The organism is Nocardia miyunensis NBRC 108239, assembly GCF_001613065.1.
Classification (GTDB): Bacteria; Actinomycetota; Actinomycetes; order Mycobacteriales; family Mycobacteriaceae; genus Nocardia; species Nocardia miyunensis.
Map to the genome: position 1 here is coordinate 1 of NZ_BDBQ01000096.1, position 56,283 is coordinate 56,283.

Annotated in this window: 55 protein-coding genes; 35 read left to right on the forward strand and 20 right to left on the reverse strand. The window is 67.5% G+C overall.

Annotation, left to right across the window (positions count from 1 at the left end):
* Window positions 1–172 precede the first annotated feature (172 nt).
* Together NM2_RS37210 and NM2_RS37215 are read right to left on the reverse strand one after the other, a co-directional pair.
* Window positions 173–1,090 (reverse strand): enoyl-CoA hydratase, encoded by a 918-nt coding sequence (locus tag NM2_RS37210; protein ID WP_067679387.1) that lies wholly within the window; start codon window positions 1,088–1,090, stop codon window positions 173–175.
* A gap of 33 nt (window positions 1,091–1,123) precedes the next feature.
* Window positions 1,124–2,155 (reverse strand): phosphotransferase family protein, encoded by a 1,032-nt coding sequence (locus NM2_RS37215; RefSeq protein ID WP_067679532.1) that lies wholly within the window; start codon window positions 2,153–2,155, stop codon window positions 1,124–1,126.
* A gap of 252 nt (window positions 2,156–2,407) precedes the next feature.
* Between NM2_RS37215 and NM2_RS37220 the strand changes: the two genes are divergently transcribed.
* Genes NM2_RS37220 through NM2_RS37240 form a run of 5 tightly spaced genes read left to right on the forward strand, consistent with a single transcriptional unit; the run spans window position 2,408 to window position 8,057 of the window.
* Entirely contained in the window at window positions 2,408–3,886 is a 1,479-nt protein-coding gene (locus NM2_RS37220; RefSeq protein ID WP_067679390.1) for a class I adenylate-forming enzyme family protein, read from the forward strand.
* A 46-nt stretch (window positions 3,887–3,932) separates the two neighbouring features.
* Complete coding sequence (locus NM2_RS37225; protein ID WP_067679393.1) at window positions 3,933–5,111, forward strand: thiolase family protein; 1,179 nt, start codon at window positions 3,933–3,935, stop codon at window positions 5,109–5,111.
* Window positions 5,112–5,155: 44 nt separating this feature from the next.
* On the forward strand, window positions 5,156–5,917 hold the full coding sequence (locus NM2_RS37230) for an SDR family NAD(P)-dependent oxidoreductase (RefSeq protein ID WP_067679396.1): 762 nt from the start codon (window positions 5,156–5,158) through the stop codon (window positions 5,915–5,917).
* Between the two features lie 36 nt (window positions 5,918–5,953).
* The gene (locus NM2_RS37235) at window positions 5,954–6,718 is read left to right on the forward strand and encodes an SDR family NAD(P)-dependent oxidoreductase (protein ID WP_067679400.1); all 765 of its coding nucleotides are present in this window, start codon (window positions 5,954–5,956) and stop codon (window positions 6,716–6,718) included.
* A gap of 46 nt (window positions 6,719–6,764) precedes the next feature.
* Window positions 6,765–8,057, forward strand: coding sequence for an acyl-CoA dehydrogenase family protein (locus NM2_RS37240; RefSeq protein ID WP_067679403.1), 1,293 nt, complete (start codon window positions 6,765–6,767; stop codon window positions 8,055–8,057).
* Window positions 8,058–8,244: 187 nt separating this feature from the next.
* On the opposite strand, the gene NM2_RS37245 is transcribed toward NM2_RS37240, so the two are convergent.
* On the reverse strand, window positions 8,245–9,468 hold the full coding sequence (locus NM2_RS37245) for a CoA transferase (RefSeq protein WP_067679406.1): 1,224 nt from the start codon (window positions 9,466–9,468) through the stop codon (window positions 8,245–8,247).
* Between the two features lie 108 nt (window positions 9,469–9,576).
* Between NM2_RS37245 and NM2_RS37250 the strand changes: the two genes are divergently transcribed.
* The 7 genes from NM2_RS37250 (at window position 9,577) to NM2_RS37270 (ending at window position 16,962) form a co-directional block, all read left to right on the forward strand.
* A complete protein-coding gene (locus NM2_RS37250) occupies window positions 9,577–10,764 on the forward strand; it encodes an acyl-CoA dehydrogenase family protein (protein ID WP_067679409.1) in 1,188 nt (395 codons plus the stop codon).
* 191 nt (window positions 10,765–10,955) lie between these two features.
* On the forward strand, window positions 10,956–11,696 hold the full coding sequence (fabG, locus tag NM2_RS37255) for a 3-oxoacyl-ACP reductase FabG (protein ID WP_067679412.1): 741 nt from the start codon (window positions 10,956–10,958) through the stop codon (window positions 11,694–11,696).
* Window positions 11,697–11,770: 74 nt separating this feature from the next.
* Entirely contained in the window at window positions 11,771–11,920 is a 150-nt protein-coding gene (locus NM2_RS48225; protein WP_084531965.1) for a hypothetical protein, read from the forward strand.
* 19 nt (window positions 11,921–11,939) lie between these two features.
* Window positions 11,940–12,080 (forward strand): hypothetical protein, encoded by a 141-nt coding sequence (locus NM2_RS49710; protein ID WP_157121601.1) that lies wholly within the window; start codon window positions 11,940–11,942, stop codon window positions 12,078–12,080.
* A gap of 102 nt (window positions 12,081–12,182) precedes the next feature.
* On the forward strand, window positions 12,183–14,543 hold the full coding sequence (locus tag NM2_RS37260; protein WP_067679414.1) for a CaiB/BaiF CoA transferase family protein: 2,361 nt from the start codon (window positions 12,183–12,185) through the stop codon (window positions 14,541–14,543).
* Window positions 14,544–14,546: 3 nt separating this feature from the next.
* Window positions 14,547–15,806 carry an acyl-CoA dehydrogenase family protein gene (locus NM2_RS37265; protein ID WP_067679417.1) on the forward strand — a complete coding sequence of 420 codons (1,260 nt, stop codon included), beginning with the start codon at window positions 14,547–14,549 and terminating at the stop codon, window positions 15,804–15,806.
* 52 nt (window positions 15,807–15,858) lie between these two features.
* Window positions 15,859–16,962, forward strand: a complete 1,104-nt coding sequence (locus tag NM2_RS37270) for an acyl-CoA dehydrogenase family protein (protein WP_067679420.1) — start codon at window positions 15,859–15,861, stop codon at window positions 16,960–16,962.
* A gap of 29 nt (window positions 16,963–16,991) precedes the next feature.
* Here the strand turns inward: NM2_RS37270 and NM2_RS37275 are convergent, their stop codons facing one another.
* Genes NM2_RS37275 through NM2_RS37285 form a run of 3 tightly spaced genes read right to left on the reverse strand, consistent with a single transcriptional unit; the run spans window position 16,992 to window position 20,419 of the window.
* Window positions 16,992–18,380, reverse strand: a complete 1,389-nt coding sequence (locus tag NM2_RS37275) for an amidohydrolase family protein (protein WP_067679423.1) — start codon at window positions 18,378–18,380, stop codon at window positions 16,992–16,994.
* A complete protein-coding gene (locus NM2_RS37280; protein ID WP_067679426.1) occupies window positions 18,377–19,570 on the reverse strand; it encodes a CoA transferase in 1,194 nt (397 codons plus the stop codon). Before NM2_RS37280 ends, NM2_RS37275 begins: the two co-directional genes overlap by 4 nt.
* Before the next feature lie 57 nt (window positions 19,571–19,627).
* Window positions 19,628–20,419 carry an SDR family NAD(P)-dependent oxidoreductase gene (locus tag NM2_RS37285; protein WP_067679429.1) on the reverse strand — a complete coding sequence of 264 codons (792 nt, stop codon included), beginning with the start codon at window positions 20,417–20,419 and terminating at the stop codon, window positions 19,628–19,630.
* A 340-nt stretch (window positions 20,420–20,759) separates the two neighbouring features.
* On the opposite strand from NM2_RS37285, the gene NM2_RS37295 reads away from it, so the two are divergent.
* Window positions 20,760–21,971: an acetyl-CoA C-acetyltransferase gene (locus NM2_RS37295; protein ID WP_067679535.1), complete on the forward strand. Its 1,212-nt coding sequence runs from the start codon at window positions 20,760–20,762 to the stop codon at window positions 21,969–21,971.
* Complete coding sequence (locus NM2_RS37300; RefSeq protein WP_067679435.1) at window positions 21,964–22,740, forward strand: SDR family NAD(P)-dependent oxidoreductase; 777 nt, start codon at window positions 21,964–21,966, stop codon at window positions 22,738–22,740. The genes NM2_RS37295 and NM2_RS37300 overlap by 8 nt, the downstream gene beginning before the upstream one ends.
* Window positions 22,741–22,751: 11 nt before the next feature.
* Here the strand turns inward: NM2_RS37300 and NM2_RS37305 are convergent, their stop codons facing one another.
* From NM2_RS37305 to NM2_RS37315, 3 genes are read right to left on the reverse strand one after another with little or no spacing between them, the layout of a single operon-like run.
* Entirely contained in the window at window positions 22,752–23,939 is a 1,188-nt protein-coding gene (locus NM2_RS37305; protein ID WP_067679538.1) for a thiolase C-terminal domain-containing protein, read from the reverse strand.
* A 5-nt stretch (window positions 23,940–23,944) separates the two neighbouring features.
* Window positions 23,945–24,364, reverse strand: a complete 420-nt coding sequence (locus NM2_RS37310; protein WP_067679438.1) for a Zn-ribbon domain-containing OB-fold protein — start codon at window positions 24,362–24,364, stop codon at window positions 23,945–23,947.
* Between the two features lies 1 nt (window position 24,365).
* Window positions 24,366–25,097 carry a FadR/GntR family transcriptional regulator gene (locus tag NM2_RS37315; RefSeq protein WP_067679441.1) on the reverse strand — a complete coding sequence of 244 codons (732 nt, stop codon included), beginning with the start codon at window positions 25,095–25,097 and terminating at the stop codon, window positions 24,366–24,368.
* A gap of 128 nt (window positions 25,098–25,225) precedes the next feature.
* Here NM2_RS37315 and NM2_RS37320 point away from each other — a divergent pair, with 128 nt between their 5' ends.
* Both NM2_RS37320 and NM2_RS37325 read left to right on the forward strand, forming a co-directional pair.
* Window positions 25,226–26,050, forward strand: coding sequence for an SDR family NAD(P)-dependent oxidoreductase (locus NM2_RS37320; RefSeq protein WP_174575731.1), 825 nt, complete (start codon window positions 25,226–25,228; stop codon window positions 26,048–26,050).
* Between the two features lie 15 nt (window positions 26,051–26,065).
* Complete coding sequence (locus NM2_RS37325; protein ID WP_067679444.1) at window positions 26,066–26,524, forward strand: nuclear transport factor 2 family protein; 459 nt, start codon at window positions 26,066–26,068, stop codon at window positions 26,522–26,524.
* A 170-nt stretch (window positions 26,525–26,694) separates the two neighbouring features.
* On the opposite strand, the gene NM2_RS37330 is transcribed toward NM2_RS37325, so the two are convergent.
* Window positions 26,695–27,822, reverse strand: a complete 1,128-nt coding sequence (locus NM2_RS37330) for a CaiB/BaiF CoA transferase family protein (RefSeq protein WP_067679544.1) — start codon at window positions 27,820–27,822, stop codon at window positions 26,695–26,697.
* A 334-nt stretch (window positions 27,823–28,156) separates the two neighbouring features.
* Here NM2_RS37330 and NM2_RS52700 point away from each other — a divergent pair, with 334 nt between their 5' ends.
* From NM2_RS52700 to NM2_RS37345, 4 genes are all read left to right on the forward strand, one after another.
* Complete coding sequence (locus tag NM2_RS52700) at window positions 28,157–28,282, forward strand: hypothetical protein (RefSeq protein ID WP_281182694.1); 126 nt, start codon at window positions 28,157–28,159, stop codon at window positions 28,280–28,282.
* 17 nt (window positions 28,283–28,299) lie between these two features.
* Window positions 28,300–29,322 (forward strand): LLM class flavin-dependent oxidoreductase, encoded by a 1,023-nt coding sequence (locus NM2_RS37335; RefSeq protein WP_067679447.1) that lies wholly within the window; start codon window positions 28,300–28,302, stop codon window positions 29,320–29,322.
* Between the two features lie 75 nt (window positions 29,323–29,397).
* A complete protein-coding gene (locus NM2_RS37340; protein WP_084531966.1) occupies window positions 29,398–30,837 on the forward strand; it encodes an MFS transporter in 1,440 nt (479 codons plus the stop codon).
* Window positions 30,838–30,936: 99 nt separating this feature from the next.
* Window positions 30,937–31,140 (forward strand): ferredoxin, encoded by a 204-nt coding sequence (locus NM2_RS37345; protein ID WP_218026064.1) that lies wholly within the window; start codon window positions 30,937–30,939, stop codon window positions 31,138–31,140.
* Window positions 31,141–31,312: 172 nt separating this feature from the next.
* Here the strand turns inward: NM2_RS37345 and NM2_RS37350 are convergent, their stop codons facing one another.
* The gene (locus NM2_RS37350) at window positions 31,313–32,545 is read right to left on the reverse strand and encodes a cytochrome P450 (protein ID WP_067679551.1); all 1,233 of its coding nucleotides are present in this window, start codon (window positions 32,543–32,545) and stop codon (window positions 31,313–31,315) included.
* A 130-nt stretch (window positions 32,546–32,675) separates the two neighbouring features.
* On the opposite strand from NM2_RS37350, the gene NM2_RS37355 reads away from it, so the two are divergent.
* From NM2_RS37355 to NM2_RS37370, 3 genes are all read left to right on the forward strand, one after another.
* On the forward strand, window positions 32,676–33,470 hold the full coding sequence (locus tag NM2_RS37355) for an SDR family NAD(P)-dependent oxidoreductase (RefSeq protein ID WP_067679453.1): 795 nt from the start codon (window positions 32,676–32,678) through the stop codon (window positions 33,468–33,470).
* Window positions 33,471–33,481: 11 nt separating this feature from the next.
* A complete protein-coding gene (locus NM2_RS37360; protein ID WP_067679456.1) occupies window positions 33,482–34,234 on the forward strand; it encodes an SDR family NAD(P)-dependent oxidoreductase in 753 nt (250 codons plus the stop codon).
* Between the two features lie 285 nt (window positions 34,235–34,519).
* Complete coding sequence (locus NM2_RS37370) at window positions 34,520–35,284, forward strand: crotonase/enoyl-CoA hydratase family protein (RefSeq protein ID WP_067679462.1); 765 nt, start codon at window positions 34,520–34,522, stop codon at window positions 35,282–35,284.
* 169 nt (window positions 35,285–35,453) lie between these two features.
* On the opposite strand, the gene NM2_RS49715 is transcribed toward NM2_RS37370, so the two are convergent.
* Complete coding sequence (locus NM2_RS49715) at window positions 35,454–35,654, reverse strand: hypothetical protein (protein WP_157121603.1); 201 nt, start codon at window positions 35,652–35,654, stop codon at window positions 35,454–35,456.
* A 436-nt stretch (window positions 35,655–36,090) separates the two neighbouring features.
* On the opposite strand from NM2_RS49715, the gene NM2_RS37375 reads away from it, so the two are divergent.
* Window positions 36,091–36,825, forward strand: coding sequence for an SDR family oxidoreductase (locus NM2_RS37375; RefSeq protein ID WP_067679465.1), 735 nt, complete (start codon window positions 36,091–36,093; stop codon window positions 36,823–36,825).
* Here NM2_RS37375 and NM2_RS37380 read toward each other — a convergent pair.
* Window positions 36,822–37,499 carry a class I SAM-dependent methyltransferase gene (locus tag NM2_RS37380; protein WP_067679468.1) on the reverse strand — a complete coding sequence of 226 codons (678 nt, stop codon included), beginning with the start codon at window positions 37,497–37,499 and terminating at the stop codon, window positions 36,822–36,824. The two genes, NM2_RS37375 and NM2_RS37380, sit on opposite strands and share 4 nt — an antisense overlap.
* Window positions 37,500–37,612: 113 nt before the next feature.
* Between NM2_RS37380 and NM2_RS37385 the strand changes: the two genes are divergently transcribed.
* The gene (locus tag NM2_RS37385) at window positions 37,613–39,559 is read left to right on the forward strand and encodes a glycoside hydrolase family 15 protein (RefSeq protein WP_067679471.1); all 1,947 of its coding nucleotides are present in this window, start codon (window positions 37,613–37,615) and stop codon (window positions 39,557–39,559) included.
* A 103-nt stretch (window positions 39,560–39,662) separates the two neighbouring features.
* Here the strand turns inward: NM2_RS37385 and NM2_RS37390 are convergent, their stop codons facing one another.
* Window positions 39,663–42,959, reverse strand: coding sequence for a protein kinase domain-containing protein (locus NM2_RS37390; protein WP_067679474.1), 3,297 nt, complete (start codon window positions 42,957–42,959; stop codon window positions 39,663–39,665).
* A gap of 538 nt (window positions 42,960–43,497) precedes the next feature.
* On the opposite strand from NM2_RS37390, the gene NM2_RS37395 reads away from it, so the two are divergent.
* Window positions 43,498–44,064, forward strand: a complete 567-nt coding sequence (locus tag NM2_RS37395) for a hypothetical protein (protein ID WP_157121605.1) — start codon at window positions 43,498–43,500, stop codon at window positions 44,062–44,064.
* 39 nt (window positions 44,065–44,103) lie between these two features.
* Here the strand turns inward: NM2_RS37395 and NM2_RS37400 are convergent, their stop codons facing one another.
* The 4 genes from NM2_RS37400 to NM2_RS37415 all read right to left on the reverse strand — a co-directional run bounded on the left by NM2_RS37400 (window position 44,104) and on the right by NM2_RS37415 (window position 47,330).
* Window positions 44,104–44,334 carry a DUF6400 family protein gene (locus NM2_RS37400; RefSeq protein ID WP_067679479.1) on the reverse strand — a complete coding sequence of 77 codons (231 nt, stop codon included), beginning with the start codon at window positions 44,332–44,334 and terminating at the stop codon, window positions 44,104–44,106.
* 346 nt (window positions 44,335–44,680) lie between these two features.
* A complete protein-coding gene (locus NM2_RS37405; protein WP_067679482.1) occupies window positions 44,681–44,977 on the reverse strand; it encodes a hypothetical protein in 297 nt (98 codons plus the stop codon).
* Between the two features lie 567 nt (window positions 44,978–45,544).
* The gene (mug, locus tag NM2_RS37410; protein WP_067679485.1) at window positions 45,545–46,108 is read right to left on the reverse strand and encodes a G/U mismatch-specific DNA glycosylase; all 564 of its coding nucleotides are present in this window, start codon (window positions 46,106–46,108) and stop codon (window positions 45,545–45,547) included.
* A 376-nt stretch (window positions 46,109–46,484) separates the two neighbouring features.
* Complete coding sequence (locus tag NM2_RS37415; protein WP_067679488.1) at window positions 46,485–47,330, reverse strand: helix-turn-helix domain-containing protein; 846 nt, start codon at window positions 47,328–47,330, stop codon at window positions 46,485–46,487.
* Between the two features lie 303 nt (window positions 47,331–47,633).
* Here NM2_RS37415 and NM2_RS37420 point away from each other — a divergent pair, with 303 nt between their 5' ends.
* From NM2_RS37420 to NM2_RS37450, 7 genes are read left to right on the forward strand one after another with little or no spacing between them, the layout of a single operon-like run.
* Entirely contained in the window at window positions 47,634–48,149 is a 516-nt protein-coding gene (locus NM2_RS37420) for a methylated-DNA--[protein]-cysteine S-methyltransferase (protein WP_067679490.1), read from the forward strand.
* A gap of 34 nt (window positions 48,150–48,183) precedes the next feature.
* A complete protein-coding gene (locus NM2_RS37425; protein WP_218026066.1) occupies window positions 48,184–48,675 on the forward strand; it encodes an RNA polymerase sigma factor in 492 nt (163 codons plus the stop codon).
* Window positions 48,676–48,680: 5 nt separating this feature from the next.
* Entirely contained in the window at window positions 48,681–49,289 is a 609-nt protein-coding gene (locus NM2_RS37430) for a methylated-DNA--[protein]-cysteine S-methyltransferase (protein ID WP_439956964.1), read from the forward strand.
* Window positions 49,286–50,017, forward strand: a complete 732-nt coding sequence (locus NM2_RS37435) for a 2OG-Fe(II) oxygenase (RefSeq protein ID WP_067679499.1) — start codon at window positions 49,286–49,288, stop codon at window positions 50,015–50,017. Before NM2_RS37430 ends, NM2_RS37435 begins: the two co-directional genes overlap by 4 nt.
* Window positions 50,014–50,268 (forward strand): Ada metal-binding domain-containing protein, encoded by a 255-nt coding sequence (locus NM2_RS37440; RefSeq protein WP_067679502.1) that lies wholly within the window; start codon window positions 50,014–50,016, stop codon window positions 50,266–50,268. The genes NM2_RS37435 and NM2_RS37440 overlap by 4 nt, the downstream gene beginning before the upstream one ends.
* A complete protein-coding gene (locus tag NM2_RS37445) occupies window positions 50,265–50,510 on the forward strand; it encodes a hypothetical protein (protein ID WP_067679506.1) in 246 nt (81 codons plus the stop codon). The genes NM2_RS37440 and NM2_RS37445 overlap by 4 nt, the downstream gene beginning before the upstream one ends.
* On the forward strand, window positions 50,507–51,190 hold the full coding sequence (locus NM2_RS37450) for an alpha-ketoglutarate-dependent dioxygenase AlkB family protein (protein WP_067679509.1): 684 nt from the start codon (window positions 50,507–50,509) through the stop codon (window positions 51,188–51,190). Before NM2_RS37445 ends, NM2_RS37450 begins: the two co-directional genes overlap by 4 nt.
* 469 nt (window positions 51,191–51,659) lie before the next feature.
* Here NM2_RS37450 and NM2_RS37455 read toward each other — a convergent pair whose 3' ends face one another.
* Window positions 51,660–52,622, reverse strand: a complete 963-nt coding sequence (locus NM2_RS37455) for a glycoside hydrolase family 43 protein (RefSeq protein ID WP_067679512.1) — start codon at window positions 52,620–52,622, stop codon at window positions 51,660–51,662.
* Window positions 52,623–52,845: 223 nt separating this feature from the next.
* Window positions 52,846–53,400: a TetR/AcrR family transcriptional regulator gene (locus NM2_RS37460; RefSeq protein WP_439956965.1), complete on the reverse strand. Its 555-nt coding sequence runs from the start codon at window positions 53,398–53,400 to the stop codon at window positions 52,846–52,848.
* A 237-nt stretch (window positions 53,401–53,637) separates the two neighbouring features.
* Between NM2_RS37460 and NM2_RS37465 the strand changes: the two genes are divergently transcribed.
* A complete protein-coding gene (locus tag NM2_RS37465) occupies window positions 53,638–54,669 on the forward strand; it encodes a Rieske 2Fe-2S domain-containing protein (protein WP_067679518.1) in 1,032 nt (343 codons plus the stop codon).
* Between the two features lie 49 nt (window positions 54,670–54,718).
* Entirely contained in the window at window positions 54,719–55,804 is a 1,086-nt protein-coding gene (locus NM2_RS37470) for an NAD(P)H-dependent amine dehydrogenase family protein (protein ID WP_067679520.1), read from the forward strand.
* The last annotated feature ends 479 nt before the right edge of the window (window positions 55,805–56,283 follow it).

The following is a 56,283-nucleotide window of genomic DNA, read 5'->3' on the forward strand; positions in this document are numbered from 1 at the left end:
CCTGCGCGGTTCCCGCGATACCCACGGTGGCTCCGGCTACCAAGGCACAGGCAGCGGCGATTTTCCTCATCATTGTTCCTCTCATGAGACTCCCCGGCCTTCGCTGCCCGGGGAGATATAGCTCCGGCATCACACCGGAACGGGTCCACAGCCGACCCGCGACCGGACCAGCTCAAGGGCGATACGGGTCCGCCCGCTCGACCACTGGCGCGGACTTCCAGTCGGGCAGACCCAGTTCCGGGGTTCCGACCGGGCTCTTACCGCCGGACAGATAGGTCCACTGCGCGTGGCCGAGCTGGTGGATCGTGAAGCAGGAATCGAGCGCGTGGGACAAGCCCATCGCATCCTGGCTCTGATTCACCGAATCCTTGACCAGCAAGGCCGCCATGGTCGGTACCCGCGCGATCCGGCGGGCGAAATCCAGGGTTCGATCACCCAGTTCCTCCGCGGGGAAGATCTTGCTCACCATGCCCAGGGCGCGGGCGTCCTCGGCGTCGATGCAGTCACCGGTGAGCAGCAGTTCCTTGGTCTTGCGCGCGCCGAATTCCCAAGGGTGGCCGAAGTATTCGACACCGCACATGCCCAGCCGGGTGGCGACGACGTCGGCGAATCGCGTGCCTTCCGCGGCGACGATGAGATCGCACGCCCACGTCAGCATCAGGGCCGCGGAGAAGACGTTCCCGTGCACCTGCGCGATGGTGATCTTGCGGAGTTTGCGCCATCGCAGGGTGTTCTCGTAGAAGTAGTGCCACTCCTGGTGGTAGCGGGACTCCACGGCGTCGTGCGTTGCGCCGGTGCAGGTGAACGACCAGTGCTGATCGGGACCGGGCTCACGTTCGGCGCGGTAGTCGGGGCTGCCGAGATCGTGGCCGGAGGAGAACGCGGGGCCGTCGCCGGCGAGGACGACCACCCGTACCGCGTCGTCGGCCTCGGCCCGCAGGAAGGCCTCGGTGAGCTCCACGAGCAGGCCACGGTTCTGGGCGTTGCGATATTTCGGGCGGCTCAACACGATTCGCACGATCGTGCCGTCGTCGTGGGTCTCGTAGCGCAGGTATTTGTATTCGGCGGGATGGTGGTCGCCTCGCGGCATGGGTGAATGTCCTTTCCGGTCAAGGGGTTTCGGTCACGACCGGACGAGCCTGAGCGCCTGGTCGAGCAGGGCCTGGGAGACGCCGTGGAAGCGGCGGCCGAGCGTGGCGTCGGCCTTTCCGGCACAGGCGCGCGCGTGGGTGCCCTCGAGGATGATCGCGAGGCGATAGCAGGCGAGCACCTGATACCAGTCGAACTCGGACATGTCCCGGCCGCTCGCGGCGCCGTAGTGGGCGATGACTTCCGCGCGTGCGGGAAGGCCGTCCAGCCGGCGCGCAAGACCCACGGTGCGGGACTCCTCGGGGTCGGGCCAGGTCGCCAGGAGATGACCCAGATCGAGCAGTGGATCCCCGACAGTGCCCAGCTCCCAGTCGACGACTGCCGCCACCTCCGGGCGGTCGCGATGGAACATCACGTTTCCGAAGTGGTAGTCGCCGTGGATGATTCCCTTGCGCCACCGCGCGGGCCGGTGCGTGTCGAGCCATCGGCCGATCTCGTCCACACCGTCGAGGTCGGGGCCCGGCCAGCCGTCGAGTTCGTGATACGAGTCGAGCTGCCGTCGCCAGCGATCGACCTGCCGGTCGATCCATCCGTCGGCGCGAGCGAGTTGCGCCGAGCCCAGGACCGCGGGGTCCACCGACGCGAGAGTTGCCGCGCCGCCGACCACGGACAGGCCCATCGCGTGCTGCAGATCGGGCGACGAGGCGAACGGCTCGGGCACCTCGGCGGTGGCGGTGAACCCTTCGACCGCCTCCATCACGAAGAAGACGCAGCCGAGCACCTGGAGGTCCTCGCATGCCGTGACCAGACGCGGATGGGGGACCGCGCTGCCGGCGAGCGCGGCGAGCAGCCGTGCTTCGCGACGCATCGTCTCGTCACTGTTGCTGCGTTTGTGCAGGGGCGGACGACGGAAGACGTAATCGACGCCGTCCCGGGAGAAGCGAACGAGGATGTTCTGGGTGCCACCCGTCAGTGCGCACACATCGGTGATGGGGCCGGTCCCGACCTCGTCCCGGTCGAGCCACGCCGTCAGCGCGGCGACATCTACCGGATCCCGATCGATCATCGACTTCACCTCGTGTCTTTCCGTATCCGATGTGTGAGCGGCGGTGCCGCGGGAGTGGGTGCCGCGGAGTGATCCAGCTCATCCGCGCCCATCGGAGACTACACATCTCTAGCAACCATTGTCATGAATTATTTCAAATTGAGGCGCATGGTTGTTATCGTTTGTCGCAGGCTGCCCGAAGGTTGCCGGACTCGCAAGGCCCGGCTGGTCGGGCGCACATCATGAAACGACGCGTTCTCACCAGGTGGTGCAATGGGTATCGAAATGGTTCTGGACATGGCTGTGTCGGTCCATCCGGACAGGCTCGCCGTGGGGCGCCATGCGGCAGGCATGACCTACCAGCAGCTCAGCGACGCCGCCTCCCGGGGCGCGGCGGTCCTGACCGGGTACGGTGCGGCGCACGTCGTCTTCGTCGGCGTCAACGGCCCGGTGCTGCCGGTGCTGACCTTCGCGGCCGCCCGCGCCGGGATTCCGATCGCGCCGCTGAACTACCGGCTCGCGGCCGGCCAGTTGCGCGATCTGATCGGACAGCTCGACCGGCCGGTGATCGTCGCCGACCCGGCGTATCGGGACAACCTGGACGGAGTCGCCGACACCGTACTCACGACTGAGCGGTTTCTCGAACTCGCACACTCGGCCGGACCCGCTGTCGCCGATACCGCGCCCGACGACACCACCGCGGTCGTCTTGTTCACCAGCGGCACCACCTCGGCGCCCAAGGGGGTGCTGCTGCGTCACCAGCATTTGCTGTCCTACCTGCTCAACACGGTCGAATTCGGTTCCGCCGCAGCGGAAGACGCGACGCTGGTCAGCACGCCGCCCTATCACATCGCCGGGATGGGCGCGGTGCTCAGCAACGTCTACGCGGGTCGGCGGATGGTGTATCTGCCGGACTTCACCCCGCAGGGCTGGCTCGACATCGTCCGGGAGGAGGGGATCACCGGCGCGATGGTGGTGCCGACGATGCTCGCGCGCGTGGTCGAGCACCTCAACGGCGCGCCGGGTGACGCGCCGAGGCTGGCATCGCTGGCCTACGGCGGCGCCCGCATGCCGCAGCCCGTGCTCGAGCGGGCGCTGGAGGCGTTCCCCGACACCGGGTTCGTCAACGCCTACGGGCTGACCGAGACCAGTTCGACGATCGGCGTGCTCGGTCCCGACGATCACCGTGCGGCCCTGGCGGATCCGGCGATCCGCGCCCGCCTGTCGTCGGTCGGGCGGATCGTGCCAGGGATGCAGGCCCAGATCCGCGACGAGAACGACGCCGTACTCGCAGACGGCGAGACCGGCCTGCTCTGGGTGCGGGGCGCGCAGGTCAGCGGGGAATACATGGGCAAGGGGTCGGCGCTGGACGCCGACGGCTGGTTCCCGACCCGGGATCAGGCTCGCATCGAGGACGGTTACCTGTACATCGGCGGCCGCGCCGACGACACGATCATTCGCGGCGGTGAGAACATCGCCCCGGCCGAGATCGAGGACGTCCTGGTCCAGCACGGCGACGTCCGGGAGGTCGCCGTCATCGGTATTCCCGACGACGAGTGGGGCGAACGAATCTGCGCGGTGATCGTGCCGAACGCCGAAGTCCACGCCGACGCCGACGCGGTCCGGACCTGGTGTCGCGAGCGCCTGCGGGGCTCCCGGACGCCCGATGAGGTCGTGTTCGTGGCCGAACTGCCCAGGACCGCCACCGGAAAACTGGTGCGCCGCGATCTGGTCGCGCGGGTCGCCGGCTGACGCCGCACATCTGTTCACCATAGTTTTCCGTTCTTCTGGAGGATCCATGCGAAGTGCCGTGATCGTCGACGTCGTCCGTTCGGCCTCGGGCCGAGGCAAAACCGGTGGCGCGCTGTCCGGCGTCCACCCGGTCGACCTGCTGGCCGAGGTGCTGCGATCGCTGATGTCGCGCAGCGACATCGACCCCGTCCTCGTCGACGACGTCATCGGCGGCTGCGTGAGCCAGGCCTCCGAGCAGGCCGGCAACATCACCCGGTCCGCGGCGCTGGCCGCGGGACTGCCCGAGTCCACGCCCGCCACGACCGTGACGCGCGCGTGCGGTTCGAGTCAGCAGGCGGTGCACTTCGCGGCGCAGGGCGTCCTCGCGGGCGCCTACGACGTCGTCGTCGCCTGCGGGGTCGAGTCGATGAGCCGGGTACCGATGGGCACCGCGCCGATGGGTCGTGATCTGGTGGGAACCGCACTCGCACAGCGATATCCGCAGGGCTGGATCAGTCAGGGCGTCGCCGCGGAACTGGTGGCGCACAGGTACGGCCTGCACCGCGACGATGTCGACCGGTATGCCTTCGAGTCGCACCGGCGCGCCGCCGCCGCGGTCGCCGCGGGCCACTTCGATCGCGAGATCGTTCCGGTTCCGGTGCCGGGTGGCGCACACGCCACCGACGAGACGATTCGCGCCACCACAACCGTCGACGGCCTGGGCACATTGCGCGCCTCCTTCCACTCCGAGGAGGCGGCACAGCGTTTCCCCGGCCTGGACTGGATGATCACTCCGGGCAACTCCTCGCCGCTGACCGATGCGGCCGCCGCGACCCTGATCATGTCCGAGGAGAAGGCCGCCCAGCTCGGGCTGACGCCCCGCGCGCGCTTCGCCGGCTTCGCGGTCGCCGGTGACGACCCGCTGTACATGCTCACCGCGCCGATCCCCGCCACCCGCAAGATCCTCGATCGCACCCGTCTCGCCGTCGCCGATATCGACGTCTACGAAGTCAACGAGGCTTTCGCCTCGGTGCCGCTGGCATGGGCGCGCGAGTTCGACGCGGATCCGGATCGGCTCAACCCCGTCGGCGGCGCGATCGCGCTCGGTCATGCGATCGGCGCATCCGGAGTACGGCTGCTGGCGACCATGGTCGGGGAGCTCGAGCGCACCGGCGGCCGGTACGGCCTGCAGACGATGTGTGAACACGGCGGGATGGCCAATGCCCTTCTCGTCGAACGTATTTGAGCATTCGACAACGAATTCCGACAGCAGCCGAGGAAGGCGCATTCGTGGATATCAATGGCAAGGTCACACTCGTCACCGGTGGTGCGTCCGGTCTCGGACTCGCAACGGCCCGCCACCTGATCGAGCGGGGATCCAAGGTGGCGCTGCTCGACCTGCCGACATCGCCGGGCGCGGCCATCGCCGCGCAACTCGGCCCGAACGTTGTGTTCGCCGCCGCCGACATCACCGACGAGTCGGCTGTGGCGCGGGCGCTGGACGCGGCCGAAGATCTCGGCGAACTCCGCGCGGTCGTCAGCTGCGCGGGCACGGGCCGGTCGCTGCGGGTCGTGGGCCGCCAGGGCGTTTTCCCGCTCGACGCGTTCGCCGCCGTCGTGCGGATCAACCTGATCGGTACGTTCAACGTGGTGCGGTTGGCCGCCGAACGGATGTCGCGCCTGGATCGCGACGGCGAGGAACGTGGTGTCATCGTGACGACCGCGTCGGTCGCGGCCTTCGAGGGACAGATCGGTCAGGCCGCCTACGCGGCCTCGAAGGCCGGCATCGCCGGGATGACGCTACCGTTGGCACGGGATCTGGCGTCGCTCGCGATCCGGGTCGTGTCCATCGCGCCGGGACTGTTCGACACCCCGCTGCTCGCGGGCCTGAACGACGCGGCGAAGGCATCGCTCGGCGCGCAGACCCCGCACCCCGCACGGCTCGGCAATCCCGTGGAATTCGCTTCTCTCGCAGCGCATATCGTGTCCAATTCGATGCTCAACGGCGAGGTCGTCCGGCTCGACGGCGCGATCCGGATGGCCCCGCGCTGATCGCGATATTCGATTACCCGACAAGGAGATACGACGATGACAGCTCCGACCCTTCCACTCGAGGGCAAGGTCGCTCTGGTGACCGGCGGCAGCCGGGGGCTCGGCCGTGAGATGGTGCTCGCGTTCGCGAAGGCCGGGGCCGACACGGTCGTGGTCAGCCGCAAGCTCGACAGCTGTGAGAAGGTGGCGGCCGAGGTCACCGCGACCACGGGACGACGTGCGCTGCCGGTGGCCTGCCACGTCGGCGACTGGGATGCGCAGGAGCGCTTGGTCGCCCGGGTCTACGACGAATTCGGCAAGGTCGACATCCTGGTCAACAACGCGGGGATGTCGCCGCTGTACCCGAGCCTGGAAGAAGTCTCCGAGGCGCTCTTCGACAAGGTGTTCGACGTCAACCTCAAGGGGGCTTTCCGGCTCACGACGTTGATCGCCCCGCGGATGGCCGCGGGCGGCGGCGGGTCGATCATCAACATCAGTTCGATCGCCGCGGAACGGCCCACTCCCGAGGAACTGCCCTACGCCGCGGCCAAGGCCGGGCTGAACATCCTGACCAAGGGATTCGCGCAGGCGTACGGGCCCACCGTGCGGGTCAACGCGATCATGGCCGGTCCTTTCCTCACCGATATCAGCAAGGCGTGGGATATGGACGTGGTCGCCGAGAAGATGAAGGCCCTGCCGCTGGGCCGCGCCGGAAATCCCGGCGAGATCGTCGGCGCCGCATTGTATCTCGCGGGACCGGGGTCCGGTTATACCTCCGGCGCGATCATCCCGGTCGACGGCGGCCGCACCGCGATGCGGTGACCACCCGACCAGAACCTTTCCCTACCAACTGTTTAGGAACCACGATATGAGCTGGGGATTCGAGACCGACCCCGAGTATCAGCAGGTGCTCGACTGGGCCGACGAGTTCGTCACCGCCGAGGTCGAGCCGATCGACCAGGTCATCACTCACGCGTGGGACCTGCGGGATCCGTTGCGGCAGAAGCTGATACCACCGTTGCAGGACAAGGTCCGGGAGAAGGGGCTGTGGGCGACGCATCTCGGGCCGGAACTGGGCGGGCCGGGTTACGGCCAGCTGAAACTGGCGCTGCTCAACGAGATCGTCGGACGCACCCACTCGGGGCCGATCGTGTTCGGGTCCCAGGCGCCGGACTCGGGCAACACCGAGATCCTCGCACACTACGGCACCCCGGAACTCAAGCGGCGCTACCTCGAGCCGCTTATCGAGAACAAGATCGTCTCCTGCTATGCGATGACCGAACCGCAGGGCGGATCGAATCCGGTCGAGTTCGAGACCACGGCCGTGCTCGACGGTGACGAATGGGTGATCAACGGCGAGAAGTGGTTCGGCTCCAACGCGCGCTTCGCCTCGTTCTACATCGTCATGGCGGTGACCGATCCCGAGGCCGAGCCGCACCGGCGGTTGTCGCAGTTCATCGTCCCGGCCGAGACGCCCGGACTCGAGATAGTCCGCAATACCGGTGTGTGGGGCCACGACTACGAGGTCGGCACACACGCCTACACCCGATGGACCGATGTGCGGATCCCCAAGGACCACATCCTCGGTGGCGTCGGGCAGGGGTTCGAGGTGGCGCAGACCCGCCTCGGCGGCGGCCGCATCCACCATGCGATGCGCACGGTCGGGCTGGTGCGGCGCTCGCTGGACATGATGCTCGAGCGTGCGGTCTCGCGCACGACGCGGGGCAGCAGGCTGGGGGACAAGCAGCTCGTGCAGGAGATGATCGCCGATTCGTGGTTGCAGCTCGAGCAGTTCCGGCTGCTGGTACTGCGCACCGCGTGGCGGATCGATCAGGAGAACGACTACCGCAAGGTCATCAAGGACATCGCGGCGGTCAAGGCGGCGATGCCCAAGGTACTGCTCGATGTGACCTCGCGAGCGGTGCAGTTGCACGGTTCTCTCGGTGTCTCGAAGGAACTTCCCCTGGGCAAGTGGTTGTTCGAGGCGTACCACATGGGCCTGGCCGACGGGGCCACGGAGATCCACAAGATCGGGCTGGCCCGTCAGCTGCTGCGGGATGCGACACCGCACGAGGGTTTGTTCCCGAGCTACCACGTGCCCGCGCTCGAGCAGCAGGCCCGCGCGAAGTTCGCGGACGTATTGAGCGACATCGACGGATAGACACCGGTGCGGGACGGGCCGTAGAGCAATTCTGAAATGCTCTGCGGCCCTTAGCAGTTCGGTGATGTTTCGGTTGCGGACGACGATGCCTCGCCGCAGGTGCTCGCCCTGGGATCAATCGGTTCGCGCCGATGGTGGTTGCCGTGGCGACGATCCGGGCGGTGGTATCGCCGTGACGCCGATCCGGCTAGATCGTGAGGACACCGGCTTTCTCCAGCGCGGTGATCTCCGAATCGCCGAGTGCGAGAACCTCGCGCAGGACGTCCGGGCCGTCCGCGCCCAATCGGGCAGCCGGTCCGGTCCGCAGGTGTGCGCCATCGTAGGAGGCGGGTGCGGCGGCGGCCAGGTAGGCGCCGATCCGTGGTTGGGTCAGCTGGGCGAACAGCGGATTGACTTCGAGGTCGCCGGACCGGACCACCTGCTCGAACGTGCGGTACCGCTCGTGCAGGACCGAGGACGCGTCCAGCTTCCGGCCGACGTGCTCGGCGCTGTGGGCACGGAACCAGCGCGCGAACAGCGCGGTCAGCATGTCGCGATGTTCGTAGCGGTCGCTCTCGTGGCCGAAGTCGGCTCCCAGCGCCGACTCCATCGCGGCGACGAGCCGCTCGGTGCCGGTGACGGCGGTCAGGGCCCGGAAGTGGCGCGAGGTCAGCGCGACGACCATGAACCGCTCACCGTCGGCGGTGACGAAATCGGTTCCGTACGTTCCGAATACGGCGTTGCCGGTGGGGGCGCGGCCACTGCCGTTGATCTGCACCTCGGTGAGGTAGCCGAGCGCGCCCGCGGTCGCCAGGGCGACGTCCTCGAGCGGCAGGACGATCCGTGACCCCGATCCGGTGAGCTCGCGACGGCGTACGGCCGCGGTGACCGCGAGCGCGGCGTGCAGGCCCGCGGCGACGTCCCATGCGGGCAGCACGTGGTTCACCGCGCCGTCGTGCTCGACCGGGCCCGTGATCCGGGGGAATCCCAGCGCGGCGTTGACGGTGTAGTCCACGGCGGGGCGGCCGTCGTGGCGGCCGAGCAGTTCGAGCGTGATGACGTCGGAACGCAGCGCGGACAGGGTGTCGTGGCTGAGCCATTCCCGCTCGCCCGCATTGGTCACCAGGATGCCGCCGCCGTCACCGGGGGCGCTCACCAGGCGCTGGACGATCTCACGTCCCGCCTCGCCGCGCAGGTCCAGAGCCAGTGATCGTTTGCCCCGGTTGAGTCCGGTCCAGTAGATCGATTCCCCCGAAGTGGTCAGTGGCCACCGGTCGATGTCGGCCGCGCCGCCGATCGGGTCGATCCGGATGACCTCTGCGCCCAACTGACCCAGGGTGAGGCCGCACAGGGGAGAGGCGACGAAGCTCGAGATCTCGACGACTCGGACCCCGGCGAGGGGACGATCATCCGTGCGGTTCGTGGGGGTCATTTCAGGATCCTCCGGGCGACGCCGCCGCTGAGCGTGCGGTGCAATCAATGATAATAAATCGAACCATAACATTTGACAGCATGATTCGCGGAGAGTGATACTGCCACCATGGCAAGCATTTCGGCAGTGAGCCCGGAGGATTTCGCTGACATCCTGGCGCAGACTCGGGAGTTCATTCGCAAGCAGGTGGTGCCGCGGGAACGGGAGATCGCGGATACCGACAGCATCCCGCGGGACATCCGCGCGAACGCCGCGGCCATGGGTCTGTTCGGTTACGCGATCCCGCAGGAGTGGGGCGGACTCGGGCTGGACCTGACCCAGGATGTCGAGCTGGCGATGGAATTCGGGTACACGGCGTTGTCGCTGCGCTCGATGTTCGGCACCAACAATGGGATCGCCGGTCAAGTGCTGGTGGGGTTCGGCACCGACGAGCAGAAGGCGCGATGGCTCGAGGACATCGCCTCCGGCGCCGTCGTCGCCTCGTTCGCGCTCACCGAACCCGGCGCGGGATCCAATCCGGCCGGACTGCGGACCAGGGCGACTCGCGAGGGCGACGACTGGATCATCAACGGCGACAAGCGTTTCATCACCAACGCGCCGCTGGCCGACCTGTTCATCGTGTTCGCGCGGACGCGCCCGGCCGACGAGAACGGCACCGGCATCGCGGTGTTCCTCGTGCCCGCCGATACGCCGGGGGTCGAGGTCGCGCCCAAGGATCGCAAGATGGGGCAGGAGGGGGCCTGGACCGCCGACGTGCATTTCACCGACGTCCGGGTGCCGCACGCGGCCCTGGTGGGCGGCAGCGAGGATGTCGGCTATCGCGCCGCGATGACCTCGCTGGCCCGGGGCCGGGTGCACATCGCGGCGTTGTCGGTCGGTACGGCACAGCGCGCGCTCGACGAGGCGAGCGCCTACGCCGCGACGGCGCCCCAGGGCGGAACGCCGATCGGGGACTTCCAGTTGGTGCAGGCGATGATCGCCGATATCGCGACCGGCGTCATGGCGGGCCGGGCGATGGTTCGTGAGGTCGCGGCCCGCTACGTCTCCGGGGAGGACCGGCGGATCGGCCCGTCCGCGGCCAAGCTGTTCTGCACCGAAATGGTCGGCCGCGCAGCCGATCTCGCGGTGCAGGTGCACGGCGGGTCCGGATATCTGCGCGAGGTCGCGGTGGAGCGGATCTACCGGGATGTGCGACTGCTGCGGCTCTACGAGGGCACCAGCGAGATCCAGCGCCTGATCATCGGCGGCGGTGTGGTGAACGCCGCGAAAAAGGCGGCTGGCGTGGCGGGACGCTGAGATGGCGGTGCCGCCGACCGTGACGGTCCGGAATATCGAGACGCCGATGGGTGCGATACCTGCGGCGTTCGGGGAATCGACGGGTCCGGTGTTCACGGCGACCGGTCCGGACGGCAGGCGGGAAATCGGCGCGCCGGGTACCGCCGGAACACGCGGTGGCGAATCGGAATGACGGACGAACAGGAGTGGCAGTGGGATTACTGGATGGCAGGGTCGCCGTCGTGACGGGGGCCGCGCAGGGCATCGGTCTCGAGATCGCGCGCACGTTCGTGCGCGAGGGGGCCAGGTTGGTGATCGCGGACGTCAACGACGAGGCGGGTGCGAAGGCGCAGGACGAACTCGGCGGTGCGGGTGTCGCCAGATATGTGCGCTGCGATGTCCGGGACAGCGCCGCGGTGCGGTCCGCGACCGAGATCGCCGAGGATGCGTTCGGCCCGCTCGGCGTCTTCGTCAACAACGCGGGCATGACGCGGGATTCGACGATGCGCAAGATGAGCGAGCAGGATTTCGACGACGTCGTCGCCGTGCACCTCAAGGGCGCGTGGAACGGCACCCGCGTGGCCGCGGATCGGATGCGCGAGCACGGCGCGGGCGCGATCGTCAATATCTCCTCGATCTCGGGCAAGGTCGGCATGGTGGGGCAGACCAACTATTCGGCGGCCAAGGCGGGGATCGTCGGGTTGACCAAGGCTGCCGCGAAAGAGGTGGCCTTCCGAGGCGTCCGCGTCAACGCCGTGCAGCCCGGGCTGGTTCGCACCCCGATGACCGAGGCGATGCCCGAGCGCATCTGGGAGCAGAAGATGGCGGACATCCCGATGGGTCGCGCCGGCGAGCCGAGCGAGATCGCGTCGGTGGTGTTGTTCCTGGCCAGCGACCTGTCGAGCTATATGACGGGCGCGGTGCTCGAGGTGACCGGCGGCCGTCTGATGTGACGGCCGAGCTTGCTTGCCTTAATTTATGACTATCATTATGGTGATCTGGAAGGATCCACGGCGAAGGAGCGGAGATGTCCGACAACACACCCGGTACGCAGGCTGCCGGCGGGAGCCGCCTGCGTTGCGACGAATGCGGCTCCGAGGCGATCGTCACGACCGCGGGCGGGTCCGCGCTGACCTGCTGCGGCGTCCCCCTCGAGATCACCTTCGCCGGCAGCTGACCGGAGAGAGAACACGACGATGAACGAGATCGGTAAGCGCTACACCTGCGGTACCTGCGAGACCCAGGTCATCTGTGTCAAGAAGGGGCAGGGCCGGTTCACCTGTCACGGCGCGCCCATGGAACTACTCACCGCCAAGCCCCTGCCGTCCTCGGACTAGGGCCCGGCCGCAGGCCGGAATTCTTTGTGCCGCAACACCTCTGATCGTGCGCGAACGCGCCGGGAGGGGTGCGGCATTCGCGTAACAGTAAGGAGTGTTCAGATGGCTGGTCCACTCGACGGACTCGTCGTCATCGATGCGAGCTGGGGTATGCCGGCGGCCATCTCGACGATGATGCTCGCAGACTACGGCGCCCGGGTGGTCAAACTCGAGCGTCCCGGTGGCCCGGTCGACAAGGACTCGGCCTTGCGCAAGTCGACCGACCGGGGCAAGTGGAGCGTCGAGGCCGACCTCGCGACCCCCGAGGGGCGTGCGATCGCCGAACGGCTCCTGGCCGGCGCGGACGTCTTCGTCGAATCCTTCGGCGCGGGCCGGGCCGAAGCGCTCGGCCTCGGTTACGACCGGATGCACGAGTCGTTCCCCGAACTCGTGTACTGCTCGGTCACCGGCTACGGCAACGACGGACCACTGGCGGGCCGCCCCGGCTACGAGGCGCTGCTCAACGCGCGCCTCGGGCAGATGGCCGAGCAGGGTGGCCACCGCGACGGCCCGGTATTCCTGGGACATCCGACCGTCTCCTACGGCACGGCGTTCATCACCACGATCGGAATCCTCGCCGCCCTGCGGGCCCGCAAGCTCAACGGCACGGGTCAGAAGGTCGACACCTCGCTGCTCGACGGCATGCTGGCGATCTCGTCGATGAACTGGTGGTGGAACGAGAAGGACATCTCCTATCTCGCCCGCCGCGGGACCCAGAAGGGTTTCGGCAACAAGCGGCTGATCACCGATCCCTTCCAGTGCGCGGACGGAAAGTGGCTGATCCCGCACACCGGCGGGCCCGGCTCCTACAAGCGGATGATGGATCTGCTGGGCTTCGGCGAACGGACGCGGTCGATCTCCGGGCCCGAGATGGCGGTGCCGCTGGACGACGTGGAACTCGACATCGCCCGCAACAAGGTGCCGGAGGCGTTCCGGTCGCGTCCTCGCGATGAATGGCTCGAGCTGTTCCACGCCGCCGACATCGCGGCATTGCCCGTGCTGCACCCCGAGGAGACCTTCGCGGACGATCAGGTGATGTTCGCCGAGGTCGCGATCGAGCTGCCCGATGCCGAACACGGCACGCTGCGGCAGATCGGCCCGGTGATCCGCTTCGAGAAGTCCGTGCCCGCGACGCCCGAACCAGCACCCGCCGTCGGCGCGCACAACGAGCGGGTCGGCGAGATCGCTCGTTCGCCGCTGTGGGCGGCCGCGCCGGTGGGCGAGAAGGTCGGCGCGCCGTTGCAGGGTGTGCGGATTCTGGATTTCAGCTCCTACTTCGCGACCGGGTTCGGTGCGCGTCTGCTGTCGGATCTCGGCGCCGACGTGATCAAGATCGAGCCGCTGATCGGTGATCAGATGCGCCCGCTGGGCGATCTGTTCGAGGCCGCCAACCGCGGCAAGCGCAATATCGCACTGGATCTGCGCACCGCCGAGGGGCAGGAGATCGCGCATCGCCTGGTCGCCGAGGCCGATGTGGTGATGCAGAACTATCGCCCGGGCAAAGCGGAGAAAATCGGCCTGGGCTACGAGCAATTGCGGTCGATCAACCCGGACCTGATCTACGCCTATCTGCCCGGATTCGGTTCGCGCGGACCGAAATCCACGTTGAAGTCGTTCGCGCCACTGGTCTCGGGCCTGGTGGGGTTGAACTTCGAGGGCGCGGGCGCGGGCAATGCGCCGATCCGCCGCGTGATCGGCAACGAGGATCTGTACAACGGTTTCCTCGGCGCGGTCACCGTGCTGCTCGCGCTGCACCACCGCGCGAACACCGGCGCCGGGCAGTATGTCGAGAGCCCGCAACTGCATTCGAGTCTGTTCGTGATCAGCGAGCACTCCGCCACCCTGGACGGCGCGGCGGTGCCCGCGCATCAGCTCGACTCCCAGCAGATGGGCCTGTCACCGCTGTACCGCCTGTACCACACCGCCGACGGCTGGATCGCGATCGCGGTGTTCGGCGACGCGGCCTTCGGCAGGCTGACCGCAGCGCTGGATCTGGCCGATCTCGCCGCCGACGAGCGCTTCACGACCACCGCGGGGCGCGCCGCGAACGCCGGGGCGCTCGCCGATCTGCTGGCCGCCCGATTCGCGGAAATGCCCAGCGACAAGGCATTCGCGCTGCTCGACGGCAATCGCGTCCCCGCCGAGGTCCCGCTCGACTACCCGGTCATGCCGGAGTTGCTGTGGGAGGAGTGGGCCGTCGAGTCGGGGCGGGTGGTCGAGCATCACCATCCCGAGTACGGGTGGTCACGGGAGGTCGGCATGGTGATCCATCTGTCCGACACCCCGGGCCGGTTCAAGGGTGGCAGTTCGCGCCTGGGCGAGCATTCGGCCGGAATTCTCGGCGAACTCGGCTACTCCGCCGACCAGGTCGAGGCCCTGATGGCCGGCGTGTGCAAGCTGCCCGCGGCGGCGAAGGAGGCCTGATCCATGGACATCACCTATCCTCCGGACGCGGAGGCGTACCGCGCCGAGGTTCGCGCGCTGCTCGAGTCCGAACTGCCCGAGGGCTGGCGCGGTATCGGCGCGCTACCCGCCGCCGAGCAGGAGGAGTTCCTGACCAGTTGGCGAAAGGTGCTCTCGGACAACGATCTTCTCGCCGTGTCGTGGCCGAGGGAGTTCGGCGGGGCCGGTCTGTCGAGTATCGAGCAGGTCGTGCTGAACGAGGAACTCATGCGCCTGGGCGTGCCCGACGGCACGGAGAACGACACGCTCGGCATCAAACTGCTCGGCAACACCATCACCGTGCTCGGCACCGACGAGCAGAAGGAGTACTTCCTGCCGCGGGTGCTGTCCGGGGAACATGTTTGGTGCCAGGGCTATTCGGAGCCCGAGGCCGGATCCGATCTGGCCGGGATGCGCACGCGCGCCGTGCTCGACGGTGACGAGTGGGTCCTCAACGGTCAGAAGACGTGGACGTCGCAGGGACACAACGCGAACTGGATCTTCGTGATCGCGCGCACCGATCCGACCGTCGCCAAGCACAAGGGACTGTCGTTCCTGCTGGTGCCGATGGATCAGCCGGGAGTGGAAGTGCGGCCGATCCTCAACGCGGCGGGCTATGTCGCGTTCAGCGAGGTGTTCTTCACCGACGCGCGCACTCCCGCGTCGCATGTGCTCGGCGGTGTGGGCGGCGGCTGGAAAACCGCCAACACCCTGCTGGGCTTCGAGCGCGGCGTGCGCGCGACCACCGACGCCGTCCGCTTCGGCCGGGAGGTGGAACGACTGATCGAACTGGCCCGCGAGCGCGGCCTCACCGCGGACCCGCGCATCCGGGCCGAACTGGCGTGGTGCTGGTCGCGCGTGCAGACCATGCGCTTCCGCGGCTATCGCGCCCTGACCAAGCTGCTCAACGGCGGCTCGTACGGCGTGGACGGATCGTTCTCGAAGGTGATCTGGAGCGAGTTCTTCCAGCGGCTCACCGAGGTCGGCATGGAAGTGCTCGGGCTCGAGGTGCTGGCCCCGAGCGGCAACGGCAACGACGGAATCCTGGTGACGCCCAACCCGGGCACGGACAACTCCTCGCGCTGCTGGACCGACATCGCGCTGTACGCGCGCGCCGCCACGATCTACGGCGGGAGTTCGCAGATCCAGCGCAACATCATCGGCGAGCAGTTGCTGGGGCTGCCGAAGGAGCCCCGCCTCGACGGCGGCCCGTTCCAGGACATCGGCCGTCGCCGCAGCGCCTGATTCGACACCTTCGCCGCAGTCACGGCGAAACGGGAGAACGGAAGACAACACCGTGTATTTCGCATTCGACGAAGACCAGGAGGAGTTCCGGAGTTCGCTTCGCCGTCTCCTGACCGAACGTGCCCCCATGAGCCGCGTGCGCGAGATCATCGCCGACGGCGCGCACGATGCCGGCACCTGGCGACTGCTGGCGTCGAATATGGGCGTCCCGGGACTGCACGTCGCGGAGGAGTTCGGTGGCGGCGGGTTCAGCTTTCTCGAAACCGTGATCGTGGCACAGGAATTGGGCCGCGCTCTCACCCCGGTGCCGATGGTGACCACGACCGGGGCGATCGAGGCCGTACTGCGGCTCGGCACCGACATCCAGCGCCGTGAACTACTGCCGAGACTGGTCGACGGCAGCGCGATCGGCGCGCTGGCGCTGAGCGGATCCGATGACACCGCAATCGATTCCGCGCGTGTGCATGCGTCGGGTGATTCCGCGACGCCCAGGTTGACCGGACGGCTCGACTACGTGGCCTTCGGGCATGTGGCCGATCTGCTGGTGGTTCCGGCGCTGGTTCCGGCCGGTAACGCGGTGGCGCTGTATGTGCTGGATGCGCGTGCGGACGGTGTAACCATCACGGCGCGAACATCTTTGGATCTGACCCGGCCGGTGGCGACGATCGAGCTGAGCGGTGTCGAGGCACAGTTCCTGGGAGCCGACCCGGATTCGATCGCCCGGGTGGTCAACGTCGTGCGCACGCTGCTCGCCAACGAGGCACTCGGTGCGAGCGAGGCCGTGCTGGAGATGGCGGTGAACTATGCGAAGCAGCGCATCCAGTTCAATCGCCCGATCGGGTCGTTCCAGGCGATCAAGCACAAGTGCGCCGATATGGCCATCGTGATCGATTCCGCGCAGGCGACCGTCATGTACGCGGCAATGTGCGCGGATGAGGACAACGACGAGTTCCCGCGCGTCGCGGTGATGGCGAAGGCTCAGGCATCGGAATGCCTGACTCTCTGTGCGGCACAGAACATTCAGGTGCACGGCGGCATCGGGTTCACCTGGGAGGCGGAACCGCATCTGTATTTCCGTCGCGCCAAGGCCATCGAACCGATCCTCGGCAATCACGCACAGCACACCGAACTGCTGGCCGAACTCGTCGGGATCTGAGATCGGACGGCCCGGTGATCCCGGGCCGTCTACTGTTCGTACACCACTCGCCCGCCGATGATCGTGCTGCGGACCGCGGCACTGTCCGGCATCGAATATGCCTGTGCGGCAGGGTGTTCCAGGAGCACCAGATCGGCCGGTGCGCCAGCCGCGACGGTGCGGGGCCGCCCGCCCGGATCGGACAGGGGCGTCAGATAACGTTCGAGAGCCACGGGGGCCCGCAGTGTCTCATCCGCGCCGAGCACAGTGCCGCCGGGAGCTCGTCGCGCGACGGCCGCGGCGACCACCTGCCAGGGGTCGGCCGGACCGTACGGGGCGTCGCTCGAAAGGGCAAGGCGCACACCGGCTTCGGACAGGCTCCGGCAGCGGTACAGATCCGGCAGATCGCGGCCCTCGACGCGACGCAGATAGTCGTCGCCGCGGTCGGCGATGAAACCGGGCTGGGTCACCACGGTGATTCCGAGGCGTCGCACAACCTCGATGGACTCCGCCGGAATCAGTGCGCCGTGTTCGATCCGGTCGCCCGCGACAGCGCCGGTCGCATCTAAGACGGCGAGCAGGATCAGCAGCGCCTCCCGGCTGACGCAGTGCACCGCGACGGGGCGGCCGAGATCGTGCGCGCGCCGGACGGCGGCTTCCAGCGTGTCGATATCGGGCAGATCCGAATCCGCGATGACGATCTTGTACGGCCCGACGGTCACGGCGGGATCGCAGGTGTGGCCGAGGGGCACGCCGAGCAGATTCAGTCGCTGCGGGACCGCGCCCGACGTCGCCGCGTCGATCAGACCCGCGAGCGACAGGGGAGTGAGATCCGGTGTGGCATCGGTGATTCCGGTGATCCCGTACCGGGACAGTTGCCTGCCGACCGCCGTGAGGTCGGGCGGACCGGTGTCGGGCAGTCGCGATCGGAGCCAGGTGTCCGCACGCCAGATCCGGCCGGTGGGTCGGCCGTCCCCGTCCCGTTCCACGCCGGGCTCCGCCGCCGAATCCAGGCCGACGAGGCGGGCCGCGACCGAGTTGAGCGTCCACATCGCGCCGCTGCGGTGCTGGATGCGAACCGGGCGTTCACGGTGCAGTGTGTCCAGCATGGCGGAATCGAGCATCCCGGCGACGGTCTCGACGTAGCCGACCCCGCGGATCCACCCGTCGCCGGGCGCCGCGGCCAGCGCATCGGCGAGTTCGGCGGCCGTTCGGACCTGCGGCGGACCACAGCGGACGGAGTTCGTATCGGCCGCCAGCGCGTGCAGATGCAGATGATGATCGTGCAGGCCGGGCAGCAGCGCACCGCCGCCCGCGTCGAGCACGGGGACCCCGGGCGCGTCCAGATGTGTTCCGAGGCAGGCGATCAGTCCGTCGCGCAGCAGGACGTCGGTGCGTACTCCGCGCACTTCGGCATCGCGAATCAGCAGACTCGTCATCCGAACCGCCTGCCCAGTTCGGCGAGAACCGAGTCCGTGTCGCGGCCGCTCGGAGGGGCGTCGCCGGTGACCTCCCGGCGGCTCGGCGTGATGATTTGCGCCTCGTCGATCGACTCGGTGACGGACGCTGGATCGAGTGTCGCAGCGACGACCGAGGACATCGCGACGTCCCACAGGCGACCGGAGCCGTCGGCGGGCTCGGACATCGCCAAGACCGCCGCGGTGAGTCCGGTCAGCGGGTCCGCGATCGCGTCGCCCACGAACACGGGTGTGCCGTCGCCGGTGCGGGCGACGAGTCCCGCGCCCGCGGCGATGTCGTCGCCGAATCCGATCCGGTTCGAGCCCCGCCCGTGCGCGGTGATCGAGATCCAGGTACCTCCGGAATCGGCGAAACCCTGTGCGTCGAGCCCGAATCCGATGAGGGCGCGGGGGCGCGAGGCCTCGATCACGATATCCGCGGAGGCGACGAGATCGGCCAGCGCGCCGCGCTGCCCGGGATCGCCGGGGTCCAGGACGACCGATTCGTGACCGGCGTGCAGCAGCCGATAGAAGCCGGGCTCGCCGCGGCGCGCGCCGTCGGGTCGGGTGGGCGTCTCCACCTTGATGACGCGCGCTCCCGCCAGACCGAGCAGATGCGCGCACAGGGGGCCCGCCCACAGCGCGCTGAAGTCGACCACCCGCAGGCCGTCCACCGGACGCGGGTGCAGCGGTTGCGGCGCGGCCGCGGGCGCCGGAGCGATGGGTGCCGCGGCCACTCCCAGTAGTTCCGCGCGCTCGGCCAGTTCGGCTCCGGAGTGTGTGCGGAGCCAGTCGGATACGTGCGGCCACGGATCGTCGTCGATATCGCGGCAGATCAGTGCGCCGAGCAGGACGGGATCGTCGGGTCGTGCGCAGCTGACCGCGGCCCAGCCGTCGGCGGTGGGCAGGAGGCGGCAGTGCCGGCCGGCCGACGTGGTTCCGCCGCGGCCGAACCCGGTGAAGGCGGCCCGTTCGGACAGTAACCGGGCCCCGTCCAGCCGGACCCGGCCGCCGGTGGCAGCGGCGATCCGATCGGCATGGCGGCGGGCGACGGTCGCCGCTGATCCGGGAGGAATCAGCGGCGGGCCATCGGCGTATCCGGTGAGCGCCGGCACACCGCTCTCCGCCCAGTCGCGTACGCGATGCGATACTTCTCCCGAGGCGCCGGACACGCGGTCGATCCTACCGGGAGCTAATAATCATATGCAGGGATCGAAGGGGGATGCCGGTCAGAAGGCGCTGCGGCCACCGTCGACGGTGTAGATGCCACCGGTGACCCAGTCGGCCTCGTCACTGGCCAGGAACAGCGCGATCGAGGCCAGATCCTCGGGGGTGCCCAGGCGGCGCAGCGGGAAACGGGCGGCGGCATCGGCGTCGAGCGCGGCCTGGTCCGCATCCGGTGCGGCGGCGCCCCGGTCGACGCGCGATTGATACACCAGCGGGGTCGGAATGGTCCCGGGGCAGATCGCATTGACGCGCACGTTGTCCGGCCCGTACGTGACCGCCATCTGCTTGGTCATCGCGATGACGCCGCCCTTGGCCGCGGCGTAGGGAAAGATCCCGGGCAGTCCGATCAGGCCGCCCATGCTGGCCTGGTTGATGATCGATCCCGTTCGGCGTTCGATCAGGTGGGGGAGTGCGTACTTCGAGGTGAGCCAGACCCCTTTGAGGTTGACCGCGATGACCCTGTCCCATTCCTCCTCGGTGGTGTCGGCCGCGTTGCCGGCGCCGTTGATGCCGGCGTTCGCGAAGACGACGTCGAGTTGGCCGAACTCGGCGAGGACTTCGGCGATCATCCGCCGCGCGTCGGCGTCGGAGGTGATGTTCGCGGTGACGGGCAGTGCGCGTCCGCCGGCCGCGACCATCGTCTCGGCGGCCGATGTGGCCGCGGCGGTGTCGAGGTCGACGATGGCGACGGCCGCGCCCTCGGCCGCGAAGCGGACCGCCGAGGCCAGGCCCAGGCCCGAACCCGCACCGGTGATCAGTGCGACCTTGCCGGTCAAACGTCCATTCGTGCTCATTGCGCTACCTCTCGAAGCTGTGGATTCAGGCGAACCGGGCGGTGAATCTCCAGGCCGGAACCGATCTCCCGGCGTCAATGTCTCTGTAAATGTTTATCATGATTGACATTTTCTTTCACCTGGCTGACGATGGCCGTGAACATCCTTGTCGGGCTCGGCGAGCCCGCGGTACGACGAAAGCGTGGGGCGTGAGCTATTACCTGAACGATGAACAGACTCTCCCGGCCATGACAGCGCCGAACGCCTCGGGGCGGGCGATGCAGATCGCCCTCGACGCGGTGCGTAGCCACGGCGGATACGTGATCGCCAAGCCCGTGCCTCGCGAAGGGCTGTGGCCGCGATGACCGTATCGAGACGCGCGGCATTGGTAGCTCCGGTCCGCACCGCGGTCGGGCGCTTCGGTGGCGCGCTGAAGGATGTCCCGGCGGTGACGCTGGCGAAAACTGTGCTCGCCGAGACGATCTCGCGCTCGGGAATCGATCCCGAACGGATCGAGGATGTCGCTATGGGGCAGTCGTACGCGAATTCGGAGGCGCCCTGCATCGGCCGGTGGGCCGCCCTGGACGCGGGCCTGCCGGTTTCGGTGGCCGGATTGCAGACCGACCGCCGCTGCGGAACCGGACTGCAGGCGGTGGTGACGGCCGCGATGATGGTGCAGACCTGCGCCGCCGACGTCGTGGTCGCGGGCGGCGTGGAATCGATGAGCAATATCGAGCACTACACGACCGGGGCTCGCTGGGGTACTCGAGCCGGTGGCCTGGAACTGTTCGACCGACTCGAGCGTGGTCGGGAGCGGTCGCAACCGGAATGGCGATTCGGACCGATCAGCGGAATGATCGAAACCGCCGAGAACGTCGCTGCCCGTTACGAGATCACTCGCGCGGAGTCCGACATCCTCGCCGCGGAAAGTCACCGCCGCGCCCACGAGGCGTGGGAGGCCGGGCGATTCGATGCCGAGGTCGTTCCCGTCGAGGTCACCGACCGCAAGGGTAACGTGACGATTTTCGCTCGCGACGAGGGGATCCGGCCGGATACCACCCCCGAATCCCTCGCGAAACTGCGTGCCGTCACACCCGGCGGGGTGGTGACCGCGGGCAATGCGAGCCAGCAGAACGATGCCGCGGCGGCGGTGCTGGTCGTGGCCGAGGATCGCCTGGACGAGCTGGGCCTCGAGCCGATCGGTTTTCTCGACGGCTGGACCGCCGCTGGATGCGATCCGGCGCTGATGGGTCTGGGTCCGGTAGCGGCGGTGCGGAAACTGTTCGCGCGCACCGGATTCGGCTTCGACGACTTCGATCTGGTCGAGCTCAACGAGGCGTTCGCCTGCCAGGTGCTCGGCGTCCTGCGCGGCTGGGGCTGGGACGACCGGGATCGGCTGAACGTCAACGGTTCCGGAATCTCGCTCGGCCACCCGATCGGCGCCACCGGTGTGCGCATGCTGACCACGGCGCTGTACGAGTTGCGGCGTCGCGGCGGCACTCGCGCGCTGCTGACGATGTGCATCGGCGGCGGACAGGGCATGGCGGCCTCGATCACCTCCGCTCATGCCTGACCGGGTCGCGATCGTCACCGGCGGCGCGAGCGGGATCGGCGCGGCGTGCGCCGAGCGGCTCGCCGCGGACGGATTCCGTGTGCTGGTCGCGGATGTGCAGGCCGAGCCCGGGGGTGCGCTGGCCGCGCGCCTGGGCGGCGAGTTCGTGCACACCGACGTGACCCGCGAGGACGATATCGAGGCGCTGGTGGACCGTGCCGGACCGCTCGAGGTGTTCTTCGCCAACGCCGGTGTGTTCGGCGCGCTGGGCCCGATCGAGCGGACCGACACCGCCGAGGCCGAGTGGACGATCGCGGTCAATCTGCGCGGGACACTGCTGTGCCTGAAACACGCTGTGCGCGTGATGCGTCCGCGCGGGCGCGGGTCGATCATCGTCACGGCCAGCCCGGGCGGGGTCGTCGGCGGCGTGGGCCCGCACGTGTACAGCGCGACCAAGGCCGGCGTCGCCGGGCTCGTGCGATCGGTCGCCGCCGAGGTGCGCGACTACGGCATCCGGGTCAATTCCGTTGTGCCCGGGGCGATCGTCTCACCGATGACCGCCGCCGTACTCGCCGGGGATCCCGCCGATCTCGGCGCGGCGGCGCGGGCGATGGCGCCCAGCCCGCTGGTGGGGCGTCCGGGTGTCCCCGGGGACGTGGCCGGGGCGGTCTCGTTCCTGGCCGGCCAGGATTCCGGATTCGTCACCGGCACAGAGCTTTTCGTCGACGCGGGGTACACCCACGCCCCGGGCCCGGCGAGCTTCGCCAAGGGCGGGTTCGCCGGGCACTGAGGGCGCCGGACTCAGCGGTCCCGGCTGAACACGAACGCGGTCGATTTCGACAGGCCGTTGGAGACGGTGACCAGGGCGCGCGCCGCGCCGGGTACCTGGCGTTCCCCGCCCCGGCCCGTCACCTGCAGAACCGCCTCGGCGAGGTGCGTCATACCGTGCAGGCGACCTTCGCCGAGCGCGCCGCCGCCCGTGTTGACCGGGAGCTTGCCGGTCAGCGCGGTGTGGCCGTCGCGCGCGAACGGCACCGCCTCACCGGGGCCCACCAGGCCCATGCCCTCGAGCCAGGTGAACACGAAAACGCTGAATCCGTCGTACAACTGGGCGTTGTCGATATCGGCAGGGCCGAGTCCGCTTGTGCGCCACAGTGTTCGCGCGATCTGCGCGGAGCCCTCGACGAGGTCCTCGAGCGTCATCACCGCACCGGTGGGCGCGGTATGGGTTCCGGCGGCGAATCCGGTGAGCAGCGCCGGTGGCTGCCGCAGATCCCGGGCCCGCTCCGCCGAGGTGAGCAGGAGCGCCACCGCGCCGTCGACCGGGATGTCGCAGTCCAGGATGGACATCGGGTCGGCGATCATGCGGGCGTTCGAATAGTCCGATGCGGACAGCGGCTGCCCGCGCCAGTACGCGTTCGGGTTCTTCTGGGCGTTGTCCCGGTTGGCCACGATGAAGGGGCTCAGATCCGCTCGGGTGAGCCCGTTCAGATCGAGGTATCGGCGCAGCACGGTCGCCGCCCAGGCCGGCGGCATACTGAAGCCGAAGGGCGCCTGGAATTGGTCGGGCCCCGCGGCGATCGCGCTGTCGTAGTTGATGTACCGGCCCTTGGGCACGTGCAGCGAACGGTAGACCAGCGCGTGTGTGCAGACCCCGGAGTGGATCGCCATCGCCGCGTCCATCAGGCTCTGCGTCACCATGGCGTTGGTGGATCCGGTCCAGGTGATCTGCGGCCGGATGCCGAGCAACTCCGGAAGGTGGTACGGCGTGAGCACATCGATCCCCTCGCCGGTGCCCTTCATCCCGCCGTAGCGCGGCATCGACGGGGACGTGGCGACTCCGTCCACGTCCGCGCGGGTGAGGCCCGCGTCGCTGAGCGCACGGTCGCACGCCTCTACGGTCAGAGCCGCCAGCGTGCGCGGCAGTCGCCGCCCGAGCTCGCTGTATCCGACACCCGCGACGGCGACCTTGTCCCGCAGTTCCCACATCTTCTTCACACTTCCGCCAACCGGAACTGCGGAAGTACACAGTCCTCGGAGATCTCTTCGAATTCCACCGTGACCGCGGCGCCGATCCGCACGTCGGCCCCGGTGGCGCCGAGCAGGTTGGCCACCATCAGCAGTCCGGGCTGCTCCACGAGTTCCACAACGACGACAACGAGCGGCACCAACTCGGCGAATCCGGGGCCGGGAGCATCGTCCAGCACGGTGTAGCTGTACACGGTGCCGCGGCCGGAGACCGGCTCGTAGCTCAGGTTCTCGCTCCCGCACGAGGGACAGGTGAGGCTGGGCGCGTGGTTGAAACGCGAACAGGCGCCGCACCGTTGGATGCGGAGCGTGCGCGCGCGGACGCTGTCCCAGAAGCCTTCGGTCACGTCGTCGGGAAAGGGGACCGGCCGGGTCGTCGAGGTCATCTCACATCTTCCACATCACGGGCGCCGCAAGCACTTTGGCGTAGTGCTTTTGGGTGTAGGCGGCCAGTGCCTGCATCTGCGTGGCCATCAGTTCCTCGGCGCGGTCGGCATCGTGTTCGGCGATCGCGGTGGCGATCTGGGACTGGATGTCGATGGTCAGCCGCCGCTGCCTGGGCGGGTACTCCACGCCGACCGCGGCCCCGTCGAGAATGTCGAACAGCGCGTTGAACAGCGCCGCGAAGATGAGGTTGCCGGAACCTTCCGCGACGGTCGTGTGGAAGCGCCGCGTCTGTCGCAGGAACCCCGCGTGGTCGTCGAGGTTCTGCCGTTCGAGCTCGACGATCTCGAACAGTTTCGCGGCGTCTTCCTCGCTCATCCGCTGGGCGGCGAGCCGGGCCATGTGGGGTTCCAGCGCGGCGCGGGTCTCGATCACCGTCTGGAACGGCGCCTGCTGGAACTGCAACAGCAAGCTGAGTGACGTGGCCAGCGCGGAACTGTCCGGCTGCTGCACGATCGGGCCGCCGCTGGGGCCGGGCTTGAGCGTGATAACGCCCTGTAATTCGAGGAACCGCAACGACTCTCGCAGCGTGCCACGCCCGACGTCGTAATCCTCGAGCATCGCCTTCTCGGGGGGCAGTCGATCACCGACCTGATTTCCGCGGCGGTTGATGTCCTCTACTATGCGCTGTGCCACGAGCAGCGCGGTCTTCTTCGGTCGTTCCAATGCGGTCATGTCCGGTCTCCCCTGTGTGGCTCTTGTGCTTGTAGCTCCCACACCCTACATTCAATGCTATTCATGTGTATAGATTGCCGTGAATCGGCGGCGTGTCAAGCGCTGCGATCGAACCTCCCGACGCTCGGATGAAGGTAGGAAATTTGCTGGGCGACAAGAGAGTCCTCGTGACCGGGGCGGCGCGGGGGATGGGCCGCGAACTCGCCGTCGAGGCGGCACGGCAGGGCGCCGCCCGAATCGGCATCACCGATATCGACGCCGCGGAGCTGGATGTGACCGCGTCGCTGGTCGCCGAATCGGGTGCACAGGTGCGGCAGCTGCGGGCGGATCTGCGTTCCACCACCGATATTCGAGAGATGGTCGAGGAGTTCGCCGGCTGGGCGGGCGGCCTGGACACGCTGTTCAACAACGCGGGTGTGCTCGATCACATGTTCACCGACCCGGATCGAACCGGCGTGGAAACGCTCGCGGAAGAGGTCTGGGACACGGTGATGGACATCAATCTCAAGGCGGTGTGGTCGGCGATCAAGTTCGCGGCTCCGCATCTGCGCGCCTCCGAGCGAGGGCCGTCGGTGGTCAACGCCGCGTCGGTCGCGGGCCTGGCCGGTACGCATATGCCGGCCTACGGGGTGTCCAAGTCCGCGGTGATCCAGTTGACCCGGGTGGCGGCGGTGAACCTGGCGCCACACGTCCGGGTGAACTGCTACTGCCCGGGGTCGATCCGCACGCCGATGAGCGAGGCGCATCTGGCCGCCGGGACGGACAAGCTCGCGCGGGCGCGATCGATGTACGGGACGCACCTCATTCCCCGGCTCGGCCTGCCGGTGGAAGTGGCGCGCACGGCATGTTTCCTGGCCAGCGACGAGGCATCGTTCCTCACCGGCGTCGCGCTCCCGGTCGACGGCGGGACGATGGCCTGGCGCGGCGTGCACGACTCGGTGGCGATCGACTAGGCCGGAAGGACCGTCATGAGCGACGATGAACTGGCCGAACTGCGCGAGCGGGTGCGTCGGCTGGAAGCGGCCGAGATCGCGCGCGATCACCTGTACGCCTATGCGCGAATCCTGGACGATCCGCGGCCCGATACGGTGACCGCGCTGTTCGCGCCCGATGCCGTGCTCACCACGCCGTCACGAAAGGTGAAGGGCCGTGCGGAGATTCGGGAATTCTTCGGATGGGCGTTCCGCGCCGATCCGTCGATCAAACGGCATTTCGTCGCCGATGCGCGCACGTCGTGGCTCGGTGATTCCCGGGTGCGCGTGCGGGCCCAGGTCCTGTTCACCAGGCGTGGCGCCGGACGTTCGGTGATCGGCTGGGGCAGTTACGACGACATCGTCGACGTCAGCGGTCCCCGGCCGCTTTTCACGGAGAAGAACATGGCGGTCGAGGTGAGTACCGATCTGGCCACCGGCTGGGCGTACGAGTAGCCGCCACGGTGCGTTGCGGTGTCACGCGATGCGGCTCCACCACTCGGTGGCCTCGGCAGGGTCCGTGGCGACCGGCCGGTGGCTGGTCGATGTGTAGTAGCTGAAGTCGACGGGCGCGGGGCCGGTGATCGCCGCCGAAGTGACGCGACCTCGGCCCCGCGCCGCCCGGTTCAGCGAGTCGGGAGCTTCGGTGGGTTGGTCCGATAGGCGGCCGGTGTGCGGGACAATCGAATCGGGTTGCGTACCTGGGCAACTCCGTGTCCTTCGGGCTCGTCGGTGGGCAGGACCACGGGCTCGAGACCGAGGCTTTCCGCGAGCGCGACGGCCTGGCCGATGTCGTTGATCGGCCCGGCCGGGACACCGGCGTCGACGAGGACCTCGAACCAGTGGTCCGCGTCGCGGATGCGCAAGACGCTCTCCAGTTCCTCGATCAGTTCCTCGCGGTGGGCCACCCGGTCGGTGTTGGTGCGGTAGCGCGGATCCTGGGCCAGTTCGGGGATGCCGAGCGCGCGGCACAGGGCGGCGAACTGCTTGTCGTTCGCGGCCGCGATGGCCAGGGGCCGGTCGGCGGTGTTCACCGGCTGATACGGCGCGACGCTCGGATGCGCGTTGCCCATCAGGCCCGGCACATTCCCGGTCAGGATGTGCCCGGATACCTGATTCGTCAGCGATGCCAGTACCGAGGACAGCAGGTTGACCTCGACTCGCTGTCCGTGTCCGGTGCGCAGCCGGTGGATCAGCGCGGTCTGGATGCCGAGCGCGGCGTGCAATCCGGTGATCGCGTCGACCATCGCGACGCCGACCTTGGCCGGGCCGGTCTCCGGGTGGCCGGTGATGCTCATCAGCCCTCCGGTGGCCTGCGCGATCAGGTCGTAGCCGGGCAGATGTGCGCCCTTGCCGGAGCCGAACCCGGTCACCGAGCAGTACACCAGGGCGGGATGCTCGGCGGCGAGTTGCTCGTAGCCGAACCCGTACCGCTCCAGCGTCCCCGGTTTGAAATTCTCGACCACGACGTCCGCGCCGCTGATCAGCTCCCGGGCCGTGGCGCGGTCCGCTTCGCTGGTCAGATCGAACCCGATCGACGTCTTGTTCCGATTCAGGCCCAGGAAGTAGGTGGACTCGCCCTCGTGCCACGGCGGCCCCCAGCCTCGCGTGTCGTCGCCGACGTTCGGGCGTTCGAGCCGGATCACCTCCGCGCCGAAATCCGACAGCAGCATGGTCGCGTAGGGACCCGCGAGTACGCGACTGAAGTCGACGATCCGGATTCCGGACAGGGCTCCTGGTTCGGTGGCCGTCATCATTTCCCTTTCACACGTCGTCCTCGCGACCCACTGCAGCGGTAGTGCGGTGCGCCGGAGGGCCGTCCGCGGTCAGTGGGCGAGTCGGAGCAAAACCCTACACATTCATGCGCATGGTTGCTATGGTTCTACTGGATTTGCGAGTGACATGGCACACGCTGGGGATATGCGAGGATCTGCCGCTACCCGGTCTCGTCCTAACCGGAAATCCATGATAATTATAATTCGCAAAGCACCGCGAAGTGAGGTGCTCGTCACGTACGTGGACGACTCGGCGGCGGCATGCTGCCCCGGCGAGTCGGCATCACCCGTGCCGTGGCCTGAGGAGTGAGCTATGAACACGATCGGCAAGCAATACGTCCACACGACCCGCGCAGCCGGTGTCACGGGCGTGCAGCAGGGCGTCGGCCGTTCCCGACCAGTGGGTTCGGTGGCCGCGCAGCCGGTCGCCGGTCGCTGATCGAACGGGAATGTGACATGAAGCTGGCTCTACGCTACGACATGCGCGCGCCCGGTATCGGGGTCGGCAGTCCCGACCAGTACGCCGCGGCGCTGGATCACGCAGCCTGGGCGGACGAACTCGGGTTCGAGACGGTCTACCTCGCCGAGCACCACGGCGCCGACGACGGGTACTGCGCCGCGCCGATGATCCTCGGCTCGGCGATGCTCGGCCGGACCCGCTGGATGCGGGTGCATCTGTCCGCGCTCGTCGCGGTCCTGCACCATCCGCTGCGGCTGGCCGAGGACCTTGCCGCACTCGACCTGGTCGGCGGCGGGCGGGTCGAGGTTACCCTCGGTCTCGGCTACCGCGATTCGGAATATCGGATGTTCGATGTCGACCGTCGCCGGCGTGTGCGGATCCTGGAAGAGATCATCGAGGTGCTGCGGCAGGCGTGGACCGGGGAGGAGTTCGACTTCCGCGGGCAGCGGGTGAAGGTCCGGCCTCGTCCCGCGCGCCCGCAAGGGCCGCCACTCTATGTCGGCGGCTCGGCGGAGGCGTCGGCGGTGCGCGCGGCCAGGATCGGTGACGGATACCGCCCGGCCGGATCCGAGAAGGACCGGCTGTACGCGATCTACGCCGCCGAGCGTGAACGGCTCGGTCGGCCGGTTCCGCCGCGCGGCCCGGTGAGCGGTCCACTGTTCCTGTTCGTGTCCGACGATCCGGCACGCGATTGGGAGATCGTCGCACCGCACGTGCTGTATACAACGAACGCCAACGCGAACTGGGCTCGTGAGCGGGGGATAGGCACCACCGCCTACCAGCCCGCCGCGGACCTGGCCGAACTGCGGACCGACCCGAACATCCGGGTGGTTACGCCGGAGGAATGTCTCGCGCTCTGCGAGAAACTCGGACCCGACGCCGAACTGGTCTTTCAGCCGCTGATGGGCGGGCTGCCACTGGACGCGGGCTGGCGCAGCCTGCGCTTGTTCGAAACCGCGGTGCTGCCCGGACTCGTCGAACTGGGCTACCGCCCCGCGGCCGGCGAACGCCGCGCATAGCGGCGGCATCCACAGACATTTTTCACCCACCGCCCGGGCTACCGGGCATCTCCATCGACTCAATGAAGAGGCAAGATGACAACTACCGCAATGGATTCGAACGGCAGTGAGGTGACGGCCGCGATGCCACGCGGCCTGGTCTTGATGATCGGATATTTCGTCATCCTGGCCACTCTGGTGATCACCGTCCCGCTCAAACTGCTCGGCCAGATCGGCCCCGCGCTCGGGGCGACCGGCGCTCTGCTCAACTGGGTGGTGATCATCGGCTCGCTCAGCGGGGCGATCGGCACCGCTCTGCTCCCACCGCTCGCGTCGCTGTTCGGGCAGCGGCGAATGGCGCTGCTCACCATGGGGCTGCTGGCTCTGGGCAGCATCATCGGAGCGTTCGCGCCGAATATGACGGTGCTGCTGATCGGCCGGTTCATCAGCGGATTCACCCTGGGCGGCATCGCGCTCGCGCTGGCGATCGCGCGGTCCAACCTGACCGGCCGGACACTGAGCGTCGTGCTGTCGTGGATCGCGGCCGCGGAAGGGATCGCCGCCGGTCTCTCGTTCGCCGTCGGCGGCCTGCTGACCGACACCGTGCACGTGAACTGGCGGGTGGTGTTCGGCATCCTCGCGGTGCTCGGGATCATCGGCGTCCTCGGGACGCTCGCCGCTGTTCCGGGTCGCGAGGGGCCGGGCCGCGGCCGGGTCGACTGGATCGGCGGGCTGCTGCTGGCCGCCGCCCTCGCGCTGATTCTGGTGCCACTCAGCATGGGTTCGCAGTGGGGCTGGTCGTCGCCGAAGGTGTTCGTGCCGCTGGTCGGCGGTGTCGTCGTGGCTGCCGCCTGGTGGCTCGTGGAGGAGCGCGTGCCCGCGCCGCTGGCGAATACGCGAGCGCTGCGGAACATGAACTTCCTGCGCGGATGGCTCGTGTTCTTCCTGGCCGGAATGCTCGCCTGGGTCGTCAACTTCACGCTGCCGAAGTTCACCGAGACGCCCACCTCGGCCGGTTTCGGGTTCGGATACGACGAACTGACCAGCGGTCTGCTGATGCTGATGTTCTGCCTCGGCATCGTCGCGGGCAGCACCTCGGCCGGGCCATTGAGCCGGTTCGTACCCGCGCGGGTGATGTGCATGCTGGCCTTCACCGGGTGCGCGATCGGCATGCTGCTCATCGCGTTCGCCCATGACTCGGAATGGCAGCTGTGGGTGTGGCCGATCATCGTCGGCGTGTCCTACGGTCTCGCCTCCGCCAGCGCCTACCTGACGTTCATCAGGGCTCTGCATCCCGACGAGGTCGCCACGGCGGCCAGTATCGGACAGATCAGTGCGCCGCTGGGCGGGGCGATCGGCAGCGCGGCGATCAGCGCGGTGCTGACCTCGCAGGTGATCAAGGTCGGGCACAGCGTGGTGCCGACCGAGCACAGCTTCCAGCTCGGTTGGGTGATCGGCGCGGGGATCTCGGTGGTGGGCCTGCTCCTCGTGGCGCTCATCCGGGCCACGAAATCGCCTGCGCACGAGGCGATCTGACGAAGTAGCCGATCCGGCCGGCTGGGCGTCTCGCGACAAGCGGACATTCAGCCGGCCGGTGGCGTCGGATGACCCCGGCGCGCGAACACAGCTAGGACGATGATGTTCATTTCGATCGATGCGGCCCGGTGCATGGGCCACGGCCGGTGCTATGCGATGGCCGAACGACTGCTGACCGATGACGACGAGGGTTTCGTGGCCGAGCGCGGTCGCACCTGGGAAGTACCGGAAGAGCTGACCGGTGAGGCCGAGACGGCGGCGCAGGCGTGCCCCGAATCGGCCATCGCCGTGCGTGATTCGTAACTCAACGGCCAGGGTTTGCCCTGTAATTCGTTATGGCTGGTCCGACCGGTCGGCGACGGACTGACCGACTGTGGGCCGCACTCGCCAGGCCAGGCGAACGCAGCGGCCCGGCATCCTACGAGAGGATGCCGGGCCGCGCGGGTGTTCGTATGCGGAACCGGTTGTGCGGCAATCAGTCCCAGACCAGGGGCACGTGCTGCAAGCGCAGCTGACTGCCGCGCTCGCGCAGTTGCGCGCCCTCGGCGATGCGGTAGTGGGGGATCCGCTCGTGCCACTGGGTCAGCGCGACAACCAGTTCCGCGCGCGCCAGATGCATCCCGAGGCACCGGTGGTATCCCGCGCCGAAACCCAAGTGCTGCTGGAGGTTCGGCCGGTCGGGATCGAAGACACCCGGGTCCTGGAACACATCCGGATCCTGGTTGGCCGCTGCCAGGCCGAGCCACACCAGATCGCCCTTGCGGATCGGCAGGCCGTGGAAATCCATGTCGCGTGCGGCTTCCCGTCCGTCCTGGATGATCAGACCGTAGAGCCGGATGATCTCCTCGATCGCATTCGGCCACAACTCGGGCTCGTCGAGCAGCCGCTGCCGGTCCTGCGGATGGGTGGCCATGTGCAGGAATGTGTAGCCCAGGGCGCTGCGGGTGGTGTCGAGCCCGGCCGCCATGATGGTCATGCAGATGGTCAGGATCATCTCGTCGGGGATGGGGGCGCCCTGGTACTCCGCCGTCACCAGGCGGGTCACCAGATCGGTCGTGGGATCGCCCGGGTTCGCGCGGCGGTCGGCGATCGCCGTGGCGAAGTAGGCATCGAGTTCCCGGCGGGTCCGCACGGCGATTCGCTGCGCGTCCGGGGCCTTGTCGAAGAATCCGATGAACTGGCCTTCCACCCAGGGCATCAGCTTCGCCCCGTCCTCGATGGGCAGGCCGAGCAGCGCCAGGAACAGCTCGGTCGGGTAGATCATGCCGAACCCGGTCGCCACATCCTCGGATCCGCGCGGCGCGATCTGGTCCACGAGCGTGGCGGCGCGGTCCCGCGCCAGGTCGGCGATTCGCCGGACCAGTTTCGGGGCGAAGAACGGATTGAGGATCCGCCGCATCTCGGCGTGCTCGGGCTGGTTGAGGTTCTCCGGCAGCAGCACGCCGGGTGGTGACCGGTGCAGGGCGCTGACCTGGTCATTGGTGAAATCGGCGTCCCGCTGCAACGCTTCTCGCACGTCGTCGAACCGGTTCAGGACCCAGAACCCCTCCTCGGTCGAGTCGTTCCAGGCGAATCGCGCGGTGTCCCGTTCGGCGTTGAGCAACCGGTGCGTTTCCAGCGCGGGGCGCTCCACGCGGTAGTCGGTGTGGAACACCGGACATCCGCCGAGATCGCGTACGCCGGTGGAATTGTCGGCCACCTCGGTCATGAGCATCTCCTCGTCGAGTCTCGCTTTCACTGCGAATTATTAGCATGAATGTGATTTCGGTCAATGATTGACGTCCAATCTAATGATGTGCATGATTCGGATCAAACGAACGACACACAGGAGGCCGCGCATGAGCAGGCTCGAGGACACCACGGCCGTGGTGACCGGCGGAGGTTCAGGGATCGGCGCCGCGTCCGCGCGGCGGCTCGCCGCGGAAGGCGCGGCCGTGGCCATCGTCGATCTGCATTCGGCCGCCGCGCAGGAGACTGCCGCGGACATCCGCCGGGCGGGCGGGTACGCCCTGGCCTTCGAGGTCGACGTCCGCGACCAGGCCGGTCTCGACCAGGTGGCCGCCGACGCGGTCGAAAGCCTCGGCGGCATCGATATCGTGAGCGCCAACGCGGGCGTCTGTGGCTGCCGCCCGACGGTCGAGCTGTCCGACACCGAGTGGCAGGACATGCTCGACATCAACCTGACCGGTGTGTGGCGCACGGTGAAAGCCGCTGTGCCACACATGATCTCGGCGGGAAGCGGTGGTTCGGTGGTACTGACGAGTTCGGTGGTCACGTTCGTCGGCGCGGCGAACGTCGCACACTACAACGCGTCCAAGAGCGGTGTGGCCGGCCTGATGAAGACGCTGTCGGCCGAGCTGGGCAAGCATCGGATCCGCGTCAACGCGGTCCACCCCGGCAATGTCGCGACCGACATGCTGTTCAGCGACTCCACCCTTCGAGTCTTCTGCCCGGATCTGGAGGACCCGACACCGGAGGATCTGCGCGAACGCGCCCGCGCCGGAGATGTGCTCGGGCAGGGCTGGGTCGAGGCGGTGGACATCAGCAATGCCGTGCTGTACCTCGCGTCCGACGAGGCGCGCTTCGTGACCGGGGTATCGCTTCCGGTGGACTGCGGCCGCCGGATCGGGTGAGGGAGACGACGATGGACTACGGAAAACGATTGAGCGGCAACCGAATCCTGATCACCGGAGGTGCGGGCGGGATCGGGGCCGCGGCCGCGCGGCGGCTGTCCGCCGAAGGCGCCGCGGTCGCGATTCTCGATACCGACGCCGACGCGGCTCGGCGGGTGGCATCCGAGCTGGACAACGCGACATCGTTCGAATGCGATGTCACCCAGGAACAATCCCTCGACGCGGCGGTGCTGGGCGCGGCGAGGGAATTCGGCGGGCTGGACGGCGTACTGACCTGCGCGGGCATCGCGCGTTCGGGCCTGCCGCACGAAATGTCGCTGGACGACTGGTATTCGGTGATCGGGGTCAATCTCCACGGAACCTTCCTCGCGATCCGGGCCGCACTGCCGTACCTGCTCGACGCGGGAACCTCGAGCGTGGTGACCATCGGTTCCGTGGCATCGCTGGTGTCCGCGAATACCAACACCTGCGGATACGACGCGTCCAAGAGCGGCGTGCTCGGCCTGACACGATCGATCGCCGTCGGCTACGCCGATCGCGGCGTCCGGGCGAACTGCCTGTGTCCCGGCGTGGTGGACACCCCGCTCGCGCGTCGCGCCCGGGAGGTGGAGGGCGTGACGAGCAACGCGGTCGCGGGGACCCCGCTGGCACGTCGCGCCGATCCGGCGGAGATGGCTGCTGTCATCGCATTTCTGCTGTCCACGGAGGCCTCGTTCATGACCGGGTCGGTCGTCACCGCGGACGGCGGCCTCACCGCACGGTGACCTCGGCTCGGCGAGCCCAACAGCCCCTATCGCGCCGAACGGTATGGCGCACATCGAGAAAGACGGATATGAACCTCGAAAGACACCGCGTGGTCGTCGCCCGGACAGGCCCCGGGCTCGATCCACCGGCTCGGGCGGTGAAACCATCCGCCGCGCACTGCGAACTCTGGCCCCGCAGGCCGCGGTCGAACGCTCCGATTCCGGCCGGGAAGTGCACGCGATGAATCTGGATGGCACTGCGGGACAAGCGATCCGGTACGACGGCGCGATTGCGGCGGTGCCGCGATGAGTGACGAGGTGCTGATCGATGCTCAGGACGGCGTCATGGTCGTCACGCTCAATCGCCCGGCGGTGCGCAACGCGGTGAATCTCGCTGTGGCCGAGGCGGTTTCCGCCGCCATGATCGAGTTGGACGCCCGTGCGGATCTCACCGTCGGCGTACTGACCGGTGCGGGCGGCACGTTCTGCGCCGGTATGGATCTGAAGGCGTTTCTGCGCGGGGAGTCACCGGTGATCCCGGGACGCGGATTCCTCGGCCTGGTGGAAGCGCCGCCGCGCAAGCCGCTGATCGCCGCCGTGGAGGGATACGCACTGGCAGGCGGCTGCGAGGCGGTCCTGGCCGCGGACCTCGTCGTGGCATCGCGCACGGCGAAATTCGGTATCCCCGAGGTCAAACGCGGACTGGTCGCCGCGGCCGGTGGCCTGATGCGGCTGCCGCGCCGGATCCCGCCGACCGTGGCGATGGAGTTGGCGCTGACCGGCGATCTGATCGACGCCGAACGCGCGTTCGCCCTCGGCCTGGTCAATCGCCTTGCCGACGAAGGGAATACGCTCGACACTGCGGTCGAGCTGGCCCGCTCGATCGCGGCGAACGGCCCCCTGGCCGTGCGTGCGTCGAAGCGGATCATCCACGAGAGCGCGCAATGGCCGGATGAGGAGATGTTCGACCGCCAGCGGGCGATCACCGGCCCGATCTTCGCCTCCGCCGATGCGCAGGAAGGCGCCCGCGCCTTCGCCGAGAAGCGCCCGCCACGCTGGCAAGCGCGGTAGAGCGGCGGCGTGCCGGGTGCTGCCCGACTCGCCGCCGTGCTCGGGAACACCGCGTACCGGCGGGTGCGCGCTGCGGGTTTCGGCTATCTGCCGGACGCAGCTGCCCGGCTCAGTACGTCGATGTCGCTGAGGCGATCGTCGTTGGCCTGCACCGTGATCAGCGCGCTGATCAGGTCGTCACCCGGATTCGCGCGCCGCAGCCCGACGAGCTGGGATAGTCCCGCAGCTCCTCGGCTGCCGACTCCACGGTCTCGAACTCGGTGGCGAGGTCGGCACGCGTGGCGCGAAGCCACCCCAGGACGCGTCCATGATCGACCGACGGCACACCGAACAGCTCGCAGATCACCGTCCCGGGCAGCGGAACTGCCAACGCGGAGACGACGTCCAGCGTGCCGTCGTCGGCCGGTGCCGCGTCCAGCAGGTCGTCGACCGGTGCGTCACGAGCCGCGAGAGTGCTTGTCTCTCAGCGTATCTGTTCTCCCGGCGTGCCGGACGACAGGCGGAGCGCACCTGAAACCTGTTGCGGCGACTGCGGATCGAGATGTGGCCGAGTACACCCGGTACGCCTGTGCCACAGCACATCCGAAGTTCGTTCGACCCACCCCGGGTGGTGCGCCGCCGCCGGTAGCGGTGCCGTTGCCGGTCGTGGCGGCCACGCGGGTGATGTTCGCGACCCGGCGTAGGCTTGGCCCCGCGCCGGGTCGCCCCGCGCCGATCCCACTGCAGACCGGCTTGTGAATCATCACGCACCTCGAGATCGCCCTGGGAGTCCAGGGCGCCAACTTCGACAGTCAAGGGGATATCTGATGAAGATCTCGGTTATCGGCACCGGACTGATCGGCTCGCAGGTCCTCGGCGACCTGACCGCTGCCGGACACGAAGCCACCGGGCATTCCCGCTCGACCGGCCTCGACCTGCTCACCGGTGACGGGCTCGACGACGCGCTGCGCGGCGCCGAGGTCGTCGTGAACCTGACCAACTCGCCCACCTTCGACGACGCCTCCCTCGACTTCTTCCGCACCTCGGTGACCAATCTGCTGGCCGCCGCGCAGGCGGCGGACGTCGGGCACATCGTGACGTTGTCGATCGTCGGCGTCGACCGGGTACCCGGCATGGCCTACTACCGCGCCAAGACCCTGCAGGAGCAACTGGTCGAGACGGGGCCGATCCCGTACTCGATCGTGCGCGCCACCCAGTTCATGGAATTCGTCGCACCGACGATGGAGTGGACCACCGACGGCGACGTCGTGCGGCTGCCCGCCACCCCGATTCAGCCGATCAGTTCCGCCGAAGTCGCGGCCGAGGTAGCCGAGGTCGCCGCGGGTACTCCGCTGCGGGGCATACGGAACATCGCCGGCCCCGACGTCTTCACGCTCGACGAATTGGGCCGCATCACGCTGGAGGCCACCGGCGACCACCGTCACGTCGTCACCGATCCGACCGCCGGCCTGTTCGCCGTGGTCGAAGGTGATGTACTCACCGCCCCCGAGGGCGCCCAGGTGACCGCCACCCACTACCGCGACTGGCTACGGTCGCACTAGGCGCGTCGGCTGTCCGGTTTGGTTGCCGCGCCGAAGATCAGCGGTCGGACGATGGGGACCATCATCCCTTCCCAGGTCGCTTCCTGGACGTCGTCGACTTCCAATCCGGACGCCCGGATCAGCTCGAGGGTGGCGCGGTTGCAGCGGCATCCCTCCGCGAACCGGCGCCAGGGACCTTCGAGGCGGTCTTGCCACAGGGCGAGCCGCGGCGACTTCGAGCGGACGTGTTCGACGAACAGCAGCCTGCCGCCGGGGCGCAGCACGCGCTCGACCTCGCGCAACACCGCATCGGGATTGTCGACGGTGCACAGGACGAGCGTGGACACGACCGTGTCCACGGATCCTTCCGTGAACGGCAGCTGATCCGCCGACGCGTCGAGCACCTTCGCCTTCCGCTGAGTGGTGCGCAGCCGCCGGTCCAACCGGACACGCATCGCGGCCTCGGGTTCGGTCAGGATCAACTCTTCGAGGTCGTCGGGATAGTTCGGCAGATTCAGGCCGGTTCCGCTGCCGAGTTCGACAGTCCGTCCGGTCGCCCGGCCGAGCAGCTGACGTCGGCGAGCCCCCATGCCCGCCCGCTCGCCCCGCCACAAGAGCGGGTCGTACAGTGCCGCGAACACCCGCGCCCACAGGTCCGAGCCCTGTCTGGCCGCCGCCGGTGCGGTGCCACTCATAGGCCTGATTATACGTCGGCTTCCATCGCTCTTCGATCATGGTGAGAAGGGCCAGGGCATACGATCGAAAGCAGCGCCCGAGAGTCCGACCAGGTGACGAATGGGAGCACCGCATGAACGATCAGCTGCAAGACGAGCCCCGGGTCACGGCGTTTCCGCGCATCGACGACTACGGGTTCATCTCCGATTCCGAGGTGACCGCCCTCATCGCGCCCAGCGGAGCCATCGAGTGGATGTGCCTGCCCCGCATGGATTCTCCCAGCGTCTTCGGCGCGATACTCGATCGTTCCGCCGGGTCGTTCCGGTTCGCTCCCGACAACATCGCGGCCCCGGCCGATCGCCGGTACATCCCCGGGACGATGGTCATGGAGACGAGCTGGCGCAGTGGCGAAGGGTGGGCGACCGTGCGTGACGTGCTGCTGGTCGGCCCGTGGCGGCACCAGCAGCCCGGCCGCAGCGCCCACCGCCGCGCGCCCACCGACTACGACGCCGAACATATCCTGCTGCGCATCGTGCACTGTGAGACCGGGCAGATCCAGTTCGTCCTGGACTGCCAGCCTGCCTACGACTACGGCCGAGCTCGTGCCATGTGGGAATACCTCGACAGTTATCACCTCGCCATGGCCGGCGCCGAAGGCGTCGATCTGCCGCTGCGGCTGACCACCGACCTGCGTCTCGGACTCGAGGGCTCGCGCGCGGTCGCCCGCACCCTGCTCAAGAGTGGCGACACCCGGTTCTGTGCGTTGTCGTGGGGTAGCCGGGAGGCTCCGGAAACCGTGGAAGAGGCCGGCGAGCGGCTGATGAAGACCGTGCACCACTGGCGGCACTGGCTGGCCGTCGGCCAGTTTCCGGACCACCCGTGGAGCGCTCAGCTCACTCGCAGCGCCCTGACCCTCAAAGGCCTGACCTTCGCGCCGACCGGCGCCATCGTCGCGGCCCCCACCACCTCACTGCCGGAAACCCCTGGCGGAGAGCGCAATTGGGATTATCGCTACACCTGGATCCGGGATTCGGCCTTCGCGCTGTGGGGCCTGTACACGCTGGGTTTCAGCTGGGAAGCGAACGACTACTTCTCCCACATCATCAATCTGGCCGAAAGCGCCAAGGACATGCAGATCGTCTACGGCATCGGCGGCGAAACCGACCTGACCGAACACACGCTCGACAATCTGCGCGGGTACGACAACGCCGGCCCGGTGCGCATCGGCAACAACGCCTTTCGTCAACGTCAGCACGATGTCTGGGGTGCGGCGCTGGATTCGGTCTACCTCTACGCCCGCCATCGCGACCAGATCGACGCGCAGACCTGGCCGCTGCTGCGCTGGGCGGTCAAAAGCGCTCTCGCCGTGTGGCGCGAACCCGACCAGGGCATTTGGGAAGTGCGGGGAAAGCCGCAGCACTTCACCTCCAGCAAGGTCATGTGCTGGGTCGCCGCCGATCGCGGCGCACGCCTGGCCCGCATCCACCACGACTTCGAACGCGCCGAGCGCTGGCAGGGGGCGGCCGACGAGATCCGCGCCGATATCTGTACCAACGCGGTGGACTCGCGGGGCGTGTTCACGCAGTGCTACGGCAGCACGGCACTGGACGCCTCCACCCTGCTCATCCCGCTGGTTCGGTTCCTTCCCCCCGACGACGAGCGGGTGCGCAAAACCGTCCTGGCCATCGCCGACGAACTCACCGTCGACGGGCTCGTATTGCGTTACCGCACAAACGAAACCGATGACGGCTGTGCCGGCGAGGAAGGAACCTTCACGATCTGCTCGTTCTGGCTGGTGTCCGCGTTGTCGGAAATCGGCGAGAAATACCGTGCCAAGCAGCTGTGCGAGAAACTGCTCGGATACGCCAGCCCGTTGGGCCTCTACGCCGAGGAGATCGACCCACGAACCGGCCGCCACTGGGGCAACTATCCACAGGCGTTCACCCACCTGGCACTGATCAACGCGGTCATGCATGTCGTCAGGGATGAACAGGTCGAGCTGCGCATCGCGCTCGGCGGGGAATCGGTCGCGCCGCGCCTGGACGACGCGACGCTCACCGGCGGGTACATCCATATCTGAACGATGTGCCATCGAGGCTGGGCGAAAGTGCCGGACCATGATCGGCGCATCGACGCGCGCGGCCATTGGCCGAAGTCGCTGGGGGACAGGCGCAGTCGCGCCTTCAACTCGGGTTCGGCCGGTTCTGCTCGGCGACCCAGGCGGCGATCTGGGTGCGTGAGGTGAATCCGAGTTTGGTCAGGATATGTTCGACGTGTCCCGCCGCGGTGCGCTGGGAGATGTGCAGACGGCTGGCGATGGCTTTGTTGGTCGAACCATCGGCGACGAGGCCGGCCACCTCCAGCTCGCGTCTGGTCAGCTCGGTCGAGGGACCTGGAAGGGCGGCCCGCGGTTCCCCCAGGGCGTATTCGGTCGCCGCGTTCAAATCCAGCGACATGCCTTTGCGATAGGCCGTCTCGAAGCCCTCCTCGCCGAGCGTGCGGCGGGCCGATCGCTCGCACTCTTCGTGATGGATCGCTGTTTGCGGAAACAGCACGGGGGAAGCGCCGATCTCCTGAGCGAGTGCCTGCGCGGAGCCCAACAGTACGGCGGTGCGCCGCGCGCTGCCGTGCGCGCCCACCACCCACGCCAGCGTTTCCAGGGCTATCGCGGCCATGAGCAGATCTTGCTGCCGCCTGGCGTGCTGCATCTGTCGCCGCAGCAGCCCCAGCGCCCGGTCGCGATCACCCTGACGCCACGCGGCGAACGCCGCCCCCCACAGGGCATAGACCAGATGTACTGAACCGCCGTGGGATTCGATGATATCCAGGGCCTTCTCGTAGTGTGACAGAGCCGCCGCACTGTCGTCCCGCAACGCGTGCACCCATCCGAGCCCGAGCAGGCACCAGACCTGCCCGTAGACGTCGCCGTCCGCGGTGAAGAACGCGAGAGCGGCCTCCAGCGGGACGCGTGCGCTCGGAGAGTCGCCGGTACGGACCGCGTGCAGGGAGTCGGTGAGGTTCGTGAACGCGTGCACGACCGGGTCCTCGGTCTGTTCGGCCAGGTGCTGTGCCTGCGTGGCCAGTGCGGCCGCCACGACGAGATCGTCCTGGGATTCGGTCACCAGGCTGGCGCGCCAAATCGCCTTGGCCCGCGTCGCCGTGGCGGTGGCGGGCTCGCCCGCGAGGGCCTGCAAGAGCCAGTGCCGGGCCTCACCGAGCTGGCTTCGGGAGAACCAGAACAGTTGCAGGGTCGCCGCCAACGACAGTGCGGCATCGGGTCCCACATCGGTCGACGTCAGGCAGCAGGCCAATGCCTCTCGGAAGTTCGGTTGTTCCCGGTCGATGCGGGCGATCCAGTCGGGCTGGCGAGGGCTGAACCAGTCGGCCTCGGCGCGCTCGGCGAAGTTGCGGTACCAATCCCGGTGGCGGCGAAGCAGTTCCGGATAGTGGCCGGTTCGCTCGAGCCGGTCGCGGCCGTACTCGCGGATCGTCTCGAGCAGCCGGAACCGCACGATCGAATCCGACTCCTCCCGGATCAGGATCGACTTGTCGACCAGGTTGCCCAGTACGTCGAGCAGATTCTCTGCCGCGAGGTCGCCCGAGCACACCTGTTCGGCGGCGTCGAGTTCGAAACCGCCGGCGAACACCGACATGTGTGCCCACGCCTGCTGCTCGGCCGGAGTGCACAGTGAGTAACTCCAGTCGATGCACCACCGCAGTGTCTGCTGCCGGTTCGGCGCGCTGCGACTGCCGCGGGTCAGCAGCGCGTAACAGTCGGTGAGTCGAGCCAGGATCTGCTCGGGCGACAGCGCTCGCAGTCGCGCCGCGGCCAACTCGATCGCCAACGGCAATCCGTCGACGCGGTGGCAGATCTCGGTAACGGCGGCCACGTTCTCCATGGTGAGCGCGAAGCCGGGCACGACGGCGGCGGCTCGTTCGACGAACAGGGTCACCGCGTCGTAGCGGTGCATACTCCTCAACGATGGCTGCCCGCCCTGATCCGGCACGTTGAGCGGCTGCACGCGCAGCACCGCCTCCCCGTCGACATTCAGGGGCTCGCGGCTGGTGGCGAGGATCCGCAGCATCGGGCACGCCCGCAGCAACGTCTCGGCGACCTTCGCCGTCGAATCGACGATCTGCTCGCAATTGTCGAGCACGAGCAGCAGTTGGTGCGAGGCCAGGTAGTCGGTCAGCACGTCCAGCACCGGCTGTCCCCGTGGGCGCAACCCCACCGCCGCGGCGATCACCGCCGGCAGCAGCGCGCCGTCGTGCAGTTCGGCGAGTTCGACCAGCCGCACCCCTTGGGCGAAGTCGCCTTTCGCATCGGTGGCTACCCGCAAGGCCAGTCGAGTCTTGCCCACACCGCCGATTCCGGTCAAGGTCACCAGTCGCGAACTCGTCAACAGATGCTTGGCCTCGGTCAGCTCGGTGCGACGGCCGACGAAACTCGTCAGCTCCACGCGAAGGAAGGGCTTCGCGCCGACCGACGAAACGAATCGGGCATGCTCCGGTGCCGGAGAGCGGTCACTGTCCAGCGGAATCACCGGAACAACTGCGCTGTCCTGCGGCTCCGCACCCGCTTCGGCCTGCACCGCCATCTCGCCGACCGGCTGGCCGCGCTTGCCTTGCAGATGCTGTAACTGCTCGCCCAATGCCGCGGGGGAGGGCCGCTCGTTGGGAGCGCGGGCCATCGCGTGTTCGATCACCGTCGCGATGTCATCGTCGATGTCGTGCTCGCGTAGATCCGGCACGGGCTGGCTGGTGATGCGCAGAAACTGGGCAACGATCTGTTCGCCGCTGCGTCGTTCGAATGCCGCGTGCCCGGTCAGCGCGGCGAACAACGTGGCGCCGAGCCCATAGACGTCGGCCGCGGGAGTGGGGTCGTCGCCGGCCAGCACCTCCGGCGCGGTGAACGCCGGCGAACCGGTGACCGTGCCGGTGGTGGTGTGGAATCCGCCGGGGATGCGCGCGATCCCGAAATCGGTCAATGCCGGTTCACCGTAATCGGAGATGAGGATGTTGCCGGGCTTGATGTCGCGATGCAGGATCCCGACCCGGTGTCCGGTCTCGAGGGCCCCGGCCAGCTTCACTCCGAGCCGCAGAATCTCCTCGCCCGACAACCGACCGTGCCGGGATATCCAGGCCCCGAGAGAACCTCGCGGATAGAAGGGCATTACCAAATAGGGCAACCCGGACGAGGTGGCGCCCACCTGCAGCACCTCCACGATGTTCGGATGCCCGGTCAAGCGGCCCATCGCCCGCTGCTCCCGGATGAACCGCTCCCGGCTCCCCTCATCCAGGCCGCCGGTGAGCACCTTGATCGCTACCATCCGGTCCAGGTCCGCCTGGTCGCACCGATACACAACTCCGAAGCCGCCGCGGCCGATCTCCACGGCGTCGCTGAATCCGGCTTCTGCCAACTCGGCCGTGACCTCGGAGACCACGGTGTGTTGTGTCTTCAACTGGTCGATATAGCCCATGCGCTGGTCCTGCTTCGTGACCTACACAGCTTATCGCGCGATCGAGCCTCTCAGGGGTACCCGCGATAGCCCATCGCCGCCGGTCCGATTGTCCGTAGCTCATGACGCCAGCGGCCTGTGCTGAAAATTTGCCACGCCGTGTCTGTATCGGTCGGATCTCAACCCGCATGGCTTCGGCGTTTCTAGTTGTACCTTTCAAGTCCCAGTTCAGATCCAACAGGAGCAGGTGATCGAAAGGGGCGTCCATGTCGTCCATGTCGTTCGACACAGGTTTGCTGAGCTCGAGAACTGGGCACGGCAGACATGCGCTTCCGGTCACGAGGACACCACTGAGCGCGGTCGCGTCGACCGCCGGTAGGCGGCGATCGATCGCATCGCCAACGGCGCGCGCGCACTCGCGGATTCGCATGGGTCTCGGCTCCGGCGCACACACCGTGGGAGGTGTGTGATGACTCTCGCGGACATCGGAGTGGCTCCGAATGCGATCGATTGCCGACTCGTGCGGATACTCACCATGATCGAAGACGAGTCTCGTTGCGTGACAGCGACTTCCGTGCTGTTGAGGTGGGCGCGTCGCCGATGGCGCGGACGCGCGGACTTCGAGTATTTCCCGCCTATCCAACGATGGCGTGCGATCGAACCCGGGTTCCTCGACGGCGCCGAATGCAGACCCGAGCGGCTCATTCGCGCTGCCGTGACCGGCTACGTATCGAGCGAAACCGGTTTCGAGCATCGGCTCAGCGATGCCGTCACACTGTTGTCCGGATGTCCGGCCATGGTGCAGGCCACCGAATTGCCCGACACCGGCCACGGACCGCTCTCCGCGTCACCGCGCAGGGCGATCCTCATCTCCATCTATTCCCTGGCCGCCGACGACCTCCTCCTGGCTGAAGACATCATCACCAGCTGCGCCGCCGTCGGCGCTTTCAGCCTGGTCGAACGATTCTCTCGATGGCTGTCGCTGCCACCGAACGCGCCGCGCTGCGGTGAGACCGGAGCGCCGTCGGAGACCCGCGCGAGGCCGGGATCGCGATCCGGAAACGAGGGTGCGGCCCGCCGAGGTGCGGGGGAGGCAGTCGTCGACCACGTGTGTCATCGCTGCTGAGAGGTCACGGGGCGGCGTGCAGGGCACGCGGCGGTGAAATCAGTCGGCAATTCGGCGCGACGCGCGATCCGGCAGGATCCCGGCGTCGACCAGTTCGTCATAGATCCGCTGCTGCTCATCGTCGAGATTCGAGTACAGCATGTCGTACGCCCGCTCTTCCTCGGCGAGCACCGCGACCGGATCCCAGTCGTCACCGAGCGCCTCGAGAACGGCGTTGCGGCGCCGCGCCTCGTCCAGCGTGAGGTCGTAAGCAAAATCGTGGCCGGCCATCAGGCATCTCCAACCAGGTTCATTCCGAAATCGAATTGATTACGCTGCCCAACCGCGCCTACCTGGGCAATGGGCCACGTCATGTTCCGGGGCGCGCTCGGTCACATTCGGTGGCTGTCCGAGTTCTTCGACGGCGCGAAACCGTACAGCGCGGAGGGCTATCTCGTTGGCTGACAAAAGGAATCGTCAGAGTTCAACCGATCCGGCAACTCGATACAGCTAACGATCGATCGAGTCAGGCAAATCTACTGCAATAGCACGTGTACGCCGATGTACAGTGCTGTGGCACAAAACAAATCCGGCCCCGGGGGGCGATGCGGACGAAGTGGTGATCCACCGAGTCCGATCAGGAGGCGGGCTTGGGGTTGTTCAGGTTCTTGACGCCGGTGATCGAGTCGATGATGTTCTTGACGGTGTCGCTGGCCTCATCGATGGCCGAGCTGCCGGAGTCGAGCGTGGCCGACCCGGTGGACGAGCCGGACGAACCCGCAGATGAGCCGCTGTCGGACGAACCCGAGGCCAGGCCGCTGGCGGAACCGGTGGCGGACGGGGTGGCGGCGGAGGCCATCGCGACCGGGCCGAAGAACAGAGCGGCCGCGGAGACGGTGGCGGCGGTGGTGGCAAAGACCTTACGAGAGATCATCTACGAGCTTCCTTTCACAGTTGGATAACGACGCCATCACGGCGCGTACCAGAAAGGTTATTGAAAAGAAATCAGCAAATCCACTGATAGTGATGTGTTAAAGATCACCGTTAATGCTTGGCTAATGGCATATCGTGCCTAGGTGACACGAATTGATCTTCATCCCGAGTGGATTCCATGATCAAATTCGTCTGATACTTCACCACGATGCCACGTATCGGCGTGCGAGGGACCCGATTTCGCGGCATGTCTTCGATCTCGGCGCGATGCGACCTCGAATTCGAGCTGGGTGGGGCGCGGTGTATCGGACCGAAATATGTTGTTTCTCAACGGCTCAGCGTCGGTGCGCGCTCAATTCCACTGCCTTTTCGGGTATTTGGTTGTGACCGAAGAGCCGGTTGGCGGTCTCCGAGTCGTACAGGCGCTCGGTTCCGGTGACATCGAGCGTCCGGTGCCGCCCGTAGACGTCGCGCCCACAGCGCGCGGATCTTCTGGAAGTTTTCCAGTCCGAACTCTGTCGCGACCAGCTTGATGGAGCGCGCATCCTCAGCGAATGGCGAAACCGCCTCACTCGGATTCTGTTGCCTCGCGGAGCTTGCGGAATTCGGCGGCCAGGGCGTCGAGCGTGTAATGGGCATTCAGGCCACTCGGATTGGGAAGCACCCAGATGTCGGTGGCGCCGAGTGTGTCGGATTGGCGTCCCACAGTGGTCCGCGGTCGGCCGAACGCGGTGCGGTAGGCGCCCAGGCCCAGCACCGCCAAGACGCGAGGATGACTGTTCCGCACTCTTTCGGCGAGCGCGCGGCCGCCGTCGCGCAATTCCTGAGAGGTCAATTCATCGGCCTTCGCCGTCGTGCGCGCAACGACATTGGTGATGCCCAGCCCGAGTGCGAGTAGTTCCTTTTCCTCATCGGGACGGAACAACCGCGGAGTGAATCCGGACCGCGACAGCGCGGGCCAGAAGCGGTTTCCCGGCCGGGCGAAATGGTGGCCGGTCGCACCCGACCACAGTCCCGGATTGATCCCGCAGAACAGCACCCGCAGACCCGGCGCCAGCACATCCGGGACGGTCCGGTCCTTCGCCGCGGCCAGATCCGCCGGTGTGGGGCGGTACGCGCCTGAGTGTGCCATCCGTTCAGTCTGCCGGAATGAGCTTTTACCCAGCCAACTCGCCATACCCCCGCCGCTGTCGCCACTCCGCCGCGATCAGCACCACCGCCGGCGTCAGCAGGCTCAGCCAGAACTGCGGGCGGGTCCTCGCGCAGGGAATCCATCGCGAGGATCACGCGAGCATGGCCGCGATGGTCGCATAGCTGAGATATGGGAACCCCCAACATCTTCCCAGCAACCGTCCCGACGCTTCGGCTTGCAGCCGGCGACGCCGGTCGGGCAGCGGTCGCGGATGCGGTCATAGTCCTGGACGTAGTAGTTCCAGGGCGTCTTGGTGTGCGGGGTGTGCTCCGGCCATGCGGTTGCGACCGACCGGGGGCGCTCACAATGGCCCGAACTAGGCGAATGCCGGGCCGCGTAAGGTTTGCTCGGGCGGGCGGGCGTAGTGGCGCTCGTAGACGGCGGGGAAAAGGCCCGGTTGGAACCCCCAAGCTGTCGCGATCGCGTCCACCGTTGTTTCCCCGGGACGGTAGAACTCGAGATCGGCGTGCGTCCCCGCCAGCCGAATTCGGACGACATCCGCTGTCAGGGGTATCTCGCGGTGCCGGATCCAGCACTCCTGCAATGCGCGCACACTCAACCCGGCTTCGGCTGCCAGCTGGGACACGGTCAGCTGCTCGCCGGGGAACGCCTCGAGGTAGTCCATGCACCTGCGGATCACGTGTGGTCCCCAGTTCGGCACCTCGGCGGCCAACGCCTCCCGGTCCGGATGGTCCAGCGACAACAGCAGGCCCACGAGCAGCTTCTGCTCGACGGCCGGCCGTCCGATCGGAGGCACGTCGGCCTCGTCCGCGGCGATCCGCCGGACGGTCGACAGCCACGCACGGTCGGGCACCTGGGGCGCCTCGGCCGGATGGACGGGGTGCCGGACAGTCCGGCCCAGCAGCGCTTCGAGCATGTCCGACAACGCACGCTGACCGACCTCGACGGCCACGACCCGCCCCTGGCTCGGTGAGTCGACGAAGGCGTCGACCGACGGTTCCATGACAACCGCACGACCGGGCACGACCTCCACCTCATGCCGAGTATCGACCACCCGCATCGTCCGCCCGACAGGGATCTCGACCAGATATCCGTGCTCGTCCGGCGTGTGCATGTGCACGCCGGTTACGGAGGATGTCAGCTCGACCCGGACCGGGCCCTGCGTGACCTGGCGGGTATGTGGAATCAATTGTTGTTTCATGAGCACTCCAACTCCCCGAAAACAGGTTAGCTCGAAATTCGCTAAGATGAAGCGGCTCCGCGAATTGCGTTCTGCCAGAGGGCAGTTCGGATGCCGGTCGAGATCGGTCGCAGAGCATGGTCGTGCCGGTGACCGCTCAGGAACCCGAGCGTCGTCACCGACACGAATCGCTGGCGTTGGCCGAACCGTCGGAACCACGATTCCGGCCTGGCAGGGGCACGCCGGTATCGCAGTCGGGGCGGATCTCACGTTCGAGCGCTGGTGTGCGTCTGCCTGGCGAGAACGCGAGAAAGGGGAAAGTCGATGAGTGCTCGACACACGGTGATCGCCACCGCGGCCCTGGGTCCGGTCACGATCGTGGCGACCGGTGAGGCGGTCACCGGACTGTACTTCCGGCAGCACATCCGGCGCCCGGCCGTCGAGCGGTTCGGGCCGGAGGTGTCTTTCGTCGATGACGCCCTTCTGGGCGAAGCCGTCGGGCAGATGCTCGAGTATCTGCGAGGTCAGCGCCGTCGCTTCGAGCTGCCGCTGCATCCGGCCGGTGACGAGTTCCAGCACCGGGTGTGGCGCGAAGTCGCCGCCATCGAGTACGGCACGACCAGCACATACGGGCAGATCGCCCGGAATCTGGGCGATCGTGTGCTGGCGTACCGGGTCGGTCAGGCCGTCGGAGCCAATCCACTGTGTATGTTCGTCCCGTGTCACCGGGTGATCGGCGCGGACGGATCGCTGACCGGCTACGCGGGCGGTTTGCGGCGCAAGCGTGCTCTGCTCGAGCTCGAGGAGCCGGCCGCAGTGAGCGCGGGGAGGCTGTTCTGACCGTGACGGGCACAGCGGAATCGGCGGGATGGTCATGAAGCCACCGTTCGAGAAGATCGTCACCGAGCACGGGGCCACCGTGCTGCGGGTCTGCCGGGTCGTCCTGGGGGCGCACGACGCCGAGGACGCCTGGTCGGAGACCTTCCTGGCCGCGATGCGCAGCTATCCGGAGCTGCCGGAATCGGCGAACGTGGAGGCGTGGCTGGTGACCATCGCCCACCGCAAAGCCATCGACGTGGTCCGGGCCGCGAAACGCAACCCGCTGCCGGTGCGGCAGATGCCCGAGAAGCCGGCCGGCGACGGTGTCGTCGGCGCCGACGACACCGGGGTGTGGGCCGCGGTCAGCGCGCTGCCGGACAAGCAGCGTCGAGCCATCGCCTACCACTATGTGGCCGGGTTGCCGTACGCCGAGATCGCGCAGATTCTCGGCGGGACCACCGACGCGGCGCGCCGCGCCGCCGCGGATGGTCTGAAGAATCTGCGCAGAACCTACCCGGGCGCGACACTGAGAGGAGACACACGATGAACGAGATGAACCCCGACGACGATATCGTCACCGCTCTGTCGGCGCCCGTGGACGAGACGACCCTGGCCCGGCTGCACCGGATGCTGGAACGCAAGGCCGAACAGGCCGAGTTGGTCGACGTCGCGTACACCACGCTCGACACGCCGGTCGGACGATTGCTGCTGGCTGCCACGGCGAAGGGGCTGGTCCGGGTCGCCTACGCCCGCGAGGGCCACGATCAGGTGCTCGAGACACTGGCCAGCAAGATCAGCCCGCGGATCCTGCGTGCGCCGGCGCGCCTGGACGACGTGCGCCGCGAACTCGACGAGTACTTCGCTCATCGACGCAGGTCTTTCGATGTGCCGTTGGATCTGTCGTTGTCGCACGGGTTCCGCCGGGAGGTCCAGCGGCATCTGCCCGACATCGGCTACGGGCAGACTCGCAGCTACGCGCAGGTCGCCGCGCTGGTCGGCAATCCGAAGGCGGTACGCGCGGTGGGGACCGCGTGTGCGACCAACCCGCTGCCGGTCGTCGTGCCGTGTCACCGGGTGCTGCGCACCGACGGAAGCCTCGGCGGATACGTTGGCGGCGCCGATGCCAAGCACACCCTGCTCGACCTCGAGGCCGCCGCATGAGCGCGGCGGTGACGCCGGCGGCGCGATGGGAAGAGCGGGTCGCCGGCGCGGATTGGGCGCGGGTCGGCGCTGAGCTCGACGAGTTCGGCGGCGCGTTGTTGCCGCGACTACTCACCGACTCCGAAACCGGCCTGATCGCCGACCTCTACGCACGGCCCGAATTGTTCCGCAGCACAGTCGATATGAATCGGCACCGGTTCGGGTCCGGCGAGTACCGCTACTTCGCGCGCCCGTATCCGGAGGCGGTGGTCGAACTGAAGAAGGCGCTGTACCCGCGGTTGCTACCGATCGCCCGCGACTGGTGGGCGCGGCTGGGCCGGGCGACGCCGTGGCCGGAAACCCTCGACGAGTGGCTCGACATGTGCCATGCGGCGGGGCAGACCAGGTCCACCGCGATCCTGCTGAGCTACCAGCAAGGCGATTGGAACGCGCTGCATCGAGACCTGTACGGGGAGTTGGTGTTTCCGCTTCAGGTGGTGATCGGTCTCGACCAGCCCGGCACCGACCACACCGGCGGCGAATTTCTGCTCGTCGAGCAACGGCCCCGCGCCCAATCCCGGGGCAGCGCAACGCTTATCCCGCGCGGTCACGGATTCGTGTTCACCACTCGTGACCGTCCGGTGAAATCCGCTCGCGGCTGGTCGGCGTCACCGGTTCGCCACGGTGTCTCGACGGTCCGCTCCGGCCGCCGCCGCACCCTGGGCCTGGTTTTCCACGACGCCGCATGACCTACCTGTTGCTCGACGCCCGCGGCCGCCCCTACCGATCCGAATCCGAAGGACTGTGGGGCGGCCACCGGCGCAGCAAGATCTACGGCCGTCTCGACTGCGCGGCGGCCGCTCGCGCCATCGCCGCCGGCGGCTACGTGAGGTTCCGCGTGTTCTTCGCCGACGAGACGACCGCGATCGCCGCCGGATACCGACCGTGCGCGGTCTGCTGCCCCGGCCGCTACCGAACCTGGAAGGAAGTCACTCGGTGACCACCACCCTGTTGCGCGCCCTGCCACCTCCAGGCGACGACCCGGCCGCCACCACCGCCGAAATCAGGACGCTCGCGGTCCTCGCCCGCGACACCCTGGCCTTCGCCTCGGTCACCGACCCAGCGTCGCTGGCCCTGGTCGGCGCCGTCCACCTGGGCGGACTCACCGGCGTCGAACGTGACGGCTCGGCGTGGATCATTACCGAGGACACTGAGCGACACCCGACTCAGGCCCCGCGATGAACACCCTGTTCACTCCCGGCGTCGGCGGCCACCGCCAGATCGCGCCCGGCGCGATGCTGGCACCGGGCTGGCTGCCCCTTCGTCGGCAGCGCTGGCTGGTCGACCAATTCCATTGCTGGGCAACAGGTCCGGTGCCGATGCGGGCCGCTCGAGTGCGCGGGCACGCGATGTCGGTGCGCACGGTGTGCTTGGGGTGGCACTGGCAGCCCTACCGGTACACCCGTCACGCCACCGATGTGAACGGCGCCCGCGTGCTGCCATTCCCCGACTGGATGGTCGCCCTAGGCCGCGCCGCCCTGCGCGAGACCGGCTACCCCGCCGGCGAGGTCGACGCCTACAACCCCGACACCGCCCTGGTGAATTATTACGTCGACGCCAGCCGGATGGGCATGCATCAAGACCGCGACGAACACAGCGATGCCCCGATCGTGTCACTGTCGATCGGCGACGATGCCACCTTCCGGTTCGGCAACACCGAAACCCGCAACCGCCCATATACCGATCTGCGACTGGCCTCGGGTGACCTGTTCGTCTTCGGTGGGCCGACCCGCCTGGCGTATCACGGCGTCACCGCCGTCCATCCCGGCACCGCACCCGAGGAGTGCGGTCTGCGGGAAGGACGGATCAACATCACCATGCGAATGACCGGGCTCACCGACCACCCCGAACAGCTCTGGTGACCGCCACCGACCCCGGAATCGTCATCGGCGCTGACGGATTGGCGCGCGCGGCCCGAATAACCCACCACCACACCACGAATCGACGTCAGCGACCTCACGAACCGAGCCCGGTCGGCGTCTACCAGAGGTCGGGTTCACCACCCGGCATGTGCCCGCGGACAGAACGCGCCCGGTTGTCCGCGGGCACAGTCCTAACCGCGTCAGTCCGTGTCGCCGATGCACACGACCGTGACGTGCCGGGAGAAATTTCTCGTATCGAGCCCACCTCTCCGACGACCGATTCGCCGAACGCGCCTATCCTCGCTGTGGCCGCCGACGCCCCAGGACCGCAACACCTTTCGCGTATCACAGCGGCATGCGCGTGACTCTCGATCAACAGGGGAGTCCGTGCTGACCGTGCAGCTCGACCTGCGCGGATAGTGTGGGCGTGCCCTTCGCAGCGGCTGTGCCTGGGGCGCGACCGCCATCCCTACACCCGGCTTGCGGCCGTGACGGCGGCGCTCTTGGGATCGCCCGACGGCAGGGCGATTTCGGCGTCCAGGGACAGCGGCCGGCCGAAATTCGGTGTGCCGTCGGTGTTCCAGGTGAACTTCTGGGCCCGGGTGGTGCGGCCGTCGTAGGTGTACGCGCTGGTGGTCTTGCCGTGGTAGACGATCCAGTCCTCGGTGCCGTCGGGGCTCTGGAAGAAGCTGTTCGAGCCGGGGCCGAAGACGTTGGCCGAGTCGTTGCGGCTGAACACCGCATTCGGGTACTGGGTCCAGTTACCGGGAACCAGCGGGTCGGCGCCGGACGGGAGCGTACGCATCCACAGCTGGTAGTCCGGTTTGCCGGTGTCGCAGGTGGAGTAGATCAGGTAGGTGGTGCCGTTACGCTGGATCGTCACCGGGGCCTCCCGCACCTCGGCGCATCCGCCCGACGACGGCAGGTACACCGCGGGACCGGACATGGTGACCGGATCGCTCATCGGGGCGATCTGCAGCAGATTGTCCGGGCCGCTCCAGATCAGATAGTACTTGCCGTTGAGAATCAGCAACTCCGGATCGATCGCCCACGCATCCCCGAGCTGACCGACGAATGTGTACGGGCCCAACGGATCCGTGCCCGAGGACTTCAGCACGTAGATGCGATGAGCGTCGTTGCCGCCGTCGCTGGCGGTGTAGTAGAAATACCAATTCCCCTCCAGCAGACGGAAACACGGTGCCCACATGTCCTGATTGCGGGACGCGGTCGTATCGGTCCACACAGTATTCGGTTGCGCGGTAGCCAGATCGGCCAGCGAGGCGGCCTTCCAGATCTGCAACGAATCGCCCTGGCTGGTGGACAGATAGTAGTTCCCGTCGTAATAGGTCATGAACGGGTCCGGACCCTGATTGAGCGGATTACGAAACGTGCCAACGGTTCCCGTACCGCCAGCGGCTGCATTCTCGGTCATTCGAACGTCTTACCCCTCATCGTCGATCTAGTAACGAGCTTCCCCACCAGGACCCTAGCCCAATTGTGGCCGCCGACAGGCGGGCCACAGTCGGGTATCGATCGGCTGGGTGCGGAAGTGGTTGCAGGAGTGCGTGATTCGTGCGATCGCGGCCTGCTCGCCGCGTACCCGCGGGGGAGCCGGGAGGGTTGCGTCGGCACGCCGGGTGTCTCGTGTTGCCGATTCAGGGGGTCAGGTAGGTGACGAGGGCGCCCACGAGTCCATCGATAGCGTCGTCGAGGTCACCGTACGTTCCCAGGGTCCGTTCCGAGACGATGCCGCGCATCGCGAAGGGGATCAGTGCCGCGACCTGTCGCACCCTCGTCGCATCCAGGTCGAGATCCGCGAACGCTCGTTCGCACGCCTTGTCCCAATGCGGCTTCCACGATGCGAACTCGGCGGCCGTGAGCGGGAAGTCGCGCTCGAGTTCGACGTGGTCGCGGGGTAGCGCGGCACGCAGGGTTTCGATGGCCAGCGATTCGGGCCGACGCAGCCCCACCGCCATCGCCCTGATCATGGCGTCCACCCGCTCGTGCAGAGAGCCGCCGGGCCGGATACCGGCGGGCAGGTCGCCGCGCTTGTCGGCGGTGTATCGCAGGACCGCCGCCCACAGACCGTCGATATCACCGAACTGGTATTTGATCGCACCCCAGGTCGCGCCGATGTCGCGGGCGATCCGGTTACCCGAAACGGCCGCCGGATCGCCGGTCGCCAGCGACGCGATCGCCGCGGTGATCATGGCCTCCCGAGTCGCGATACCACGCCGGTTGGCCCTTCGCCCGTCGATCACAGCATCCGTCACAACACTGGAGCATAGCCGCTGCTACCGGCACCAATCTACTTTCATAGAGCCCTCTTGTATTTTTTCGTAGAGGCTTCTACTCTCGGAATCGCCACGCGGCCGGCCCACTTTCGGGCCGAGCCGCCTGCGATTGCGCCGAGCCCCGCAGCACCCCTCGAAGCCTGGAGGATCGAGATGGCCAGACCCACATTGCCGATGCAGCCGACGGGCTGGTTCCAGGTCGCCTGGTCGACGGAGATCACAACCGATGTCGTGCATCGGATGAAGTACTTCGGCCGGGATATGGTCGCGTGGCGTTCGGCATCGGGTCAGGTCGCGGTGTTCGATGCCTATTGCGGGCATCTGGGCGCGCATCTGGGTTACGGCGGGCATGTCGAGGGGGAGAATCTGGTCTGCCCGTTCCACGGCTGGGAATGGAACAGCGACGGCCGTAACGTGTGCATTCCCTACGAGGACCATCCGAACAAGGGCCGCCGGGTGCGCAGTTACCCCGTCGTCGAACGCAACGAAGCGGTGTGGATCTGGTACGACATCGACCGACGCGCACCGTATTTCGAGGTTCCGGACATGTTCGCCGCGTTCGGGGACGGCAAGACGGCGGCGGACTACTACCCGCCGGTGCCCGCGTCGACGCTGTACCGGCCGGGACTCGAGATCCATCCGCAGTACATCATGGAGAACGGCGTCGATTTCGCGCACTTCAAATATGTGCACAAGACGCCGATCGTGCCGGAGTTCACCCGCCACGACTTCGACGGACCGGTCTCCTACGTCGATTTCACCGTCGCCTTCGACGACAGCGCGGACGCGGGCGATATCAACAGCGGTGTCGAGTCGATCAATGCCGGACTGGGATGTGCGATCACCAAGAGCTGGGGGATGGTCGACAACCGCACCATGCCCGCGGTGACCCCAGTGGACGAGTACACCTCCGATGTGCGGTTCACCGTCTGGATCGGGCGCAAACCCGGTGACGAGTCACCGGAGCTGAACCGCTACGGAAAAACCATGGCCGACTTCGTCATCGAGCAATTCGAGGCCGATATCGAGATCTGGTCGCACCAGCAGTACGCGGATCCGGCGGGCTTGTCGCGCAAGGAGTTCCAGGGCTTCACCGCGCTGCGTCGCTGGGCGCAACAGTTCTATCCCGAAAGTGCCGGTGCGACAAGCGGATCCGTAACCGATCCGGCGGTTGCCCGGAGCTGAACCGGATGCGCACACCATTCGCCGACGTCGACAGAAAGGCCCTCCCGCTATGAGCACTCCCGACAAGATCCGGGTATTCCAGGTCGCCACCGGAAACCTCGGCACCGAGATGATCGGGCGCATCCGCGAACATCCCGACCTCGAACTCGTCGGATTGCACTGCTACACACCGGACAAGATCGGCCGCGACGCCGGCGAGATCGTCGGTATCGGCCCGATCGGGGTCCGCGCCACCGGATCGGTCGAGGAGATCATCGCCGCCCGCCCGGACGTGCTCACCTTCCATGGCGTGTTCCCGGACGAGGACCTGTACGTGAAGGTGCTCGAGGCAGGGATCGACGTGGTCACCACCGCGGACTGGATCACCGGATTCCACCGTGACACCAACCACGCGCATCCCTCGGGCCGCAAGGTCAGCGAGGTCATCCAATCCGCCTGCGAGCGAGGCAATTCCACGTTCTACGGCACCGGCATGAATCCGGGCCTGTGCCAGATCCTCGGAATCGTGCACACCGCGGACGTTTCCGAGATCGAGAACGTCACCGTCACCGAATCGGTGGACGTGTCGTGTCATCATTCGGTCGACACCTGGAAGGCCGTCGGCTACGGCCGCCCGGTCGACGATCCGACGATTCCGGACTCACTCTATAAATACACCGCGGTCTTCGCGGACTCGGTCTACCTGATGGCCGATGCCTTCGAACTCGAACTCGACGAGGTGAAATTCTCCTACGAACTGGGTGCCTGCACCAAGGACGTCGATCTGGGCTGGTATTTCATGCCCAAGGGGTCGCTGGGCGCGAACTACATCAAATACCAGGGCATCGTCGACGGGGTGCCGCGCGTGGAGACTCATCTGGAATGGCAGATGACCCCGTATACCGATCCGTCCTGGGAGATCAAGGGCTGCTACATCACCCAGGTGACCGGTGATCCGAATATCTACAGCAAGCATATGATCTTCCCGCGCAAGGGATTCGACCTGTCGAATCCGGAGAACTTCGCCTCGATCGGAATGACCGTCACCGGTCTACCCGCCCTCAACTCGATCAAATCCGTCGTCGCGGCCCGGCCCGGCATCATCACCAGCGCGGATCTGCCGCTGCGCGGCTTCGCCGGACGATTCAAACGATGACAGTAATCGGCACATGCTGAATGGCTACATCTGGGCTTCGGCGGAACTGCCTGATCCATTGGTGGGCATCGGGATCGGCGTCCAGGCAAGCGCGCAGCAGTCGCTCGCAATGACGGCGTCGGATTCGCTGTGTCCGAACCCCTTTGCAGCAGGCTGATTTTGGCGGTGATCAGACCGGTGAGTCCGCCGCCGACGCTGACGGCCTCGTATCGGAGGCCGGAATTGACGGGGAGGCGGGCGGGAGTCGTTGTTTCGATCGTTCAGGCAACGACGAGAGATGAGCAGTCGCGAATGAACTCTGGACAGGCCGGCCGGGCTGTCCAGACTCACGCGGTCGACTGAACACGGCGACCGGAATTCCGCCGGATGCGGCAGCCGCGGTCCGGCGCGGCGAATCCGAATAGGCAAGGGTTTACCTGTTCGACAAACGCAATGGTGTACATCTGGCCAAACTTCTTTTGCCACATGTTTAGACTGCA

Bases quoted from the DNA above. Each gene is read 5' to 3' on its own strand.
- NM2_RS37450 (WP_067679509.1), top strand. From the start codon at position 50,507: ATGAACACCCTGTTCACTCCCGGCGTCGGCGGCCACCGCCAGATCGCG.
- NM2_RS37310 (WP_067679438.1), bottom strand. From the start codon at position 24,364: ATGACCTCGACGACCCGGCCGGTCCCCTTTCCCGACGACGTGACCGAA.
- NM2_RS37220 (WP_067679390.1), top strand. From the start codon at position 2,408: ATGGGTATCGAAATGGTTCTGGACATGGCTGTGTCGGTCCATCCGGAC.
- NM2_RS37460 (WP_439956965.1), bottom strand. From the start codon at position 53,400: ATGATCACCGCGGCGATCGCGTCGCTGGCGACCGGCGATCCGGCGGCC.
- NM2_RS37225 (WP_067679393.1), top strand. From the start codon at position 3,933: ATGCGAAGTGCCGTGATCGTCGACGTCGTCCGTTCGGCCTCGGGCCGA.
- NM2_RS37405 (WP_067679482.1), bottom strand. From the start codon at position 44,977: ATGATCTCTCGTAAGGTCTTTGCCACCACCGCCGCCACCGTCTCCGCG.
- NM2_RS37350 (WP_067679551.1), bottom strand. From the start codon at position 32,545: ATGACCGAGGTGGCCGACAATTCCACCGGCGTACGCGATCTCGGCGGA.
- NM2_RS37275 (WP_067679423.1), bottom strand. From the start codon at position 18,380: ATGACGAGTCTGCTGATTCGCGATGCCGAAGTGCGCGGAGTACGCACC.
- NM2_RS37440 (WP_067679502.1), top strand. From the start codon at position 50,014: ATGACCTACCTGTTGCTCGACGCCCGCGGCCGCCCCTACCGATCCGAA.
- NM2_RS37300 (WP_067679435.1), top strand. From the start codon at position 21,964: ATGCCTGACCGGGTCGCGATCGTCACCGGCGGCGCGAGCGGGATCGGC.
- NM2_RS37240 (WP_067679403.1), top strand. From the start codon at position 6,765: ATGAGCTGGGGATTCGAGACCGACCCCGAGTATCAGCAGGTGCTCGAC.
- NM2_RS37250 (WP_067679409.1), top strand. From the start codon at position 9,577: ATGGCAAGCATTTCGGCAGTGAGCCCGGAGGATTTCGCTGACATCCTG.
- NM2_RS37330 (WP_067679544.1), bottom strand. From the start codon at position 27,822: ATGACGGCCACCGAACCAGGAGCCCTGTCCGGAATCCGGATCGTCGAC.
- mug (WP_067679485.1), bottom strand. From the start codon at position 46,108: ATGGCACACTCAGGCGCGTACCGCCCCACACCGGCGGATCTGGCCGCG.
- NM2_RS37470 (WP_067679520.1), top strand. From the start codon at position 54,719: ATGAGCACTCCCGACAAGATCCGGGTATTCCAGGTCGCCACCGGAAAC.
- NM2_RS37210 (WP_067679387.1), bottom strand. From the start codon at position 1,090: ATGCCGCGAGGCGACCACCATCCCGCCGAATACAAATACCTGCGCTAC.
- NM2_RS37385 (WP_067679471.1), top strand. From the start codon at position 37,613: ATGAACGATCAGCTGCAAGACGAGCCCCGGGTCACGGCGTTTCCGCGC.
- NM2_RS37415 (WP_067679488.1), bottom strand. From the start codon at position 47,330: ATGAAACAACAATTGATTCCACATACCCGCCAGGTCACGCAGGGCCCG.
- NM2_RS37260 (WP_067679414.1), top strand. From the start codon at position 12,183: ATGGCTGGTCCACTCGACGGACTCGTCGTCATCGATGCGAGCTGGGGT.
- NM2_RS37325 (WP_067679444.1), top strand. From the start codon at position 26,066: ATGAGCGACGATGAACTGGCCGAACTGCGCGAGCGGGTGCGTCGGCTG.
- NM2_RS37245 (WP_067679406.1), bottom strand. From the start codon at position 9,468: ATGACCCCCACGAACCGCACGGATGATCGTCCCCTCGCCGGGGTCCGA.
- NM2_RS37215 (WP_067679532.1), bottom strand. From the start codon at position 2,155: ATGATCGATCGGGATCCGGTAGATGTCGCCGCGCTGACGGCGTGGCTC.
- NM2_RS37425 (WP_218026066.1), top strand. From the start codon at position 48,184: ATGAAGCCACCGTTCGAGAAGATCGTCACCGAGCACGGGGCCACCGTG.
- NM2_RS49710 (WP_157121601.1), top strand. From the start codon at position 11,940: ATGAACGAGATCGGTAAGCGCTACACCTGCGGTACCTGCGAGACCCAG.
- NM2_RS37235 (WP_067679400.1), top strand. From the start codon at position 5,954: ATGACAGCTCCGACCCTTCCACTCGAGGGCAAGGTCGCTCTGGTGACC.
- NM2_RS37435 (WP_067679499.1), top strand. From the start codon at position 49,286: ATGAGCGCGGCGGTGACGCCGGCGGCGCGATGGGAAGAGCGGGTCGCC.
- NM2_RS37305 (WP_067679538.1), bottom strand. From the start codon at position 23,939: ATGTGGGAACTGCGGGACAAGGTCGCCGTCGCGGGTGTCGGATACAGC.
- NM2_RS37420 (WP_067679490.1), top strand. From the start codon at position 47,634: ATGAGTGCTCGACACACGGTGATCGCCACCGCGGCCCTGGGTCCGGTC.
- NM2_RS37370 (WP_067679462.1), top strand. From the start codon at position 34,520: ATGAGTGACGAGGTGCTGATCGATGCTCAGGACGGCGTCATGGTCGTC.
- NM2_RS37360 (WP_067679456.1), top strand. From the start codon at position 33,482: ATGGACTACGGAAAACGATTGAGCGGCAACCGAATCCTGATCACCGGA.
- NM2_RS37265 (WP_067679417.1), top strand. From the start codon at position 14,547: ATGGACATCACCTATCCTCCGGACGCGGAGGCGTACCGCGCCGAGGTT.
- NM2_RS37455 (WP_067679512.1), bottom strand. From the start codon at position 52,622: ATGACCGAGAATGCAGCCGCTGGCGGTACGGGAACCGTTGGCACGTTT.
- NM2_RS37390 (WP_067679474.1), bottom strand. From the start codon at position 42,959: ATGGGCTATATCGACCAGTTGAAGACACAACACACCGTGGTCTCCGAG.
- NM2_RS37355 (WP_067679453.1), top strand. From the start codon at position 32,676: ATGAGCAGGCTCGAGGACACCACGGCCGTGGTGACCGGCGGAGGTTCA.
- NM2_RS48225 (WP_084531965.1), top strand. From the start codon at position 11,771: ATGTCCGACAACACACCCGGTACGCAGGCTGCCGGCGGGAGCCGCCTG.
- NM2_RS37345 (WP_218026064.1), top strand. From the start codon at position 30,937: ATGATGTTCATTTCGATCGATGCGGCCCGGTGCATGGGCCACGGCCGG.
- NM2_RS52700 (WP_281182694.1), top strand. From the start codon at position 28,157: ATGAACACGATCGGCAAGCAATACGTCCACACGACCCGCGCAGCCGGT.
- NM2_RS37340 (WP_084531966.1), top strand. From the start codon at position 29,398: ATGACAACTACCGCAATGGATTCGAACGGCAGTGAGGTGACGGCCGCG.
- NM2_RS37320 (WP_174575731.1), top strand. From the start codon at position 25,226: ATGAAGGTAGGAAATTTGCTGGGCGACAAGAGAGTCCTCGTGACCGGG.
- NM2_RS37430 (WP_439956964.1), top strand. From the start codon at position 48,681: ATGAACCCCGACGACGATATCGTCACCGCTCTGTCGGCGCCCGTGGAC.
- NM2_RS37380 (WP_067679468.1), bottom strand. From the start codon at position 37,499: ATGAGTGGCACCGCACCGGCGGCGGCCAGACAGGGCTCGGACCTGTGG.
- NM2_RS37315 (WP_067679441.1), bottom strand. From the start codon at position 25,097: ATGACCGCATTGGAACGACCGAAGAAGACCGCGCTGCTCGTGGCACAG.
- NM2_RS37285 (WP_067679429.1), bottom strand. From the start codon at position 20,419: ATGAGCACGAATGGACGTTTGACCGGCAAGGTCGCACTGATCACCGGT.
- NM2_RS37295 (WP_067679535.1), top strand. From the start codon at position 20,760: ATGACCGTATCGAGACGCGCGGCATTGGTAGCTCCGGTCCGCACCGCG.
- NM2_RS37375 (WP_067679465.1), top strand. From the start codon at position 36,091: ATGAAGATCTCGGTTATCGGCACCGGACTGATCGGCTCGCAGGTCCTC.
- NM2_RS37400 (WP_067679479.1), bottom strand. From the start codon at position 44,334: ATGGCCGGCCACGATTTTGCTTACGACCTCACGCTGGACGAGGCGCGG.
- NM2_RS37335 (WP_067679447.1), top strand. From the start codon at position 28,300: ATGAAGCTGGCTCTACGCTACGACATGCGCGCGCCCGGTATCGGGGTC.
- NM2_RS37465 (WP_067679518.1), top strand. From the start codon at position 53,638: ATGGCCAGACCCACATTGCCGATGCAGCCGACGGGCTGGTTCCAGGTC.